This is a genomic window from Nonomuraea ceibae (genome assembly GCF_019396325.1).
Classification (GTDB): domain Bacteria; phylum Actinomycetota; class Actinomycetes; order Streptosporangiales; family Streptosporangiaceae; genus Nonomuraea; species Nonomuraea ceibae.
Genome location: NZ_JAHKRO010000003.1, coordinates 1 through 54,913 on the forward strand (window position 1 = coordinate 1; position 54,913 = coordinate 54,913).

57 protein-coding genes (1 of these 57 cut by a window edge) are annotated in these 54,913 nt (G+C 72.5%); 30 read left to right on the forward strand and 27 right to left on the reverse strand.

Going from position 1 to position 54,913, the window contains the following annotated elements; all coding sequences use genetic code 11:
• From KME80_RS02980 to KME80_RS02990, 3 genes are all read left to right on the forward strand, one after another.
• Positions 1–536: sensor histidine kinase (locus KME80_RS02980; RefSeq protein ID WP_246643885.1), on the forward strand; the 536-nt coding region annotated here is incomplete at its 5' end.
• 10 nt (positions 537–546) lie between these two features.
• A complete protein-coding gene (locus KME80_RS02985; RefSeq protein ID WP_231619066.1) occupies positions 547–783 on the forward strand; it encodes an AbrB/MazE/SpoVT family DNA-binding domain-containing protein in 237 nt (78 codons plus the stop codon).
• Positions 780–1,784, forward strand: coding sequence for an alpha/beta hydrolase (locus KME80_RS02990; RefSeq protein ID WP_219499994.1), 1,005 nt, complete (start codon positions 780–782; stop codon positions 1,782–1,784). The genes KME80_RS02985 and KME80_RS02990 overlap by 4 nt, the downstream gene beginning before the upstream one ends.
• On the opposite strand, the gene KME80_RS02995 is transcribed toward KME80_RS02990, so the two are convergent.
• Together KME80_RS02995 and KME80_RS03000 are read right to left on the reverse strand one after the other, a co-directional pair.
• On the reverse strand, positions 1,781–2,143 hold the full coding sequence (locus KME80_RS02995; protein WP_219499995.1) for a peptidase inhibitor family I36 protein: 363 nt from the start codon (positions 2,141–2,143) through the stop codon (positions 1,781–1,783). The genes KME80_RS02990 and KME80_RS02995 overlap by 4 nt on opposite strands.
• Positions 2,144–2,215: 72 nt before the next feature.
• Positions 2,216–3,286 (reverse strand): hypothetical protein, encoded by a 1,071-nt coding sequence (locus KME80_RS03000; RefSeq protein ID WP_219499997.1) that lies wholly within the window; start codon positions 3,284–3,286, stop codon positions 2,216–2,218.
• An 82-nt stretch (positions 3,287–3,368) separates the two neighbouring features.
• Between KME80_RS03000 and KME80_RS03005 the strand changes: the two genes are divergently transcribed.
• Positions 3,369–4,283: an SDR family oxidoreductase gene (locus KME80_RS03005; protein ID WP_219499999.1), complete on the forward strand. Its 915-nt coding sequence runs from the start codon at positions 3,369–3,371 to the stop codon at positions 4,281–4,283.
• Here the strand turns inward: KME80_RS03005 and KME80_RS03010 are convergent.
• Positions 4,274–5,683, reverse strand: a complete 1,410-nt coding sequence (locus tag KME80_RS03010) for an MFS transporter (RefSeq protein WP_219500001.1) — start codon at positions 5,681–5,683, stop codon at positions 4,274–4,276. The genes KME80_RS03005 and KME80_RS03010 overlap by 10 nt on opposite strands.
• Before the next feature lie 75 nt (positions 5,684–5,758).
• Here KME80_RS03010 and KME80_RS03015 point away from each other — a divergent pair, with 75 nt between their 5' ends.
• Positions 5,759–6,406 (forward strand): TetR/AcrR family transcriptional regulator, encoded by a 648-nt coding sequence (locus tag KME80_RS03015; RefSeq protein ID WP_219500003.1) that lies wholly within the window; start codon positions 5,759–5,761, stop codon positions 6,404–6,406.
• Positions 6,407–6,421: 15 nt separating this feature from the next.
• Here KME80_RS03015 and KME80_RS03020 read toward each other — a convergent pair whose 3' ends face one another.
• The 4 genes from KME80_RS03020 to KME80_RS03035 all read right to left on the reverse strand — a co-directional run bounded on the left by KME80_RS03020 (position 6,422) and on the right by KME80_RS03035 (position 8,961).
• A complete protein-coding gene (locus tag KME80_RS03020; RefSeq protein ID WP_219500005.1) occupies positions 6,422–6,598 on the reverse strand; it encodes a hypothetical protein in 177 nt (58 codons plus the stop codon).
• A complete protein-coding gene (locus KME80_RS03025) occupies positions 6,595–7,839 on the reverse strand; it encodes a hypothetical protein (protein ID WP_219500006.1) in 1,245 nt (414 codons plus the stop codon). Before KME80_RS03025 ends, KME80_RS03020 begins: the two co-directional genes overlap by 4 nt.
• Before the next feature lie 108 nt (positions 7,840–7,947).
• The gene (locus KME80_RS03030; protein ID WP_219500008.1) at positions 7,948–8,274 is read right to left on the reverse strand and encodes a hypothetical protein; all 327 of its coding nucleotides are present in this window, start codon (positions 8,272–8,274) and stop codon (positions 7,948–7,950) included.
• Positions 8,275–8,391: 117 nt separating this feature from the next.
• Complete coding sequence (locus tag KME80_RS03035; RefSeq protein ID WP_308125596.1) at positions 8,392–8,961, reverse strand: TetR/AcrR family transcriptional regulator; 570 nt, start codon at positions 8,959–8,961, stop codon at positions 8,392–8,394.
• Positions 8,962–9,028: 67 nt separating this feature from the next.
• On the opposite strand from KME80_RS03035, the gene KME80_RS03040 reads away from it, so the two are divergent.
• Both KME80_RS03040 and KME80_RS03045 read left to right on the forward strand, forming a co-directional pair.
• Entirely contained in the window at positions 9,029–9,490 is a 462-nt protein-coding gene (locus KME80_RS03040) for a DoxX family protein (protein ID WP_246643887.1), read from the forward strand.
• Between the two features lie 22 nt (positions 9,491–9,512).
• A complete protein-coding gene (locus KME80_RS03045; RefSeq protein WP_219500010.1) occupies positions 9,513–10,409 on the forward strand; it encodes a VOC family protein in 897 nt (298 codons plus the stop codon).
• Positions 10,410–10,467: 58 nt separating this feature from the next.
• Here the strand turns inward: KME80_RS03045 and KME80_RS03050 are convergent, their stop codons facing one another.
• The gene (locus KME80_RS03050) at positions 10,468–11,520 is read right to left on the reverse strand and encodes a methyltransferase domain-containing protein (RefSeq protein WP_219500012.1); all 1,053 of its coding nucleotides are present in this window, start codon (positions 11,518–11,520) and stop codon (positions 10,468–10,470) included.
• 77 nt (positions 11,521–11,597) lie between these two features.
• On the reverse strand, positions 11,598–12,830 hold the full coding sequence (locus KME80_RS03055) for an MFS transporter (RefSeq protein WP_308125597.1): 1,233 nt from the start codon (positions 12,828–12,830) through the stop codon (positions 11,598–11,600).
• Positions 12,831–12,921: 91 nt separating this feature from the next.
• On the opposite strand from KME80_RS03055, the gene KME80_RS03060 reads away from it, so the two are divergent.
• Entirely contained in the window at positions 12,922–13,518 is a 597-nt protein-coding gene (locus KME80_RS03060; RefSeq protein WP_219500014.1) for a helix-turn-helix domain-containing protein, read from the forward strand.
• On the opposite strand, the gene KME80_RS03065 is transcribed toward KME80_RS03060, so the two are convergent.
• From KME80_RS03065 to KME80_RS03080, 4 genes are read right to left on the reverse strand one after another with little or no spacing between them, the layout of a single operon-like run.
• Complete coding sequence (locus KME80_RS03065; protein WP_219500016.1) at positions 13,510–14,373, reverse strand: aminoglycoside phosphotransferase family protein; 864 nt, start codon at positions 14,371–14,373, stop codon at positions 13,510–13,512. The two genes, KME80_RS03060 and KME80_RS03065, sit on opposite strands and share 9 nt — an antisense overlap.
• Positions 14,374–14,409: 36 nt before the next feature.
• Complete coding sequence (locus KME80_RS03070; RefSeq protein ID WP_219500018.1) at positions 14,410–14,925, reverse strand: VOC family protein; 516 nt, start codon at positions 14,923–14,925, stop codon at positions 14,410–14,412.
• A 26-nt stretch (positions 14,926–14,951) separates the two neighbouring features.
• Positions 14,952–15,908, reverse strand: coding sequence for a helix-turn-helix transcriptional regulator (locus KME80_RS03075; protein WP_219500020.1), 957 nt, complete (start codon positions 15,906–15,908; stop codon positions 14,952–14,954).
• Positions 15,909–15,930: 22 nt separating this feature from the next.
• The gene (locus KME80_RS03080) at positions 15,931–16,824 is read right to left on the reverse strand and encodes an MBL fold metallo-hydrolase (protein WP_219500022.1); all 894 of its coding nucleotides are present in this window, start codon (positions 16,822–16,824) and stop codon (positions 15,931–15,933) included.
• A gap of 83 nt (positions 16,825–16,907) precedes the next feature.
• Between KME80_RS03080 and KME80_RS03085 the strand changes: the two genes are divergently transcribed.
• From KME80_RS03085 to KME80_RS03120, 8 genes are all read left to right on the forward strand, one after another.
• Positions 16,908–17,783 (forward strand): LysR family transcriptional regulator, encoded by an 876-nt coding sequence (locus KME80_RS03085; protein ID WP_219500024.1) that lies wholly within the window; start codon positions 16,908–16,910, stop codon positions 17,781–17,783.
• A gap of 30 nt (positions 17,784–17,813) precedes the next feature.
• Positions 17,814–18,413 carry a dihydrofolate reductase family protein gene (locus tag KME80_RS03090; protein ID WP_219500025.1) on the forward strand — a complete coding sequence of 200 codons (600 nt, stop codon included), beginning with the start codon at positions 17,814–17,816 and terminating at the stop codon, positions 18,411–18,413.
• A gap of 82 nt (positions 18,414–18,495) precedes the next feature.
• Positions 18,496–19,209 (forward strand): ABC transporter ATP-binding protein, encoded by a 714-nt coding sequence (locus tag KME80_RS03095; RefSeq protein ID WP_219500027.1) that lies wholly within the window; start codon positions 18,496–18,498, stop codon positions 19,207–19,209.
• Complete coding sequence (locus KME80_RS03100) at positions 19,206–19,949, forward strand: ABC transporter permease (RefSeq protein ID WP_219500029.1); 744 nt, start codon at positions 19,206–19,208, stop codon at positions 19,947–19,949. The genes KME80_RS03095 and KME80_RS03100 overlap by 4 nt, the downstream gene beginning before the upstream one ends.
• A 33-nt stretch (positions 19,950–19,982) precedes the next feature.
• A complete protein-coding gene (locus tag KME80_RS03105) occupies positions 19,983–20,345 on the forward strand; it encodes a hypothetical protein (protein ID WP_219500031.1) in 363 nt (120 codons plus the stop codon).
• A gap of 186 nt (positions 20,346–20,531) precedes the next feature.
• Complete coding sequence (locus tag KME80_RS03110) at positions 20,532–22,532, forward strand: ABC transporter ATP-binding protein (RefSeq protein WP_308125598.1); 2,001 nt, start codon at positions 20,532–20,534, stop codon at positions 22,530–22,532.
• A gap of 11 nt (positions 22,533–22,543) precedes the next feature.
• On the forward strand, positions 22,544–24,361 hold the full coding sequence (locus KME80_RS03115; RefSeq protein WP_246643889.1) for an ABC transporter ATP-binding protein: 1,818 nt from the start codon (positions 22,544–22,546) through the stop codon (positions 24,359–24,361).
• A 357-nt stretch (positions 24,362–24,718) separates the two neighbouring features.
• Positions 24,719–25,423 carry a hypothetical protein gene (locus tag KME80_RS03120; protein ID WP_219500034.1) on the forward strand — a complete coding sequence of 235 codons (705 nt, stop codon included), beginning with the start codon at positions 24,719–24,721 and terminating at the stop codon, positions 25,421–25,423.
• Between the two features lie 14 nt (positions 25,424–25,437).
• Here KME80_RS03120 and KME80_RS03125 read toward each other — a convergent pair whose 3' ends face one another.
• Together KME80_RS03125 and KME80_RS03130 are read right to left on the reverse strand one after the other, a co-directional pair.
• Positions 25,438–26,817, reverse strand: coding sequence for an extracellular solute-binding protein (locus KME80_RS03125; RefSeq protein WP_219500036.1), 1,380 nt, complete (start codon positions 26,815–26,817; stop codon positions 25,438–25,440).
• On the reverse strand, positions 26,814–28,418 hold the full coding sequence (locus KME80_RS03130; protein WP_219500037.1) for a vWA domain-containing protein: 1,605 nt from the start codon (positions 28,416–28,418) through the stop codon (positions 26,814–26,816). The genes KME80_RS03125 and KME80_RS03130 overlap by 4 nt, the downstream gene beginning before the upstream one ends.
• Before the next feature lie 18 nt (positions 28,419–28,436).
• On the opposite strand from KME80_RS03130, the gene KME80_RS03135 reads away from it, so the two are divergent.
• Both KME80_RS03135 and KME80_RS03140 read left to right on the forward strand, forming a co-directional pair.
• The gene (locus tag KME80_RS03135) at positions 28,437–28,775 is read left to right on the forward strand and encodes a hypothetical protein (protein WP_219500039.1); all 339 of its coding nucleotides are present in this window, start codon (positions 28,437–28,439) and stop codon (positions 28,773–28,775) included.
• Between the two features lie 60 nt (positions 28,776–28,835).
• Complete coding sequence (locus KME80_RS03140; protein ID WP_219500041.1) at positions 28,836–31,421, forward strand: hypothetical protein; 2,586 nt, start codon at positions 28,836–28,838, stop codon at positions 31,419–31,421.
• Between the two features lie 52 nt (positions 31,422–31,473).
• Here KME80_RS03140 and KME80_RS03145 read toward each other — a convergent pair whose 3' ends face one another.
• Entirely contained in the window at positions 31,474–32,640 is a 1,167-nt protein-coding gene (locus tag KME80_RS03145; protein WP_219500042.1) for a DUF418 domain-containing protein, read from the reverse strand.
• A 143-nt stretch (positions 32,641–32,783) separates the two neighbouring features.
• Between KME80_RS03145 and KME80_RS03150 the strand changes: the two genes are divergently transcribed.
• On the forward strand, positions 32,784–33,473 hold the full coding sequence (locus KME80_RS03150; RefSeq protein ID WP_246643891.1) for a ThuA domain-containing protein: 690 nt from the start codon (positions 32,784–32,786) through the stop codon (positions 33,471–33,473).
• On the opposite strand, the gene KME80_RS03155 is transcribed toward KME80_RS03150, so the two are convergent.
• Complete coding sequence (locus KME80_RS03155; protein WP_219500044.1) at positions 33,474–33,911, reverse strand: anthrone oxygenase family protein; 438 nt, start codon at positions 33,909–33,911, stop codon at positions 33,474–33,476. It lies immediately after the preceding gene.
• A gap of 148 nt (positions 33,912–34,059) precedes the next feature.
• On the opposite strand from KME80_RS03155, the gene KME80_RS03160 reads away from it, so the two are divergent.
• From KME80_RS03160 to KME80_RS03175, 4 genes are all read left to right on the forward strand, one after another.
• Positions 34,060–34,254, forward strand: coding sequence for a glycine zipper domain-containing protein (locus KME80_RS03160; protein ID WP_219500047.1), 195 nt, complete (start codon positions 34,060–34,062; stop codon positions 34,252–34,254).
• A 93-nt stretch (positions 34,255–34,347) separates the two neighbouring features.
• Positions 34,348–34,650: a DUF4190 domain-containing protein gene (locus tag KME80_RS03165; protein ID WP_219500049.1), complete on the forward strand. Its 303-nt coding sequence runs from the start codon at positions 34,348–34,350 to the stop codon at positions 34,648–34,650.
• Positions 34,651–34,653: 3 nt separating this feature from the next.
• Entirely contained in the window at positions 34,654–37,203 is a 2,550-nt protein-coding gene (locus KME80_RS03170; protein WP_219500051.1) for a polysaccharide lyase family 8 super-sandwich domain-containing protein, read from the forward strand.
• 39 nt (positions 37,204–37,242) lie between these two features.
• A complete protein-coding gene (locus KME80_RS03175; protein WP_219500053.1) occupies positions 37,243–37,809 on the forward strand; it encodes a DinB family protein in 567 nt (188 codons plus the stop codon).
• Between the two features lie 6 nt (positions 37,810–37,815).
• Here KME80_RS03175 and KME80_RS03180 read toward each other — a convergent pair whose 3' ends face one another.
• Positions 37,816–38,982, reverse strand: a complete 1,167-nt coding sequence (locus KME80_RS03180) for an acyl-CoA dehydrogenase family protein (protein WP_219500055.1) — start codon at positions 38,980–38,982, stop codon at positions 37,816–37,818.
• A 154-nt stretch (positions 38,983–39,136) separates the two neighbouring features.
• Here KME80_RS03180 and KME80_RS03185 point away from each other — a divergent pair, with 154 nt between their 5' ends.
• Entirely contained in the window at positions 39,137–39,784 is a 648-nt protein-coding gene (locus tag KME80_RS03185; protein ID WP_281426743.1) for a YciI family protein, read from the forward strand.
• Positions 39,785–39,809: 25 nt separating this feature from the next.
• On the opposite strand, the gene sigJ is transcribed toward KME80_RS03185, so the two are convergent.
• A complete protein-coding gene (gene sigJ, locus KME80_RS03190) occupies positions 39,810–40,718 on the reverse strand; it encodes an RNA polymerase sigma factor SigJ (RefSeq protein ID WP_219500059.1) in 909 nt (302 codons plus the stop codon).
• A gap of 101 nt (positions 40,719–40,819) precedes the next feature.
• Between sigJ and KME80_RS03195 the strand changes: the two genes are divergently transcribed.
• Complete coding sequence (locus KME80_RS03195; protein WP_219500061.1) at positions 40,820–41,254, forward strand: hypothetical protein; 435 nt, start codon at positions 40,820–40,822, stop codon at positions 41,252–41,254.
• Between the two features lie 7 nt (positions 41,255–41,261).
• Here KME80_RS03195 and KME80_RS51655 read toward each other — a convergent pair whose 3' ends face one another.
• A complete protein-coding gene (locus KME80_RS51655; protein ID WP_281426744.1) occupies positions 41,262–41,390 on the reverse strand; it encodes a hypothetical protein in 129 nt (42 codons plus the stop codon).
• Between the two features lie 82 nt (positions 41,391–41,472).
• On the opposite strand from KME80_RS51655, the gene KME80_RS03200 reads away from it, so the two are divergent.
• Positions 41,473–44,652 (forward strand): hypothetical protein, encoded by a 3,180-nt coding sequence (locus tag KME80_RS03200; RefSeq protein WP_219500063.1) that lies wholly within the window; start codon positions 41,473–41,475, stop codon positions 44,650–44,652.
• Positions 44,653–44,676: 24 nt separating this feature from the next.
• Here the strand turns inward: KME80_RS03200 and KME80_RS03205 are convergent, their stop codons facing one another.
• Genes KME80_RS03205 through KME80_RS03215 form a run of 3 tightly spaced genes read right to left on the reverse strand, consistent with a single transcriptional unit; the run spans position 44,677 to position 47,700 of the window.
• Entirely contained in the window at positions 44,677–46,182 is a 1,506-nt protein-coding gene (locus KME80_RS03205) for a tripartite tricarboxylate transporter permease (protein WP_219500065.1), read from the reverse strand.
• A 20-nt stretch (positions 46,183–46,202) separates the two neighbouring features.
• Positions 46,203–46,664, reverse strand: coding sequence for a tripartite tricarboxylate transporter TctB family protein (locus tag KME80_RS03210; protein ID WP_219500067.1), 462 nt, complete (start codon positions 46,662–46,664; stop codon positions 46,203–46,205).
• A gap of 1 nt (position 46,665) precedes the next feature.
• Complete coding sequence (locus KME80_RS03215; protein ID WP_219500069.1) at positions 46,666–47,700, reverse strand: tripartite tricarboxylate transporter substrate-binding protein; 1,035 nt, start codon at positions 47,698–47,700, stop codon at positions 46,666–46,668.
• A 147-nt stretch (positions 47,701–47,847) separates the two neighbouring features.
• Here KME80_RS03215 and KME80_RS03220 point away from each other — a divergent pair, with 147 nt between their 5' ends.
• Together KME80_RS03220 and KME80_RS03225 are read left to right on the forward strand one after the other, a co-directional pair.
• On the forward strand, positions 47,848–48,522 hold the full coding sequence (locus tag KME80_RS03220; protein WP_219500071.1) for a response regulator transcription factor: 675 nt from the start codon (positions 47,848–47,850) through the stop codon (positions 48,520–48,522).
• Positions 48,523–48,528: 6 nt separating this feature from the next.
• The gene (locus KME80_RS03225; protein WP_219500074.1) at positions 48,529–49,929 is read left to right on the forward strand and encodes a sensor histidine kinase; all 1,401 of its coding nucleotides are present in this window, start codon (positions 48,529–48,531) and stop codon (positions 49,927–49,929) included.
• A gap of 20 nt (positions 49,930–49,949) precedes the next feature.
• On the opposite strand, the gene KME80_RS03230 is transcribed toward KME80_RS03225, so the two are convergent.
• Positions 49,950–50,873, reverse strand: a complete 924-nt coding sequence (locus tag KME80_RS03230) for a TAXI family TRAP transporter solute-binding subunit (RefSeq protein WP_219500077.1) — start codon at positions 50,871–50,873, stop codon at positions 49,950–49,952.
• Positions 50,874–50,917: 44 nt separating this feature from the next.
• On the opposite strand from KME80_RS03230, the gene KME80_RS03235 reads away from it, so the two are divergent.
• On the forward strand, positions 50,918–51,430 hold the full coding sequence (locus KME80_RS03235; protein WP_219500079.1) for a hypothetical protein: 513 nt from the start codon (positions 50,918–50,920) through the stop codon (positions 51,428–51,430).
• Between the two features lie 3 nt (positions 51,431–51,433).
• Here the strand turns inward: KME80_RS03235 and prfH are convergent, their stop codons facing one another.
• The 3 genes from prfH to KME80_RS03250 all read right to left on the reverse strand — a co-directional run bounded on the left by prfH (position 51,434) and on the right by KME80_RS03250 (position 53,548).
• Positions 51,434–52,042 (reverse strand): peptide chain release factor H, encoded by a 609-nt coding sequence (gene prfH, locus KME80_RS03240; protein ID WP_219500081.1) that lies wholly within the window; start codon positions 52,040–52,042, stop codon positions 51,434–51,436.
• Positions 52,039–53,181 carry an RNA ligase RtcB family protein gene (locus KME80_RS03245; protein ID WP_219500084.1) on the reverse strand — a complete coding sequence of 381 codons (1,143 nt, stop codon included), beginning with the start codon at positions 53,179–53,181 and terminating at the stop codon, positions 52,039–52,041. Before KME80_RS03245 ends, prfH begins: the two co-directional genes overlap by 4 nt.
• A 148-nt stretch (positions 53,182–53,329) precedes the next feature.
• A complete protein-coding gene (locus KME80_RS03250; RefSeq protein ID WP_219500086.1) occupies positions 53,330–53,548 on the reverse strand; it encodes a hypothetical protein in 219 nt (72 codons plus the stop codon).
• A 310-nt stretch (positions 53,549–53,858) separates the two neighbouring features.
• Between KME80_RS03250 and KME80_RS03255 the strand changes: the two genes are divergently transcribed.
• Positions 53,859–54,913, forward strand: partial view of a cellulose binding domain-containing protein gene (locus KME80_RS03255; protein ID WP_219500088.1) — the 5' portion only. It continues 274 nt past the right edge of the window; the window shows 1,055 of its 1,329 coding nt (coding positions 1–1,055); it begins with the start codon at positions 53,859–53,861; the stop codon falls past the right edge of the window.

Genomic DNA, 54,913 nt, shown 5'->3' on the forward strand with positions numbered 1-54,913 from the left:
ACTCGCCCGATTCCGCCGACGCCCTTCTGCAGGATCTGCGTACCGGCATGGACGCGGTGGCCGGTGACGTCCGCGAGCTGGTGCACGGGCTGCGCCCGCCCGCGCTCGACGATCTGGGCCTGGCCCGCGCGCTGCGTGAGCTGGCGGGGCCGCAGGTGCCGGTGCGGGTCGAGGGGGCGCTGTCGGATCTGCCGGCGGCCGTCGAGGTGGCCGTCTACCGGATCGTCCAGGAGGCGCTGACCAACATCCGTCGGCACGCCGAGGCCGAGACCGTCACCGTCACGCTGCGCCGGGAACGGTGCGTGCTGCGGGTGACCGTCACCGACGACGGGCGTGGCCTGCCCGAGTCCCACCGGCCCGGCGTCGGGCTCTCCTCGATGCGGGAGCGGGCGGCGGAACTGGGCGGCATCTGCGTCATCACCGGCGAACCGGGCCGGGGGACGCGGGTGGAGGTGATGCTGCCCCTGCCGACGGTGGCCTCGGCGGGGGTGCCGGCCGGGGCGGCGGTGCGTGCAGAAAGTAGGAAAAGTAGGTAAAGTCATACCCATGACCGGAAAAATGATCGAAGGGCCGGACGGCCGGTACATCGTGGGCACCGTGAAGATCAGCGAGAAGGGTCAGATCGTCATCCCCAAGGACGCCCGTGACCTGCTCGGCATCGAGCCCGGCGACACGCTGCTCGTCCTCGTCGACCCCAAGCAGGGCATCGCGCTCGTCGACAACGAGAGGTTCCGGCAGTTCGCCACCGGAGTCCTCGCCGCGCAGAGCGAGCCGGAGCAGTGACCCCACCGGTGAACCCCTACCACGGCCTGCGCGAGCCGCTGCCCGCCGCGCTGTCCGGCTTCCGCCAGGAGTCCGCCGAGCTCGACGGCGTGCTGATCAACTACGTCCGCGGCCCCGAGTCGGGTGTCCCGCTCCTGCTGATCCCCGGCCAGATGAGCCTGTGGAGCAGCTACCGCAGCGTCATGCCCGAGCTCGCCCGCCGCTTCACCGTCTACGCCGTCGACGTCCGGGGCCACGGAGCCTCCTCGTGGACCCCGGGCCACTACTCGTGGGACTCCGCCGGCGGTGACCTGGCGCGATTCCTGCGCGACGTCATCGGCAGGCCCGCGATCGTCAGCGGCAACTCCTCAGGCGGCGTCCTCGCCCTGTGGTGCGCCGCCAACGTCCCCGACCTGGTCGCCGCCACCGTCCTGGAGGACCCGCCGATCTTCTCGGTCGAGATGCCGCGCTTCCGCGACCGCGACCGCTGGGTCTACGCCAGCCTCGTCCACACCGCCGAGGTCGCCGAGAACGGCCGCCCGGCCGACATCTTCCGCCAGGACATCCCGATCGCCGAGGACAAGAGCATCCGGATGCCCGACCGGTTCGTCGACCTCCTCGACCGCCTGGTCACCCGGCACGCCCGCCGTCACCCCGGCCGCCCCGCGAGCCTCGGCGTCCGCTGGCTGCCGCGCTCCCTGGACGAGACGATCCGGGCGGTCTCGATGTTCGACCCCGACTTCGCCAGGGCGTTCGTCGACGGCCGCTTCTACGGCGACTTCTCCCACGAGGCCGCCCTCCGGGCGGTGAGCGGCCCCGTCCTCCTCATGCACGCCAACTGGAACCGCTTCGTCAAGCACGGCCTCGTCGGCGCGATGGACGACGACGACGCCCGCCGTGTCCGCGACCTCGCCCCCCAGACCGTCTACCGCCGCATCGACGCCAGGCACGTCATCCACGACGACAAACCCCGCGCCTTCCTCACGGCCCTGACGGACTTCGCCTCACACGCGCGGGTCTAGCACTCCCCGCGCCACGTCACCTTGGTCACCGTACGGATCGAGGCCGGCGGCGCCGAGATGTTCCCCTTGCCGTCCGGGTCACCGAAGTGCACGCACCGCGTCCCGACGAACGCGACCGTGAGGTTGACGTGGTCGTAGCCCTCCTGCGCGTAGGCGTTGTTGAAGTAGGACCGGGCGGAGACGCTGCCGCTCCAGTTCTGGTTCGTCTTGTACGACATGCCCTCGCTCTGGTTGTAGCCGTAGTAGAAGCAGATGTAGCCCTTCGGGCAGCTCTCGGCGGCCTGCCCCCCCGACGGCACCACCGCCAGCCCCCCGAACGCGACGGCGGCGGCCAGTGCGGTGAAGACTCGATTACGCATGTGTCACCCTTCTCGGTAAGAACCCCGTGAGGTGATCTTCACGCGCCCCGCTTCCCCTGTGAACCTGTGTCCTTACAGGGGGATCACCCTGGGCAGGATCGGGGCGTCGAACCAGGTGGGCTTGTGCTTGCGCAGCAGGGCTTCGCCGTCGCGCTGCCAGGAGAAGCCGGGCTTGTTCAGCAGCTTGCGGAAGACCTGGTCGGCCTTGGCCGGGTCCGGGGCGGCCAGGCGGCGCAGGATGCCGGGGCCGGTGTCGGCGCCGCGCAGGTAGCCGCTGATCACGTCGCGGTACGGGCGGCGGACCAGGAGCGACGGGTCGGCGAACGCCGCCTGGGCGAGGTCGAAGCCCGGGAAGAAGCTGAGCCCCTCCTCCTCGTCGAAGACGACAGCGAGGCTGGGCACGCCGGACAGGCCGAGGTCGGGCAGCTCGGGCTCACGCCATGCGCCGGGCTCGCCGCCGTTGCGTTCGTGGTCGTGGCGATAGAAGGCCAGGATCGTCTCCTGGACCGCGTCGCCGGCGACGATCACCAGGTCGCTGCCGTACAGGTCGATGAAGGAGGCGCGCTGCCGCGCCTGGAGGGCGCGGGCCTGGGCGAGTTTGTCCGGGTTGCGGAAGACCATGCGGGGGTTCTGCAGCTGGAGGGTGCGCACGCCGGCGAGGACGGCGGCGACGTCGTCGGCGGAGTAGGCCGTCGCGGCGCCGCTGATCATCCAGTCGTCGCCGACGGGCACGAGGCCGCCGACCATGACGACGCCGGGCGTGAGCTGTTCGACGCCCTCGGCGCCCATGTTGGACCTGATCCGGTAGGTCAGCTCGTCGACGTGGTTGACGGCGATGACGCCGTCGTCGCCGTACGGCTCCTTGATCTCGAACACGCCCTGGACGTAGTCGGCCCACGACAGCAGCAGCGCCCGGTCCGCGCCGGTGAAGCGCTCGGCGAACGAGCCGAGGACGGTCTGGCCGCCTTCGAGGCGTTCGGTGAGGACGAAGGCGTCGAGAGCGGTCGAGAAGACCATCTCGTCACTGACCCCGTCGGGGAACGCGCGCTGGATCATGTTCCTGGTGGCCCGCTGGAACCTCGGCGACCTCGCGTACTCCGACAGCTCGCCCTTGAGCTCCCCGGCCCGCTGCATCAGATCCATGCGCCCAACCTAGCGCCGGGCCGTCGCCGAAGTCCGGGAAAAGATGACAGACGCTGTCGGGTATCGCGGTTACGTTCGGCTCATGCACAACACGTTGAAGGGCAAGGTCGCGCTGGTCGCCGGGGGGACGCGGGGCGCCGGTCGGGGCATCGCGACAGAACTCGGGGCGGCGGGGGCGACGGTGTACGTGACCGGCAGGACCACCGGCGAGAGCCGCTCGGAGTACGGCAGGCCGGAGACCATCGAGGAGACCGCCGCCCTGGTGACCGAGGCAGGCGGGGAGGGCATCCCCGTCCGGGTGGACCATCTCGAACGCGACGAGGTGCGCGCCCTCGTCGAGCGGATCGAACGCGAGCAGGGGCGGCTGGACATCCTGGTCAACGACATCTGGGGCGGCGAACTGCTGGCCGAATGGGACACGCCGCTGTGGGAGCACGACCTGGACAAGGGGCTGCGGCTGCTCCGCCTGGCCATCGACACGCACATCATCACCAGCCACTACGCGCTTCCGCTGCTGATCCGGCGGCCGGGCGGCCTCGTGGTCGAGATGACCGACGGGACGAAGGCGTACAACGACGACAACTACCGGGTGTCCTTCTTCTACGACCACGCCAAGAGCGCGGTGATCAGGCTCGGCTTCGCGCAGGCGCACGAGCTGCGGCAGCACGGCTGCGCGGCGGTGACGCTGACGCCGGGCTGGCTCAGGTCGGAGATGATGCTGGACCTGTTCGAGGTGACGGAGGACAACTGGCGCGACGCCACCGCCCGCGAACCGCACTTCGTGATCTCCGAGACGCCCCGCTACGTTGGCCGGGCCGTCGCCGCGCTGGCGACGGACCCGGACGTGATGCGCTGGAGCGGCCAATCGCTGTCCAGCGGGCAGCTCGCCCGCGAGTACGGGTTCACCGACGTGGACGGCTCCCAGCCGGACTGCTGGCGCTACCTCGTCGAGGTGCAGGACCCGGGCCGCCCCGCCGACGCCACCGGCTACCGCTGAGCGGGCAGGGTCAGGATCACCAGCACGAGCGCCAGGGCGGTGATGCCCAGGCCGACCGTGAAGGCGGCTCCCATGCCGTCGGCGACGGCGACGGCGCTCCCCGTGCTTCCGGCGCTTCCCGTGTTCCCGGCGACCGAGGCGTACACGCTGGACAGGATCGCGATGCCGAGTGACGCGCCGGTGAGCATCGCGGTCTGGAGCACCCCGGCGGCCGCGCCCGTGTCGGCGGGGGCGACGGTGGACATGATCGCCAGGTTGAACGGCACGACGACGAGCCCGAGCCCGGCCCCTACCAGCAGCAGGGGGCCGGCGATGCCGGGGACGTACCCGGTCGTCGCGGAGATCGGGACCAGCCAGGCGACGCCCGCTCCGATCAGGGCCACGCCGGTGATCGCGACGGCCCTGGCGGTGAGCCGGGTGATCACCCTGGGCGCGCTCTGCGCGGTCAGCAGCATGCCGAGCGCCATGGGCAGGAACGCCAGGCCCGCTTGCAGCGCGTTGTGGCCGAGGACTTCCTGAAGGAACTGCACGATGAGGAACTGCGTGCTCATCGTCACCATGGGGAGCAGCAGGAGCCCGGCGAAGGCGCCGGCGCGGGCGCGGTCGGCGAACAGCCGCAGCGGCAGGATCGGCTGCCGCGCCCGCGCCTCGACCCGGACGAAGGCGGCCAGCAGCCCGGCGCCGCACGCCAGCGCGACGAGCGCGGCGGCGTCCCGCCAGCCGTGCTCGGCGGCGCGGGCCAGCGCGAAGGCCACCGCGCCGAGCCCGGCGACCGAGGTCAGCGCCCCTGCCACGTCGAAGCGCCCGGGCCGGCGCGGCGCCTCGGCGAGGACGCGCGGCGCCAGCGCGATCACGACCAGCCCGATCGGCACGTTGACGAACAGCACCCAGCGCCAGGACAGCGCCGTGGTGATGATCCCGCCCAGGACCAGCCCGAGCGTCATGGCCGACGCGGTGACCGACGAGTAGACGCCGAGCGCCTTCGCCCGGCCCTCACCCTGGAAGTTCGTGGTCAGCAGCGCGAGCGTGCTCGGCGCGGCCAGCGCGGCGCCGAGTCCTTGCAGGGCGCGGGCGGCGACGAGCCATCCGGGAGCGGTCGCCAGCCCGCCGGCCAGGGAGGCGACGGTGAACACCGACATGCCCGCGAGGAACATCCGGCGGTGGCCGAGGATGTCGCCCGCACGGCCACCCAGCAGCAGCAGACCGGCGTAGACGAGCAGGAAGGCGTTGCTGACCCACGACAGCCCGGCCGGGGTGAACCCGAGCCCGCCCCGGATCTCGGGCAGCGCGACGTTGACGATCGTCGCGTCGAGCATCAGCACCAGTTCGCAGGACACGATGACGGCCAGCGTCACCGCGCCGGCGCTGCGGACGGCGGTTCTTTCGCGCAGGCGGGACACATTCACTCCTCAATAGGGAACCAGGTGGTTCACTATAGGCCGAGGGTAGGGTGGGATCGCAAGGAGGAGGTGCTGATGGCCACCACGGCCGAACGGTCCGCCCGGCCCGAGCCCGCGGAGCCTGCCGAGCCCGTCGAGCCGCTGGAGTCCCGCGAGCCGCCCGCGTCACGGCGGCGCGGCGAGGAGCTCCGGCGAGTGATCTTCGATGCGGTCATCGAGCAGCTCGGGACCGTCGGCTACGCCAAGCTGAGCACCAACCGGATCGCCGCGGCGGCGGGCACCGGCAAGGCGGCCCTCTACCGGCGCTGGCGCAACAAGGACGAGCTCATCCGCGACGCGCTGCGCGAGCTGATCCCCGGCCCGCCCGAGGTCACCCCGGCCACGCCGCTGCGCGACGGCCTGGTGATGCTGCTCTCCTACCTGAACCGGGTGCTGTACGACTCCAACGGCGCGGCCTTCCAGGCGGTCGCCGCCGCGGGCGTGGCGCAGACCACGCAGCTACGCGCCCTCTTCCGCGAATCGGCCACGGAGCCGTGCGAGAGGCGCATCGCCGAGCTGATCGGCATGCACGGCGGCGCCGCCCCGGGCCGCAACGAGACGGCGATCGCCACGGCGGGGCCCGCGATGATCTTCTACCACTGCCTCAGCGGTCAGCCCAGGAGCACCGACGAGCAGATCGAAGCGATCGTCGACGACCTGCTGCTGCCCCTCATCGGCGCCTGACGCCGCCGCCTCCGCTCAGTCGAAGTCGAAAATGGAGTGCTTGTCGTAGAAGTGGAGGATGTAGCGGCAGCGTATGCAGATCATCAGCGTCATCCGGTGGGAGGTCATCCCCCACCGGCTGTCGAGGCGGCCCTGCTCCTGCTGGAACTCGGTGCCCTGGCAGAGGGGACAGGCGAGCTGAGGTCTCGTCATGTCCGGTGAACGCGCGGCCTGGGCGCCCGGGTTCCGGGCCGCTTGGTGGCCCAGGCGATCCGCTCCTTGGCCGTCCCGCGCAACCCCGGCTTGGCCCGGCGCGCCACGTACTCCAGCTGGGCCAGCGCCGTGGCCGTGCCGATGTCGCCGAGCACGCCGGTGACGTCCTTGGAGATGTTCGCCGGGCCGTTCAGCGCCAGGCAGCCGAGCCGGCCGGTGACCTCGTCGTCGGCCAGCCAGATGAGCTGATCGACCACCCAGCGGTTGCCGGACGGCGCCCCGGCGGCCTCCCACGCCTCGTACACCGCCCAGCCGAACGCCGCCAGCGACGTGCGTTCGCACAGGTCGAGCACGTCCTGCAGGCCGGGATAGATCTCGGCCGGGGCGTTCCACTGGACGCCGGGCGACAGCGTGAGCGCGCCGACCAGGTTGCGCACCGCGTCGGCGGGCAGCGGCCGGCCGTCGCGCAGCCTGACCTCGGGCAGCGTGTCCACGTCGAGCCAGGAGAGGGCGCGCGGCCTGCTGGTCGGCGCGCCCCCGTCCAGGATCAGCGTGACAGCGTCCGCGACCTCGTCGCCGTAGGTCCTGGCGGCCGCCACCACGGCCGCCCTGCCGTGCCCGGAGACGATGTGGAACAGCGCCGCCCCCGCCTTGTCGCGTGCGGCCCGCCTGGTGCCGAGCGCGTCCGGCACCAGGTACGGCACCGCCGCCGTCCCGTGCCGGGCGAACCACTCCCGGGCATGGTGGCGCGTCGCCGCCCTGCCGAGCCAGGCGGCCATCAACCGGGCCACCTCGACGTCGCGGAACGGCATCAGCGCCCAGCCGGACCGGTGCGTCTTCGCGTTGGGGAACACCACGGGAAGGGCGTCGGCCTCGAACCGCACGGTGACGGTCCGCAGGATCGAGAAGTCGGACGAACGCCTGAGCTTCAGCTTCCAGCTCCCCAGCAGCGGCCGGACCAGCTCCTCCGGAGCCAGCTCGAACAGCGAGAACTGCGCCGATTCGCGGACGATCCGCCCGTTCACGAACTCCCGTACGACACCCTCCCACCCCTCCCGCTGGAGGACCTCCTTGAGCTCGGCCGTCAGATGGGAACGGCCGGGAAGTCCTTGCCTGAGCTCCTCGCGTTCCCCCGGTAACCAGTCGACCACCCGTCCCGCGGGAGGCAGCAGCCCCGGGATCACCGGGGGCTTCCGCTCCCACGGGGGAGTGACCAGAAGGGGAGGAAGCGCGTCGCGCATATGTCAGCCTTTCGAGCACAGGACTTCGGCGACGGCATTCCTACCGAAGCCCGGTATGTCGCGAGCATGTCGTCTCCGGGGCACGGCTCCACCGGTGGGGACGACCGCCTACAGAGGACAGGTGCCGCCGGCGTAGACACGAATACCGGAGATCTTGCGCGGCTGCGAGTAGGTTTCCGTCTCGCCCGGCTGCAGACAGCCGATGTTCACGCCCTCGGCGGGGACCAGACGCGCCGCGTACGGGCTGCTGTTACGCGCGGACGTGATCTCGCGCGCCAGCGGGATGTAGCCGGGCGACGGGGTGACGCAGACGGACTGGATGCCGGAGTAGAGGCAGATGGAACCGCTGGTGGCGGCGGCGGGTGCAGTCATCCCGATCGCGGCCAGGAGCGCGGCGGCGGCGATGCCCGCCGGCAGGTGTTTCCGTGCTCGCATTCTCGGACCCTCCTCATCGGATTCGTGGTCGTGAGAAACGATAGATCGGGCCGCTTTACTTTTGATTTCACCGCACTTTCGGCACCGGGTCGGCTCCCGCCCGCTGCCCGGAATTCTTCAGCGAAGGGCGCCGAAGACGAGCCGGATCATCGAACGGGCGAGCGCCTCCGGGTCGCCGCCGGAGCTCTCCGGCAGGGCGCCGCTCAGCCACAGACTTGCGAAGCCGTGGGCCAGCGACCAGGCGGCGATCGTGGTCATCCGGTCGTGCTCCGCGCCGGGTGACAGCGTCCGCGCGCTGTCGACGAGCACCCCGGCCGCCCGCTCCTGCGCGCTCCGCACGCCCGGGTCGTCGGCGCGGTAGAGCTCGGGCCGGAACATCACCTCGAAATAGGGTCGATGGTCAATGGCGAACCGGACATAGGCGACACCCACCTCCCATACGTCGGCCGCCGCCGCCTCCAGCGCGTCGGAGAACAGTGTGAAGCCCTCGACCGCCACGGCCGTCAGCAGCCCCTGCTTGTCGCCGAAGTGGTGGGCGGGGGCGGCGTGCGAGACGCCCGCGCGGCGTGCCAGCTCGCGCAGGCTCCACCCGGCCGGGCCGGACTCGCCGATGGCCTGGAGCGCGGCGTCGATGATGACGCGCCGCAGGTTGCCGTGGTGGTAGGACGGCTGGCTGATCTCCCTCACCTCCGCTGTGACGCTCTCACCCTATCTTGACGTTGACAAGATAGCGACCTGTCCTCCAATCTTGCCGATGACAAGATTGGAGGACGGGATGGTTCCGTTCATCGCCCTCACGGGCGGCTTCGTCGTCCTGCGACTGCTCGGCGTGGCCGGTGTCGACGCCCTGGACGCCTGGCAGCCCGCCCTGCGCGGCGCGCTCGCCCTGATGCTCGTCTTCACCGGGGTGCCGCACTTCCTGCCCTCGTGGCGGCGCGACTTCGCCGCGATGGTCCCGCCGGTGTTTCCGCGCCCCGCCCTGCTGGTCACCCTCACCGGCGTCCTGGAGCTGGCCGGCGCCGCCGGGCTCCTGATCCCGCGCCTGGCCCCCTACGCGGGCGCCTGCCTGGCCCTGCTCATGATCGCCATGTTCCCCGCCAACGTCTCGGCCGCCCGCCGCGGCCTCACCCTCGGCGGGAAGCCCGTCACGCCACTGCCCGCCCGTACGGCCCTGCAGGTGCTCTTCGTCGCCGCCGCCATCGCCTCGGCCGTGTGAGCCCGCACCGAAGGACATCGCCATGAACCATTGCGAAGCCCCCGACATCGACTACATCGACCACACCGTCCTCATCACCACCGACCTCCCCGCCGCCTCGGCCCGCTTCGGGGCGCTCGGCTTCACCCTCAGCCCCGCCTCGCCCCACCACCTGGCCGAACACCCCGGGGGCCCGCTGATGCCCACCTGCACCGCCAACCGGTGCGCCTACTTCGGCCGCTCGTTCATCGAACTGCTCGGCATCGTCGACCCTGCCGCCCCCGACCCGTGGGGCGTACACCACCTGCGGCGCACCTACCGCGGCCTCTTGATGACGCTCGGCTCCCGCGACATCCGCACCACCGCTGCCCGGCTCAACGCCGCCGGACTCGCCTCCACCGGCATCCGCGCCCTCGAACGCCAGGTCGACACCCCCGACGGCCCCCGCACCGTGCGCGCCGACAGTGTCCGCGTCGACCCCGCCCACACCCCCGGCGGCGCCCTCCAGGCAACCCAGCAGCTCACTCCCCAGCACGTCCACCAGTCCCGTTACCTCGACCATCCGAACGGCGCCGTGGGCCTGCACAGCGTGCTGCTCGTGGTGCCCGACGACGAGCTGGACGTGCACGAGGAACGCCACGCCCGCATCCTGGACACCGACGTATGGATCGACGGCACCCGGCGGGTGCTGCCCCTGCGGGAGGGGCGCGTCGAGATCATCCCGCACTCGTCCCTGGACGAGGTCCTCCCCGGGCACGTCCTGCCCGGCCTGCCCCTGCTGGCGGCCCACACCGTGGCCGTACGCGACCTGGGGCACGCCCGCAAGCTCGTCGAGGGCAACCAGATCGCCACCCGCGCCACGCCGGACGGCTTCTACGTCCCGGCCGACGACGCCTGCGGCGTCCCCCTCGCCTTCACCCAGGCCGGGACCACCGGCTGAGGCGCGGGGAAGGCGCCTGCCCGCCACCCGGTTCCGGTGGCGGGCGGGCGATCTCAGGTCACGCCGGGGACGAGGGGCCGATGACGCGGTCCGGGGTGTCGAGCCAGATCTGCTGCCCTTCGCCGGTGACCGTGACGCCGTAGCGGTCGCGGGCCGGCCGGCCCCATTCCACCCAGGTCAGGTACGCGTCGGTGACCTCGTCCCACAGCCGTCTAGTCCCATGGCTCGCCACGGCGAACCCGCGGCGGTCCTGTCGGTATCCGGTCGTCGCCCATGATCCGTCGCCGTCCCATACCCGTACCTCCATCGTGTCGTCACCTTCACTGGTCGTCGCGCTCACCACGCCGGGCACCAGGGCGGCTATGGCCACGTCGGCTCCGTAGTCGTCCCAGGCGACGTCGCGGGGGTCGATCGGCGTGGTGCGGTGTTCGGGGCGGTCGCCGAGGCGGTCGGGGACCGGGTGGCGCTGGGCGCGCATCAACATGTAGCCGGCCGATCCCACGAGCCGTCCGACCGCGCGGTCGCGGCCCACGGTGAGCCGCAGCAGGTGGCCGTACGCCCAGCCGGGTGACCACGGCGTCACGATGACGCCGCCGGGGCGGGTCTGCTCGACCCACGCCCACGGGACGCGCTGGACGCCGCAGGTCGCGTGCACGCGATCGTACGGAGCTCCGGCCGCGTGGCCGAGCGCGCCGTCGCCGACCACCAGGTGCGGGCTCCGGCCGCAGACGACGAGGTTCTTGGCGGCCTGGTCGGCGACCGCCGGGTCCACCTCCACGGTGGTGACATGGTCGTCCCCCAGCCGGGCCGACAGCAGGGCCGCCGTCCAGCCGGTGCCGACGTCCAGCACCCGCTGCCCGTCGTGGACGTACAGGTGGGCGAGCGAGGCGAACACGGCGCCTGGGGCCGAGAGCGACGACGTCCACGAGCCCTCGCCCGTCGCCGGGTCGCCCGCGCCGTCGTCGGCCTGGGTGATCAGGGAGGCGTCGGAGTAGACGCCCTCCCACCAGGCGTCGGGGTCGGTGTCGTACGCCTTCCGCCACTCGGGCGGCAGGTCACCGGCCGCCTCGAGCCGCTCGGCCAGGAGCCCACGGAGCCCGGCCTCGGTCATGTCGATCTCCCTCGCCTGGACGGACGCCCAGCGTGACCGTATGACTACCGCGGTGGTTGGGCAAGGCGTCCGTCAGGCTAGACATGCGTGGCCCTGCGGGAGGTTGTGCGGTCGAGGAGGATGAGCGGGATGAGGGCGGCGGCCAGGGCGGCGCCGATCCAGGGGACGGCGGTGAGGTCGGCGCCGGTGTTGAGTGCGGCGCCGGCGAGCACCGGGACGAGGCTGATGCCGAGCTGGAACGCGGACACCGTCGTCGCTCCGGCGAGCGTCGGCGCGGCCGAGGCGATGGCGAAGACGCGGGCGTAGATGGCCGGGTTCAGGACGAACCCGGCGATCCCGAGGAGCAGGACGAGGGGGACGACGGCGAGCGCGTACCGGGCGAGAAGGGCGAGCAGGACGGACACGACGAGGATCCCGATCGCCCCGGTCAGCAGCGCGTGGAAGGGGCGCCGGTCGGCGATCCTGCCGCCGGCGGACAGCCCGGCGAACGCGCCGATGCCGAACAGCGCGAGGACCGCGGGCACCCAGACGCCGGGCAGGCCGGTGACGCCGGTCAGCAGCGCCGCCAGGTAGTTGAACGAGATCATGTACGCGGCGGTGCTGAGGATGGTGGCGGCGAAGACCGTCCACAGCTGTGGGCGGCGCAGGGTGCGCAGCTCGCGGCGTACGCTCGGCTCCACGCCCGCGCTGGTGGCGGGCATCGCGACCAGGGCGGTGACCGCTCCGGCGACGGTCAGGGCGACGACGAGCCAGAAGCCGCCGCGCCAGCCCGCGAGGTGGCTGACCAGCGCGCCGGCCGGGCCGCCGGCGATCATCGCGAGGCTGAGCCCGCTGACGACGACGCCGGACGCGCGCGCGGTGCGGTCGGGCGTGACGAGGCCGACGGCGGTGACGGCGGCGACGGCCCAGTAGCCCGCGTAGGCGAGGCCGCTGGCGAAGCGGCTGGCCAGCAGCACCGGGTAGTCGTCGGTCACCAGCCCGATCGCCACCGAGGCGGCGAAGACGGCCTGGGTGGTCACCAGCGTGGTGCGTCGCGGCCAGCGCAGGCTCAGGATGGCGAAGGGCGGCCCGCCGACGACGACGCCGATGGCGAAGGCGGAGATCAGCGCGCCGGCGGCGGGCAGCGTGATGCGCAGGTCGTCGGCGACCGCGGGCAGCACCCCGGCCAGCAGGAACTCCGCGCTGCCCATCGCGAACAGGCTGAAGGCCAGCAGGTAGACGCCGAACGGCAGCCTTCCCCGCGGGGCCGGTGGGGGACCGTCGGCCTGCCGTGTGCTGTCGCCGCCCGGTTCCTCGGTTGTCTTGATCACGGTGATCACCTCCGCGCCGATGGTGCTGGGGACGCGGATCAGGCAGCAACTTACGTTGCCATTTCTGGGACGCGGGCGGTGGAATGGACTTATGGACGAGCAATCCCCGGACCGGCCGCCGATCGCCGCGACGCTGGCCGAGGTCGGCCCCCGGCTCCGGCGCATCCGCGAGCGGCGCGAGGTCAGCCTGTCGGCGCTGGCCGAGGCCACCGGCATCTCCAGGAGCACGCTGTCCAGGCTGGAGACGGGCCAGCGCCGCCCCAGCCTGGAGCTCCTGCTGCCGATCGCGCTGGCCCACCAGGTGCCGCTGGACGAGCTGGTCGGCGCGCCGGCGGTCGGCGACCCGCGCGTCCACGTCAGGCCGCGGGTGCACAACGGCCGTACGGTGATCCCGCTGACCACCCAGCCGGGGCCGCTGCAGGCGTGGAAGTCGATCATTCCGGCCGACCAGAACCGGCCCGAGCTGGTCACGCACGAGGGTTACGAGTGGCTGTACGTGCTGTCCGGGCGCATGCGGCTCGTCGTGGGCGACCGCGACCTGGTCATGAAGGCGGGGGAGGCGGCCGAGTTCGACACCCGGCTGCCGCACTGGTTCGGGCCCGCGGGGGAGTCGCCGGTGGAGGTGATCAACCTGTTCGGCCGCCAGGGGGAGCGCATGCACGTCCGCGCGAGGCCGCGTTCACGGTGAGGGGTCCAGGGCGGCGGTGATCTGGCGGGCGGTCTGCGCGGCGACGCGCGGGCTGGTGGCGGCGTACGCGGTGTAGGCGTTGAGGCCCGTCGCCAGCGCCCAGCCGCGCCCGCGCAGCCAGGTGGCGTCGTCCACGCCGAGCGCCGCGCGGAAGACGGCCCGGCTGCCGGGCGACATCAGCGTGAAGGCGATCATCAGGTCGCAGGCCGGATCGCCCACGGCGAGCCCGCCGAAGTCGATCACCGCGCTCAGCCGCCCGCCGTCGACCAGCAGGTTGCCGGTGTGGAAGTCGCCGTGCACCCACACCGGCGGACGGTCCCAGGCGGGCGCGGCCAGCGCCGCGTCCCACAGCGCGGTCATCGCGGCGGCGTCGAACACGCCGCCGGTCGCGGCGATCGCCGCCCGCGTGTCGCGGTCGCGGCCGGACAGCGGCTCGGTGCGCAGCCCGGCGCGCGGCGGCACGGGGGTGAGCCGTTGCAGCGCGGTCAGGAACGCCGCCAGCTCGACGGCGGCCTCGGCGGAGTCGCCCAGCGTCTCGACGGTCGCCACCTCGCCGGTCAGCCAGCGCGACACCGCCCACGGCCACGGGTAGCCGAAGGCGGGCTCGCCGACCGCGACCGGCGCCGGGACCGCGAGCGGCAGGTGCGGGGCCAGCCGGGGCAGCCACGCGGCCTCCTTCGCGGCCTGCCCGATGGCGCCGTCGTGGCGGGGCAGCCGTACGGACAGCTTCTCGCCCAGCCGGTAGATCACGTGGTCGGAGCCGGCCGGGTCGAGCAGCTCCAGCGGCAGCCCGGCCCACTGCGGGAACTGCGTGTCGACCAGGCGTCTGGCCAGCTTGTCGTCGATCAAGGGCACGTACGGCTCCTGCGGTCGGGACGGGTCCGGACCATCTCAGCCCGTACGCGGGCCCCTTGTCGACCGGATTTCGCCGCCGAAGAAGTCGGTCTCCGGGTTCTGCATGTACTCCATGGCCGCCGCGAACCCGGGGTCGCTCCAGCGGCGCTCCAGCTCCTCGGCCGTCACGTCCTCGATGCGGGTCTGGATCCACCACAGATTGCCGTACGGGTCGCGCACCCGGCCTACGAGGTCGCCGAAGGCCAGGTGGGTGACCTCGCTGACCACCACGCCGCCGGCCTTGAGCGCCTGCCGCAGCACGGCCCGCGCGTCCTCGACGTACAGGCGCAGGAACGCGGGCGTCGGCGGCCAGCCGGGGGGCGAGTCGAACAGCATCACGATCGCGTCGCCGATCCGCACCTCGGCGTGGCCGATGACGCCGCTGTCGTCGACGACGCGGCCCAGCTCCTCGGCGCCGAACGCCTCCGTCAGGTAGTCGATGAGGGCGGCGGTGTCGGGGGAGATGATCCACGGCGTCACCGTCGTGTAGCCCTCGGGCTTGAAGTTCGTCATGCCCTCGACCGTAGGAGCCGTATAGGTCAGTTTCTGTCCTGAGCGGCACGCAGGGTTCTGGCGGCCAGGGCGCGCAGGTGTTCGACCAGCTCGGGCGGCTCGTGCACGTCGAACTCGTAGCCGATCGCCAGCAGCCGGAACGCCAGCCAGTCCAGCGTGTCGCCGCGGCTGCGGATCAGGCAGCGGCGCTCGTCCAGGGGCTCCAGCTCGGTCGCGTCGCCGAGCCGCACCGCGACCTGCTCGATCGGCGCGTGCAGCGTGGCGACCGCCTGGTAGGTGGGCGCGAGCGCGTTCAGCCGGGAGGTGACGAAGTCGGCGGCGTCGTCGGCGGGGAGCTGCCGGGGCGTGGCGCGGGCGCCGGTCGGCCGGGGCTCCTCGACGCGGTCGACGCGGAACGTGCGCCAGTCGTCCCTGTCCAGGTCGTACGCCACCAGGTACCAGCGGCGGCCCACCGTGACCAGGCGGTGCGGCTCCACGTGACGCCTGCTCTCCCGCTCCGCCCGGTACAGGAAGCGCAGGCGCTCGCCGTGCGCGGCGGCCGTGGCGAGCACGGTCAGGAGCTCCGGGTCGATGCCCGGCCCGGAGAGCTGCGGCGCGGGCGCGGTGGCGGTGTTCAGCGCGCCGACGCGGTGGCGCAGCCGCGACGGCAGCACCTGTTGCAGCTTGGCCATGGCGCGGACCGACGCCTCGTCGATGCCGTCGACGGCGTGCCGGGTCACGGTGCGCAGGCCGACCGTGATGGCCACCGCCTCCTCGTCGTCGAGCAGCAGCGGCGGCATCGCGGTGCCCGCGACCAGGCGGTAACCGCCGTCGCCGCCCCGGGTGGCCTCGACGGGGTAGCCGAGCCCGCGCAGCCGTTCGATGTCGCGGCGAATGGTGCGCCCGCTGACCCCCAGACGTTCGGCCAGCTCGCTGCCGGGCCATTCGCGCGGGGACTGCAGCAGGGACAGGAGCTTCAGCAGTCGTGCGGAAGTGCCGGACATGCTCCCCAGGATGCCACCGGGGTCAGGCGGCGCACATGCAGACGACGCCCTTCTCGATCCACTCGCGGCCCTCCCAGTCCGGATGCCGTTCGATCATCAGGGCCGTGATCTCGGCGACCATCGTCTCCTCGCTCATCGCGGAGTCGCGGCGCGCCCAGGTCTCGTCGCGCAGCAGCCGCAGGTAGTCGCGCACGTCGGCCAGCAGCTCCGGCCCGCCGCAGTCGCCGTGACCGGGCACCACCACCCGCGGGCGCGTGGCGATCAGCCGTTCCATCACGCCGATCCAGCCGAGGCCGGACACGTCCGTGTCGTGCGGCGGGAACCACGGGAAGATCGCGAACTGCCCCGCCTCGACCAGGTCGCCGGTGAACATCACCCCGGCGTCCGGCACCGTCACCACCTGGTCGCCGCGGCTGTGCGCCCGCCCGGTGGCCTCCAGCCGCACCGTCCGCCCGCCCAGGTCGAGCTCGTACGAGCTGTCGTAGACCAGGTCGGGCACGGGCAGCTCGACGCCCTCCAGCTGCCGGGCCACCGGCTCGCCGAGCCCCCGGAACATCTCCAGGTAGCCCGCGCCCTTGGCGGCCAGGTCCTCAGCCTGGGCCCGATTGATCAGGTACGTGGCCTCGCCCGCGAACGTCTGGGCGCCGAAGGCGTGCTCGGGGTGGAAGTGGGTGCTGGTCAGGTAGAGCCTGCGGCCCCTGGCGTACTCGGCGGCGAAGCCCAGCACGGTCTCGGCGTTGCGCGGGCCCATTCCGGTCTCGATCACCAGCACGGAGTGCGTACCGCCGACGAGGCCGACGTTGGGCACGAGCTGGACGCGCCGGTCCGGGATCACCACCAGGTCGCGGGCGAGTTCCCGCACGTCGGTGAGCTGCACGACGGGTTCGGTCATGGGGCCGGTCATGGAGTCGGTCATGGGGTCCAGTGCAGCGCGCGGCGCGCGGCGGCGTCCAACACCGGTCGCGCAGCGCCGATACCGTCCGGGTATGGTCGCCGGTGATGGACCTGCGTTCGCTGCGCTACTTCGTGGCGGTGGCCGAAGAACGACACTTCGGGCGCGCCGCCGCGCGGCTGCACATGACCCAGCCGCCGCTGAGCCGGGCCGTCAAACGGCTGGAGGCCGATCTCGGCGCCGTCCTGCTGCACCGCACGCCCACCGGGGTCACGCTCACCGACGCCGGAGCCGTCCTGTACGACGAGGCGCGGGCGCTGCTGGAACAGGCCGAGCGGCTGCGCGCCAGGGTCTCCACCGCCACGCTCACCATCGGCACGCTGGCCGACAGCGTCGAACAGGCGGGCGACCGGCTCGTCGCCGGGTTCCGGGCGCGGCACCCGGCGGTCCGCATCCACATCCGCGAGGCCGACTTCACCGACCCGACCGCCGGGCTGCGGGCCGGGCTGGTCGACGTCGCGCTCACCCGGACCCCGTTCGACGAGGCCGGCATCGCGGTGCGCGTGCTCCGTACCGACCCCGTCGGGGTGGTCCTGCGCGCCGACGACCCGCTCGCCGGGCGCGACAGCCTGCGCCTGCGCGATCTCGACGGGCGGCGCTGGTTCCGGCTGCCCGAGGGGACCGACCCCGTGTGGCGCGCCTACTGGGTCCGCGGCGACGGCCCCGTGGTGCGCACCGCCCAGGAGTGCATGCAGGCCGTGCTGTGGAACGGCACGGTCGGGCTCACGCCGCTGGCCCACGAGCTGCCCGACGGGCTCACGTCCGTCCCGCTCACCGACCTGCCGCCCAGCCGTCTCGTCCTCGCCTGGCGGCGCGGCGACGCCAACCCGCTCGTCAGGTCCCTCGTCGCCTTGCCGGATTTTCTTCAGAAAAAAGCTCCCGGCCGTGTCAAGGACGCGCAAGCGGCTACGACCTCCTCATGAAAACGAGCCTCACGAGCTGAAGGAAAGACCATGAGCAAGGTGACCTGTGACCTGGCGATCTCCCTCGACGGCTACGCCGCCGGGCCGAACCAGACTCTGGAGAACCCGTTCGGCGACGGCGTCGGCGACAGCCTGCACGAGTGGATGTTCGCCGACCCCGAGGCCGAGGAGGTCAAGGCCATCACCACGGCCGGCGCGTACATCATGGGACGCAACATGTTCAGCCCCGGCCGCGGCGAGTGGGACCTCGACTGGAAGGGCTGGTGGGGCGACGAGCCGCCCTACCACGCGCCGGTCTTCGTCCTCACCCACCACGGGCGCGAGCCGCTGGAGATGCTCGGCGGCACCACCTTCCACTTCGTCACCGACGGCATCGAATCGGCCCTCGACCAGGCACGCAAGGTCGCGGGCGCGGCCGACGTCGCCATCGCGGGCGGCGCCCGCACGGTGAACCAGTATCTGGCCGCCGGGCTGATCGACGAGCTGCGGCTGCACATCGCGCCCGTGGTCATCGGGGCGGGGGAGCGGCTGTTCGACGGGGTGGGGCCGATGACGCTCGAACCCGTCAAGGTCTCCGGCAACAGCATGGTCACCCACGTGACCTACCAGCGACCTGGGTCTGCGGCCTGACATACCCAGGTCTACTTTCCGGTCGGCAGCGCTCGACCCGGGACTGATGAGGTACGCGCCCGAATTCGATGAACTTGGGCGCATGATCGAGCTCAGCAACCTCACCAAGGCCTACCGGGATGTGAAGGCGCTCGACGACGTGTCGTTCACCGTCGAGGCGGGCAGCGTGACCGGGTTCCTCGGGCCCAACGGCGCGGGCAAGTCGACCGCGCTGCGCATCCTGGCCGGTCTCGCGCGGCCCACCTCGGGCTCCGCCACCGTGCTCGGGCAGCCCTACGCCGCGCTGCCCAACCCGGCCGCCCAGGTCGGCATGCTGCTCGACGCCGGAGCCCAGCATCCTGGCCGCACCGGGCGGGAGGTGCTCACGCTCGGCGCGATGACGCTCGGGCTGCCCGGAAGGCGCGTCGAGGAGGTGCTCGACCTCGTCGGCCTGTCACGCAAGGAGAGCCGCCGCACCGTGGGCGGCTACTCCCTCGGCATGCGCCAGCGGCTCGGCATCGGCCACGCGCTGCTCGGCAGCCCCCGCGCGCTCATCCTCGACGAGCCCGCCAACGGCCTCGACCCGCAGGGCATCCAGTGGATGCGCGGGCTGCTGCGCGGCCTCGCCGACGCGGGCTGCGCCGTGCTGCTCAGCTCCCACCTGCTGCACGAGGTGGAGCAGGTCGCCGACGACCTCGTGCTGATCGGGCGGGGCCGCGTCCTCGCCCACGGCAGCCCCGCCCAGCTCAGCCAGGGCCGCACCCTCGAAGAGACCTTCCTCGACCTGACCTCCCACGCCGACCGGAGCCACGCATGACCGCCACCGCCGCGCCGATCCCGTTCCCCAGACTGCTGGCCGTCGAGACGCGCAAGCTCTTCGACACCCGCAGCGGCAAGGTCATGACCGCGATCCTGGCCGCCCTGACCGTCGCCGCCATCGCCGCCCGCGGCCTGGTCGCCGGTCCCGACTACCAGCTGCTCCTCGGCACCGCCGGGATCGGCTACGGCACGCTGCTGCCGGTGCTCGGCATCCTCACCGTCACCGGCGAGTGGAGCCACCGCACCGCGCTGACGACGTTCGCGCTCGAACCCCGGCGGTGGCGGGTGATGGCGGCCAAGTGCGTTCCGCCGCTGGTCACGGCCGTGGTCGCCGTCGCGTTCGCGATGCTGGTCGCGGTCCCGGTCACCGCCGTGATCGCCGGGGTCGAGGGCGTGGCGGCCTCCTGGGAGATCGACGTGGCCGCCCTGCTCGGCTGGACCGTCAGCTGCGTGCTCGGCGTCGCCATGGGGCTGGCGCTCGGGCTGCTGCTGCTCAACGCGCCCGCCGCGATCGTCATCACCCTGACCTCGACCCTCGTGTGGAGCACTGTCCGCCTGCTCGGCGACGTCGGCGCGACGCTCGCCGAATGGCTCGACCTCAACACCGCCGCCACGCCTCTCATGGACGGTGAGCTGACCGGTGGTGACGCCCTGCGGCTCGCCGTGGCGGCGACGTTCTGGATCGTGCTGCCGGGGGTGGCCGGGATGATCCGGGTGGCTCGCAAGGAAGTGACCTGACATGGGGTGGCTTGAGGTGGTTACGATCACCGGATGTCCAAGAAGGCGCCGATCTCCCGCCGGGTGCTGCGGGTGATCGCTGCGGGGGTCAGCGTGTGCGCCCTGGTCGCCGGGGCGCTGGCCGACTACGGCGAGCTGGCCGGGTTGCCGGTCGGCACGCCGTGGACCAAGCGCTACGCGTTCGGGCTGATGCCCATCGGTGACGCCTTCCTGGCGTGGTCGAAGACGGCCCTGCCGTGGGTGACGCCGCCGCCGTCCCCGCCGGAGGCGACCGTCTCGCCCTGGTGGCGGGCGCCGTTGCCGGCGCTGCTGCTGGCGATCGGGGCCGCCCCCTGGCTCCCGGCCGTGATCCGCCGCCGCCGGGCGGCACGGGCGGTGCGCGCAGTACGAGAGTGAGCCCGCCGGCGGGGGCTTCCGGAGCGGTGCGGATTCCCTGACCCGGGCCCGCCGGGGATGGGCGCTGGGCCTAGGGAAACGCGGCGTACCAGGCATTTCTGGGTGGAAAAGCGTTGGGATTCTGTCGGTGCCGAGTGGTAGAAAACAGGGTCGTTGTCCGCCATACCGCGGCCGGGGGGCTTGCACGTGACCACCACGAGTTCGGAGTTCTCCGTCGACGGTCCCCGCTACAACCGGCGCGGCCCGGTGCGCTGGCTGTGGTCACACCTGCGCCGCCACCCGCTCCAGCTGCTCGGCTTCCTCGGCGGGTCGCTGGTCATGGTGGTGCTCAACGCCATGGTGCCGCAGTTCACCGGCGGGGCGTTCGACGCCGTGCTGGGGGAGCGGGCCGAGGCGATCCACGCGCTCGGGATGATCGCGCTCACACTGCTGGCCGTGGTGACCGTTCGGGGGCTGTTCGACCTGGTGGCGCGGCTGTCGAGCGAGGTGCTGGCCAAGCGGCTGGAGCGCGACGCGCGTGACGAGCTCTACGTCAGCCTGCTGGGCAAGAGCCAGACCTACCACAACCGGCAGCGCGTCGGCGATCTGATGGCCCGGGCGGCCAACGACATCCGGCAGTTGTCCATCATGATCACGCCGGGGGTCGACCTGATCGTCGACTCCGGGCTCACCGGGCTGGTGCCGCTGTTCTTCATCGGCGCGATCGATCCGCGGCTGCTGCTGGTGCCGGGGGTGTTCGCGGTGCTGTTCGCGGGCGCGCTGTGGCACTACATGCGGCAGCTCAATCCGGTGGCCACGCGGATGCGGGAGGAGTTCGGCGACCTCAACGCCGGGCTCAACCAGGCCGTGCGCGGCATCGAGGTCATCAAGGTGACCGCGCAGGAGGGACAGGAACGGCGCAGGTTCCAGGTGAACGCCCGCCGCTACCGCGACTCGTTCGTACGCAACGGGCTGGTGCAGGCCCGCTACCTGCCGACCCTGCTGTTCGCGTTCGCGATGGCCGGAGGGCTGTGGCACGGCCTCCACCTCCAGGGCACCGGCGTGATCACGCTGGGCGAGCTGGTGTCGTTCATGGGGCTGCTGGCCATGCTGGGGTTCCCGACGCAGATGTCGATCTTCACGTTCTCGCTGGTGCAGCTCGGCATCGTGTCGTCCCGGCGCATCCTGAACGTCATCACCTCGGAGACCGAGCTGGAGCAGCGGGCCGACGCCCACAGCGCGCCGATCACCGGCGAGATCGCCTTCGAGAACGTGACCTTCGGGCACGACGAAGGCGACCCGGTGCTGCGCGGCGTGACGTTCACCGTGAAACCGGGCGAGACGGTGGCCATCGTCGGCGAGACCGGGTCCGGCAAGAGCACGCTGACGAAGCTGGTGCCCCGCATCTACGACGTCACCAAGGGGCGCATCCTCGTCGACGGGGTCGACGTGCGCGACTGGGACCTCGACTCGCTGCGTTCGCAGATCTCCACGATCGAGCAGGACATCGTGCTGTTCTCCCGCTCGGTCGCCGAGAACATCGCCTTCAGCCTCGGGCAGCGGGCCGACCGTGAGGCCGTCGTCCGGGCGGCCGAGGACGCGCAGGCGGCCGAGTTCATCGCCGAGCTCGACGACGGCTACGACACCGTCATCGGCGAGCGGGGCGTCACGCTGTCAGGCGGGCAACGGCAGCGGCTGGCGATCGCGCGGGCGCTGCTGACCGACCCGGCGATCCTCGTGCTCGACGACTCGACCAGCGCCATCGACTCCGCCACCGAGGACAAGATCCAGCAGGCGATCGGGCGCATCCTCGACGGGCGCACCACGCTGCTCATCACCCACCGGCTCTCGCAGATCCGATGGGCCGACAAGGTCCTGCTGCTCAGGCGCGGCGAGCTGGTCGACTACGGCACCCACGACGAGCTCATCGAGCGCAGCCGCCTCTACCGGCGGATCTTCTCCCACTACGACGAAGCCGGCGTGAACGACGCTCCCGTCCACGAGACGACCGAAGCAACCGATACGGCCGAGACGGCTGGAACGGCGGAAGCTGCCGAGCTGGCCTCCTCGCCCGGAGCGGCCGGGACGGCGGAAGGCTCCGAGGCGGCCGGAGCCACCGAGGCGGTCGACGCCGCAGAGGCGGCCGACGCCGCTGAGGGGACTGAGAACGTCCGGGGTGGGGCGCGGGCGTGGGGAGGGCAGCGCTGATGGGGTTCCTGATGGACGGCCTTGAGGCCGAGGACTACGACCGCACCTACAACGACCGCGATCTGCTTCGCCGCATCCTGTCCTACTTCCGCCCCAAGCTGGGCGCGATGTTCGTGGTCGCGACGATGATCGTGCTGACGTCGATGACGCAGGCGGCGATGCCGCTGGTGGCGAGCTGGGCCGTCGACGCGATCAGCGACGGGACGATCGGCGAGGTGGGCTGGCAGCTCACGCTGGCCCTGCTGCTGGCGGGGGCGCTGGGCTGGGCGTTCAACTACGTACGGCAGCGCAACAGCTCCAGGGTCACCGGGGACGTGGTGTTGCGCCTGCGTGAGGACGCGTTCGACGCGGTGCTGGAGCGTGACCTGTCGTTCTATGACGAGACGCCGTCCGGCAAGATCGTCAGCCGGGTGACGTCCGACACCGACGATTTCGCGACGGTGTCGACGTTGACGATGGACCTGATCAGCCAGGTGCTGATGGTGGGGTTCGTCACGGTGCTGCTGTTCGTCCGGAGTGTGGAGCTGGCGCTGCTGACGCTGCTGGTGGTGCCGGTCGTGATGGGGCTGGCGCTGCTGTTCAGGCGGTTGGCGCGGGCCAGCACCCGTAAGGCGCAGCGGTCGCTGAGCCGGGTCAACGCCAACCTCCAGGAGACCATGGGCGGCATCGCCGTGGCCAAGAACTTCCGCCAGGAGCAGCAGGTCTACGACGAGTTCCGGCCGATCAACCGGCAGAGCTATCAGGTGACGCTGCGGCAGGGGTTCGTGTTCTCGGCGATCTTCCCGGTGCTGTTCCTGGTGGCGGGGCTGGCGTCGGTCGCGCTGGTGAAGTTCGGCGGTGACGCGGTGCTCGGCGGCGGGCTGACGGCCGGTGACTGGTACCTGTTCCTGCAGGGGGTGTCGCTCTTCTGGTTCCCGCTGACGTCGATCGCGGCGTTCTGGTCGCAGTTCCAGCAGGGGCTGTCGGCGTCGGAGCGGGTGTTCGCGCTGATCGACGCGCCGCCCCGGGTGGTGCAGACGGCGGCGGACGACCCGGGCAGGCTGGCGGGCCGGATCGAGTTCCGGAAGGTGACGTTCGGCTACGACGCCGCCCACCCGGTGCTGCGTGACTTCGACCTGGTGATCGAGGCCGGCGAGACGGTGGCGCTGGTGGGCCACACGGGCGCGGGCAAGTCGACGCTGAGCAAGCTGATCACCCGGTTCTACGAGTTCCAGGCGGGTGAGCTGCTGATCGACGGGCGGGACATCCGCAGCCTCGACCTGCCCGCCTACCGCAGGCAGATCGGTGCGGTCCCGCAGGCTCCGTTCCTGTTCAGCGGCACGGTGGCCGACAACATCCGCTATCCGAGGCCGACGGCGACCGACGAGGAGGTGCTGGCCGCGGCGACGGCGGTGGGCGGCGGCGACTGGGTGGACGCGCTGCCGCACGGGCTGCTGACCGACGTGGGCGAGCACGGCAGCGCCCTGTCGATGGGCCAGCGCCAGCTCGTCGCCCTGGCCAGGCTGCTCGTGCAGGACCCGGCGATCGTGGTGCTCGACGAGGCCACGGCCAGCGTCGACCCGTTGACGGAGGCCCAGATCCAGGAGGGTCTCGATCTGGTGCTGGCGGGCCGTACGTCGATCGTGATCGCGCACAGGCTGTCGACGATCGAGCACGTGGACCGCATCATCGTGCTCGACCACGGCCGGATCGTCGAGGAGGGCGACCACGCGACGCTGCTGGCGCGGGGTGGCCGCTACTGCCAGGTGTACAACACGTACTTCCGTCACCAGTCGCCCAACTATCGGGCGGGCACCGGCTTCGTCCCCGTGGGAGCCCCAGTCGATTGAATGATTCATGTTTCCGTTCCGGTGTTTTCCCCCGGTCAGCGGAATTTCCGAAACATTCTGTAGTGGGATGATTACGGGGAATTTCAGGCTTGACAGGCGCTTTGTTGGGGCCGAAGCTTCATGAAGACGGCGCTGATCGAGCGTTTGTCAGCCGCCATTCGCAGCGTTCGCGGAATTTCCTGTGGCGTTCTGTTGGACGCTCGGTGGCTGGGGGGTGGAAGGGTGTTGCGGCGGCCTCTTCGGGGGTCGCCGCAACGCCTATAAATCGGAATAAATTCCCCCGATATAATCGCCGGGCGCCCTCTTTTACCCGGGGCATGCGTTTGCCGGGCGGACCCGTGGCAGAGAACAACGGGCATGAGAAGAATCGCAGCCGCGCTGCTCGCTGCCGCCTGCGCGGGGCCGGTATTCCTTCCCTCGCCCGCCGCCACCGCGCACACCGCGCACACCGTGAAACCGGAGCGCGCCGCGTTCACCCAGCCGCCGGAGCCGAAACTCCGCGCCGACCGCACCGGCCGCCACGGCCGCCCTGACCGCCACGGCCACGCTGACCGCCACGGCCGCGCTGACCGCGCCGGCCGCCACGGCCGCTCCGATCGGCTGGATCGGTTGCGGCGGGCGATGGCCAAGTTCCGCGATCCCCGGGTCGCCGAGCGGTACGGCTATCGGCCCACGGACAACTGCGCGGAGCATCCGTACAAGGACGCGAGCGGCAGGCGGCTCGGCGGGATGGGCTATCACTACGTCAACCCCGCGCTGGCCGGGGACCAGGACATCAACCTGTACCGGCCGGAGGTGCTGGTCTACGTCCCGGACGGGCGCGGCGGGCGCAGGCTGGGGGCGGTCGAGTACTTCAAGAACGACCGCGACCAGCTCATCGCGACGGCCGACGACCGCCCCCGGCTGCTCGGCCGCCCGTTCCAGGGGCCGATGGAGCCGCACGAGGACGGCATGGCGATCCACTACGACCTGCACATCTGGCTGTTCAAGCGCAATCCCAAGGGCCCGTTCGAGCCGTGGAACACGCGCGTGACCTGCCCGGCGGGGGACGTCCGGCGCTGACGAAGGCGGCCCGGTCAGCAGGCCGGGCTGTCGCCGGTGACCCTGCCGTCCAGGGCCTCCCGCAGCATGTCAGCCGACGACAGGAACGTGTCGCGTACCACCTGCTGCTCCCACACGCCGCGCGCGCACCGCCGGAACGACTCGCTGAACTGGGCGTAGTAGGGCGACTTGGGTCTCGGCTCGGCCTGCTCGACCGACTGCCTGGTCGCGGCGGCGAGCTGGGCGAGCTCCTGCGCGGTCGGTGCGATGATCTCCGCGCCGCCCTCGTACCGGCACGGCGCGCCGCGGCCCGCCCGGAAGCCGTCGTAGACCGAGGCCAGCACCGGCCCGTAGCCGCCGCAGGCGAACAGGTGGGACTGCACCTCGTCACCGGTGAGGTGCTCGATGAGGTGTTTGGCCGGTTGCAGCTTGTCCGGGGGGATGTGCGCGGAGATGGCCAGCACCGAGCCGCCGAGGACGCCGCCGCGCCCCGGCGGGGCGTGCACCTGGAAGCGCAGCTTGCCGTGCTCGTCGCGCATGCGCGGGTCGGCCGCGAGCTGGTGGTAGGCGATCGGCCAGTTGCGCATGTAGGAGACGGGCCGGACGCCGACCCAGCCGTCCTTGAACGCGGTGGTGCTCGCGTCCTCGTCCAGGTGGAGGGATTCGCGCAGCACGGGCACGTCGGCGCCGGTGCCGAACGCCTTGCGGGTGGGCGACTTCAGCGCTCCCCAGCTCGCCTCGTCGAGGACGACGCCGGTGCGCTCGGAGCCGTCGAGCACCCGCCCGCCGCCGAACTCGATCGCCTCCAGGAAGTTGATGGTGCCGGCCTCCTTGTCGTCGAGCTGCAGCAGGTAGCCGCCGGAGGTCACGTCGGTCCGGCGGTACTCCAGCGGCGCGTCGGCGGCGAACGGCACGCCGTACTGCTTCCCGTCGATCTGGGCCGCCCGCAGCGGGCCGGGCAGGAACGTGCCGGGGTCGTCCAGGTCGATCGGCCGGATGTAGCCGTGCCTGGCGAACTCGGCCACCCACGCCAGGTCGAGCACGAGCACGTGATACTGGCAGCTGCCGGCCTGGGCCAGCGCGGCCATCTGGGCGCGCCGCACGTCGGTGCTGCCGGACAGCTCCAGGAGCTTGGCGGGCGGATGGCCGGGCGGCTTCCTGACGCGGTTCCACTCGTCGAACTTCTCGCGCCGGACGCTGCCGGTGCTGATGTCGTCGCCGGTGGCCACGAGCAGGGCGCCCTCGTCGCCGCAGTCGGCGGGGGCCGTCGTCGGCACCGGGACCGGCGTGACGGGCGGCGTCGGCTTGGCGGCCGGCGGCGCGGCGCCCGAGGGCCAGAACACCCGCATCGTGAACGCCACCACGAGCGCGCACGCGAACAGCACCGCGAAGGGGCGCAGGTCCTCGCTTCTCATCGCCAGCTCCGAACCGTGATGATCGCCCGGGTGATCGTCTCCGTCACCCGGTCGCCCGCCAGCACGCAGTGGTACGGCTTGCCGGTGCCGATCAGCTCCGGCACCGCGCACCGGTTCTGGCCGAAGACGACCACGTACAGGCCGGAGACCGAGGAGGCGTCCTGGAGCGCCCTGCCGATGGCCAGGGCCGCGCCGTCGCCGTTCTCGTTGTCGAACAGGCGGCCGTCGGTGAGCAGCACGACGGGCGAGGCCGCCGACGTGCCCCGGTCACCGAGCCTGCGGAGCGCGGCGGAGACGGGCGCGTCCCAGCGGTCGAACGGGGTGTCCTCGATCATGGCGGACACGGCGCCGAGCTGTTTGCGCGTGCTCTGGGCGGCGATCGCGGTCACGTCCGCCCGGCCGCCGGCCTCCGGGCTGCCCAGCGCGAGCACCTCGACGTGGTCGCGCGGGCCGAGGATGCGGCTCTGGCCGCGCAGCGCCTCGGCGGCCTGGACCCGTACGGGCCGGTCCGCCGAGCCGGAGGTGTCGACGAGCAGCCGCAGGTCGAGCTCGGGCCGCAGGTGGTCGAGCAGCCGGGTCTCCAGCTGGGCGAGCCTGCCCTTGTCGGCCTTGACCGTGCCCGCCACCTGGGTGCCGGGGAAGAGCTGCCGCGCCTTGAGCCATTCGCCGAACTTCCTGACGAGCTCCTGCCGCCCCTTGGACGCCTGGCCGCGCAGGCTCACGCCGACGTAGTGGTATTCGAGCTTGCTGAACGCCGGGTGGTGGACCGCGATGAGCCGTTCGCCGCCGCCGGTGCCCGCGCAGCCGGGCACCCGGCCCGCGTTGTAGTCGTCGACGCTGTGGCTGGGGACGAGCAGGGCGATCTTCGGGCCGCCGGGCAGCTCCCGCGCGGCGGCGTTGGGCGCCGACAGCCGGCTGAACTCGCACAGCAGCGCGGTGACGGTGTCGGCGCCGAGCCCTTCGGCGACGAGCTCGTTCTCCAGCTTCTCGTACGCGCCGGGCGACAGCTTCAGCCCCCGGACCAGGTCGTCGGTGCCGATCAGCGCGCTCATCGAGGTCTCGGGGAACGGCCGGGCGATCGTCATGCCCATCTTGTCGCGCAGCGTCGCCCACACCTCGGACAGGGGATAGCGGTCGGGGTACTTCTGGTGGTCGAGCAGCTCCTCGCGGCGGCTCTCGGTCATCGCCAGAACCAGCTCGTCCTGGCCGACGACGAGGTCGGAGCCGCCGTCGCCGAGCCAGGGGACGCCGTCACCGCGCAGCTCGTCGGGGCCGGTCGAGGAGGTGGCCACCCAGGCGTCCGGCTGGAGGTCGTACAGGCGGGCGTAAGGGCGGCCGCGCCGGTCCTCGACGCGCTCCCAGTTGTTGGCGAACGCGTCACGCAGGTGGATCGGGGGAGGCGCGGCGGCCACCGTCATGTGGACGGCCGGGCATCCCTCGGCGTCGCGGTTGTCGTGCACGTACTGCCTGGTGAGCCGGTCGAGCCCGGCCAGGTTCTCGGGGGCGGTGATCAGCCGCAGCTCGGTCGGGGCGGGGCAGGCGCGCTCGGGCTCCGGGCTGATCAGGAAGCCCGCCCACAGGCCGGTGAGCGCCACGAGCACGCCCGACGCGATGCGTGAATGCCGCCTGACGAATATCGGAATGACTCTAATGAGAGATATGGCAAGAAAAAAGAGCGCGATGCCGCCGATCGTCAACAGGGACACATAGGGCGGCAGCGTGTCGTAGAAATTGATGAGCGGCTGAAGAAGGAAGCCCAGGACGGTGCCCACGACGGCCGCGATCATCGGCTCTCCGATGCGCTCCCACCGTCTTCGGTTATCTGGCTGATTATCGCCAAAACGTGCCATATGAGGGGATGCCTTCATGTGATCCGGGATACAGCCGAGCCTAATCCCAAACGAGCACCCGCACGCCCCGGTTCGCCGACGGCTGTTTTCCCGATTTCCGGCGGGTGACCTTCGAAGCCTTTACAGTCCTCACCACCTGCACATGTCGAGGGCTCCACGGGGGCGGCGGTGGAACTGCAAGAGGTGCTGGCGGAGCTCGCGATCAGGGACCGCCTCCGGCGCGGCAGGATCCGGTACGGCAGGCGTACCGGCCCCCTGGTGCTCCAGATCGAGGGCGGCGAGGCCGAGACCCGGGCGTGGCTGGAGGAGTTCCACCGGTCCTACTCGGGCGTCGCGCCCGTCAACGAGCCGGCCGACGTGCCCGCCGCGCCCAAGCAGGTCGCCGACGAGCTGCTCGACATCGCCCAGGGCTGCGGCTACGACGGGCGGCCCGCCTACCACCTGCCGATCGTGTTCCCCCGGTTCGCCGTCGCCTACACGGTGCTCGTCGCCTGGGAGCCGGACGAGTCGCGGCGCACCAGGGCCGACCTCAACGCCGAGCTGGAGGAACGGGTCAAGCAGGCGATCGGCGAGGCCCGGCGTGACGTGCTGCGCCGGGTGCGCCAGCGCTTCGGCGGGCTGACCCGCGACCCGTACGTGGAACAGCAGCTCGGCGGGCTGGTGGGGTTCGTGCTGCGGGTGGCGGGGGCGTTCCGGTTCCCGCACTTCCGCACCGTGCGCTGGTATCGCACCAAGGGATTCGGCACCCGGCCGCTGCGCACCACTCGGGTGCTCATCCGCGAGCTGGCCACCTGGCGGAAGAAGGAGGCGCACGAGCAGGAGCTCCTGCTGGTCGACGCGATGCTGGCCGACATCGACGCCCACTACGGGCTCTTCCGCCGGCTCAACCGGGCGCGCCGGCCCGTCGTGCTGCTGCCGGCCGTGGACCGGGTGCCCGCCCGGCGCGTGATCAGGGACACGCTGCTCGCCGCCTACGACGGCAAGTCACGCGGCCTGCGCGTGCATCCCGTCGTCATCGCCACCTCCGCGCCCGGCGGGGCGCCGCCGCCGCGCGGCGACAACGAGCCCGTCGCGGCCGGCGCGCTGGCCGAGGCCGTTCCCGCGCTGTTCGCGCGGCGGCGCGAGGTCGCCGAGGAACGCAGCCGCGACCGCGACGTACCGCTGCCCAGCAGGCTGCTGCGGGTGACGCTCGGCGCCGGCGCCCCCGCCAGGAAGCAGCGCGTCGGACGCGTAGGCCCGGTCACCGCCGCGACCGTCGCGCTGGCCGGGGCGGGCCTGCTCGGCTACGCCGCGTTCGTCGTGTCCGGGCCCGAGAGCTGCGGCGAAGGGCTGGAGTTGATCGGCGCCGAGTGCGTGGGCGTCTCCGACGGCACCGACGTGTTCATGCCCGCCGTCAAGGGCATGCGCGAGGTGTTCGGCAGGATCGAGGCGGAGAACGAGCGGATCGCGACCGCCGAGCACGCGACCGTCGCGCTGATGATCCCGATGGAGTCCGGCATCCCGGCCGTACGGGAGCAGATCCTCAGCGAGGTGCAAGGCGCCTACCTGGCCCAGCTCCGCGTCAACGGCCCCGAATCCGCCAAGCCGCCCATCCGCCTCGTCCTGGCCAACCCGGGGAACGGCTACGCCCACTGGCGCGCCGCCGTGGACAAGCTCGTCACCCGCGAACCCCGGCTGCGCGTCGTCGCCGGGTTCAACCTGAGCCTCGGCGACACCCGTGCGGCGATGGCCCACCTCGCGCAGCAGGGCATCCCCGTCGTCGCTGGCCTCGTCACCTCCGGCGACTTCGCCAACCCCGAATCCCAGAACCGGGCGGCGGACCCGTTCCCCGGGCTGACCCGCGTCGTCTCGACCGCCCGGCAGCAGGCCGACGCCCTGCTCCGCGCCGACCCCGCCCTCGCGGGCGCCGGGACCGCGCTCGTCGCCGACACCCGGCCCGGCGACAACTACAACGCCTCCCTGCGCCAGGCGTTCACCGAAGCCAGGAAGGGCAGGACCGGCTCCGGGGTGCAGGACATGACCTTCGCCTCACCGGGGCTGGAGGAAGCCGGCATCACCCCGAACAAGTTCGCCGACTTCGCGCTCAACCTCTGCCAGTCCAACGCCCGATTCGTCTACTTCGCCGGCCGGGCCTTCCACCTGAAGCTCTTCATCAAGACCCTCGCCGGCACGTACTGCGCCGGCAAGAAGTCCTACACCGTGATCACCGGCTCCGACGCGACCACGCTCGCCAGCCGCCTCAGCGACGCCGAACGCGCCCTGCTCCGCGGCGACCCCGGCGTCGGCAGGCCCGCCGTCTCCGTCGAGTACGCCGCCCCCGCCCACCCCGACGCCTGGACCGCCCAGGGCCCCGACGTACCCCGCTACCTCGCCGAACCCCGCCAGGCCATGCTGGAGCTCCGCGAGTCCGCCGCCGCGCTCGGCAACGTGGACCTGACCGACGGCCGCGCCATCGTCACCCACGACGTCATCCTCACCGCCGCCCGCGAACTGGCCAAGGCCGTCGCCCTCTACGGCACCGAGCTCCCCACCACCGACCAGATCAAGGACGGCCTCCCCAGCCTGCACGCCGCCTACCGCATCCAGGGAGCCAGCGGCTGGATCTGCCTCACCAACGCCGGCAACCCGTACAACAAGGCGCTCCCGGTCGTCCGCCTCGACGCCGCCACCGGCCGCCCCCACCTCAAGACCGTGGCCTGGCCCCTGGGCACACCCCCCGAGAACAACTGCGTCGTCCCCCAGACCACCCCCTGACAGGCCGGCACTCAGTGGCGGAGATCGCATAGCTGGACCAGAAGTTCGCGGCTCAGACTCGATCGGCTGCTCGATCAGGGCGGGCAGCCGCCGCCGGAGCCCGGTAGGCCAGGCGGCGCAGCAGGATCTCGGCGGGGCCGCGGTGCCCGGCCCGGCGCATGAGCTCGGCGGCGGCGATCGACGCCACCCAGGTGGCGACCGCCACGCCCGAGGCGCCCGCGAGGCCGAGGTCGTCCTGGAGGCCGAGCCCGTACGGGAAGAAGACGGCGACGAACACGATCGACTGGAAGAGGTAGAAGCTCATCGACCGCTGGCCGAGCGCCTGGACGGCGGTGGACACGGCGTTGCCGGGCCGCAGGGCGACGAGGGCGATGATCGCGGCCATGCCGATGCCGCCCGCGTAGCCGGTGAGCGGTTGGGCGATCGCGGCGGCCCACAGGGCGGCGGCCGAGGGGTCGGCCCAGAGCCCGGTCTGCATGAGCGCGGCCGGGAGGGCTCCGGCGACGGACACGACCGTCGTCACCCAGGCGGCGCGGACGAGGAACGGCCGGTCGGGCTCCTCCAGCAGCCGTCGCCGGGCGGCCCAGACGCCGGCGAGCACCCCGGGCACCACCATGAAGACGCCCGCGACCAGCGCGAACGGCCAGGCCGTCAGCCGTTCCGCGAGCAGCTCGGCGAACCCCTTGGTGCCGGCGGCGATGCTTCCGGCCTCGTACGTGGACCTGCCCTGCGACATGGGGAACCACATGGCGAGCGCGACCAGGGCGGTGCTGGGCACCAGGACGATCCCGGCGGTCACCAGGAGCGTCGAGTCCTTGGCCCGCACCAGGCCGGCGAGGAGCACGGACGTGATCCCGTACACGGCCAGGATGTCGAGCGGCACGAGCACCGCCACGTGCGCGAACCCGATCGCGACCAGCCACCACCCGCGCCGGCGCAGCAGCTTGCGCACGGCCGCCGGCTCGCCGCCCCGCGCCGCCTGCCGCTGCGACAACTGCACCAGCGCGTAGCCGAACAGGAACGCGAACAGCGGCCGGGCGTGGTTGTTGACGAAGAACTGGTGGAAGACGCCGACGACGTCGTTGAGCAGGCCGGGCCCCCGGCCGACCGTCTCGACGTAGAGCGGGGCGTGCGCGAGCGCGATGGCCAGCAGCATGATCCCGCGAGCCAGGTCGGGCGCGGGCGCCCGTTCCGCCGATGATGTGGGAATGCCCTGCATGCCTTGGTCCTCCTCAGCCGGATACCCCTGGACGGTAACCGGCCAGGTCAGGAGGCTGGAATGCTGCTGGGCTCAGAATGGGGGTGCAGCTAGGTGCACTCCCGCTCTCGCCCGGGCACGCCCGGTGGTGCGACGATCGGCGCATGAGAGCACTGGTGGTCAGGGGCGGCTGGACAGGGCACGTGCCGGTCGAGGCGACGGAGCTGTTCATCCCCTTCCTGGAGAAGAACGGGTACGAGGTGCACCGGGCCGAGTCGCCGGCCGTTTATGCGGATTCGTCGTTCATGTCCGGCGTGGATCTCGTCGTGCAGTGCTACACGATGGGCACGATCGAGCCGGACGAACTGCGCGGGCTGGAAACCGCCGTCCGCGCCGGGACCGGGCTGGCGGGCTGGCACGGCGGCATCGCCGACTCCTTCCGCGCCTCCTCCGACTACCTGCACCTGATCGGCGGCCAGTTCGCCTGCCATCCCGGCAGGCACCCCGACGAGGAAGGCGCGGGCACCGAGGAGCACAACTTCGTCCCGTACACCGTGAACATGCTCCCCGAGGCCGCCGACCACCCCATCACGGCCGGGATCGCGGACTTCGACCTGGTCACCGAGCAGTACTGGGTGCTGACGGACGACTATGTCGACGTGCTCGCCACCACCACGCAGCGGGTCCGGCCGTGGGACCCGTGGCACCGGGAGGTCACCTCGCCGGCGATCTGGACGCGGCGGTGGGGCGACGGCCGCATCTTCGTGGCGACCCCCGGGCACAGCCTCGACGTGCTGCGGCACGACAGCGTCCGCACCGTCATCGAACGCGGCATGCTGTGGGCCGCCCGCTGATCACAGGTTGACCAGGCCGACGCCGACCAGGACGAGGCTCGCGAAACAGGCCACGGCCCGCACGGTGTTCCAGAGCACCCAGCGCGGCGAGTAGTCCTTCCACGGCAGCGTGCCCGCGTCGACGGCGTTGTTCATCGGCACGTTGATGCCCGCCGTGACCAGGAACGAGCCGACGAAGTTCACCCCGGCGGCGACGAAGAACCACATCGCCGCCGGGCCGTCCGCCAGCAGCCCCGCCACCAGCGTCACCAGCGGCGCCCCGATGAACGCGACGTAGAGCCAGGGGTTGAGGATCTTGCGGTTGATGCTGCGCATCACCGTTTCGGCCTGCGCGGGCTCGACGGCGTTGAGCGCCGGCATGACGGACATGGAGAAGGCGTAGAAGAGGCCCGCGAGGGCGCCGTGCAGCACGAGAGCGAGGAGAGGCAGAACGAGCATGCTGGAATCATGACGCACCCGGGATGAGACGGTCCATGCACACCCCGCTCAATCCCATACGCGAGAGTCCACGGGATGACAGTTGTCATTCGCAGCCGGTGACAGCATGATCTATTTCGGGGACTGCGCGCCGGGCGAGGATATGGGCATGACGAACAAGCAGACCACCTCCCCCAACTGGAAGCTCGGCATGGCGGCCGGCACGGCGATCGGCCTCGGCTTCGGCACCGCCATCGGTGACCTCCTGCTCGGCGTGTCGCTGGCCCTCTGCTTCGGCGTCGCGCTCTCGTACGCCTTCGGAGCCAAGGACGCGCAGCGGGCCGAGCAGGCCGAGCAGGGCTGACGGAGCCGGTGCCGCGCTCGCGGCGGGCTCTTGAACGGGTGCCCGAAGTGGTGGACTCTGGCGGCCTGATGGTCATTCCTGATCGGAGGCCGCATGAGTTCCGTCTACGAGGGCGATCCGCACGGCCGGCAGGCGCCGACGTCGGGGCTCGCCACCGCCAGCCTCGTGTTCGGGATCATCGGGCTGATCGGCTGCGGGTGCCTGTTCGGCATCCCGTCGATCGTGGCCATCGTGCTGGGGCACGCGGCCACCGGCAAGACGCGGCCGGGGCTCAGGGGCGGGCACGGCCTGGCGGTCGCCGGGCTGATCCTCGGCTACGTGGTGCTCGTGCCGGCCTCTTCTCGGCACTGGGCGCATGATGGCCCCTGCCTGCCGCTTCTGGGCGGGCAAATGTAGATCATGTATGGTGAGCGCGGCATATCCACCAACGGCCTGGAGCCCGCCGTGCCGCACATGTCCCGCCGCCAGGTTCTCTCCCTGCTCCCCGCCGCCGGCCTCCTCTCCCTGACCTCTCCCGCGCGTGCCTCCGCCGTGTCCGCCCTCGCCGGGACGGATCACGCGCGGCTGCTGGCCAACACCGTGTCGATTTTCGCCGGCACCCCGGACGTCAACGCCCGCCCCGAGGTCGCGGGCAAGGTCGCCGCGATCGTCAGGACCGCCGCGCAGCGGCTGACCGCGATGGACCAGGCGGGCGACGGCGAGCTGTTCGCCGGTCTCGCGCTCGGCTCGAACGACGTCAACCTGCGGCAGGCGTACCAGTATCTGTACGAGATCGCGCTCGCGGCCCGCACCCCGGGCGGCGAGCTCGACGGGGACGCCACGGCGCAGCGCCGCGTCGCCGACGGCCTGCGCTGGTTGCACGAGCGCCACTTCGGCGACCAGGCGGCCGGCTACTACGGCAACTGGCACAACTGGGAGATCGGCATCCCCACCCACGTCACCCGAACGCTGGTGCTGCTGCCCGAAGCCGTGCGCGGCGACCTGACCGCCACGTACCTCCCGACGATGGACGCCTACCTGCGCAATGGCAAGAACGGCGACGTCGACCTCGACTCGCGCTTCCACACCGGCGCGAACCTGGCCGACATCACCGCCAACCGCATCCTCCAGGGCGCGCTCACCGGCGACGACGCCCGCGTCGGCAAGGCCGTCGCCGACCAGGCCACGGTCTTCGCCACGATCGACCCGTACGCCCTCAAGCACGGCGTCACCGACGGCTACTACCGTGACGGCTCGTTCATCCAGCACCATTCGGTCGCGTACACCGGCTCCTACGGCCGCATCCTGCTCACCCGCGTGGTGCAGACGCTCAAGATGCTGGAGGGCGCGACCGGCGACGGCGGGGCCGGGCTGGCCCAGGTGGTGTACCGGTGGGTGGCCGACGGGTTCGCCCCGCTGATCTTCGAGGGCTGGATGATGGAGATCGTCAAGGGGCGGGCGGTGTCGCGCACCGCCACCGGCTACACCGACGTCGGCGTGATCGTGGAGGCCATCGCCGACCTGACCGGCCACGTCGGGGCCGCCGAGGCGCTCGCGCTGAAGAAGTACGTCCGCCACCTCCCGGCCGCCGACACCGCCGCGTTCGTCTCGCCGGTCAGCCTGGCCCGTTACGCCGACATCCGCGCCGACACCGCCGTCCCGGCCGCCGACCTGAACGCGCCGGAGCGCTCGGTGGCGTTCAACGCCATGGACCGCGCCGTCCACCGCCGCCCCGGCTACGCGTTCGCGCTGGCGCGCAGCTCGGAGCGGATCAGCAAGTACGAGTACATGAACGGCGAGAACCTGATGCCCTGGTTCCAGGGCGACGGCGCCTACTACCTCTACCTCGCGGGCGAGGACCAGCGCGAGGTGTTCGGCGTCGACTACTACACGGCCGTCTCCCCGTACCGGCTGGCCGGCGTCACCGCGCCGGTGGAGGAGCGGCGGACGGTGCCCGACCTGTACGGGCGGTTCTGGTACGAGAACCCGGGGCACCCGCTCGGCTTCACCTCGTCGTCAGAGTCGCAGAACACCTACGTGTACTTCCCGCGCGGCGGCAACGCGTTCTCCGGCGGGGCCACGCTGGGGGCGTACGGCGTGGCGGGCATGGTGCAGTCGGACGACGTGGCCTACACCGCCAAGCAGGAGGGCGTGCTGCCCGGCGACTTCGTCGCCTACCGCAACGCGCGGGCGACCAAGTCGTGGTTCATGCTGGACGACGAGGTCGTGGTGCTGGTGGCGGGCGTCTCGGGCCAGGGCGGGCGCGACGCGGTGACCACGGTCGACAGCCGCATCGCCGCCCCGGGCGACACCGTCGCGCTCACCGGCGAGGGCTGGGACGGCGGCGCCTGGCAGCCGGGCGCCGCGACGCCGCCGCGCTGGCTGCGTTACGCCAACGCCGCCCGGGGCACCGCGATCGGCTACGCCTTCCTCACCAGGCAGCCGGTCACCGCCGGGCTGGAGACGGTGACGCGCAGCCGCCGGGTCGTCCGCGCGTCCAACCCGGACACGGCGGTGACCAAGAACGTGTTCACCGCCTCGATCACCCATCCCGCCGACGGCGGCGTCCCGGCCGTCGCGTACGCGCTGGTGCCGAACGTGACCGAGGCCCGCATGCGCGGTTACGCGCCTCCGGAGGTGCTGGCCAACGACCGGCACGTGCAGGCGGTCAAGCACGAAGGGCTCGGCCTCGTCGCGGCCAACGTGTTCGCCGACGGCCCTCGCCACGTCGAGCGCCTGGTCGTGGACGGCCCCGCGTCCGTGATCGTCCGGCGTGGCAGCCGTACGACGGTCGCCCTGTCGGACCCGACGATGAAGCGCGACAGCGTCTCCGTCGTCATCCACGGCCGGCCGCTGCGGCTGGTCACCGCCGACGAGGGCGTCACGGTGCGGCGGGTGCCCGGCGGCACGCTCGTGCGGGCGGCCACCCGCCACGCCTACGGCCGCACGTTCACCGCCACCCTCCACTGACCTCCGGACCTGTCCGCGGCGCCCGCTACGGTGGACGCCATGACCGACGCCACGACCGATGCCACCGCCGGCCCGCCGTGGGAGCCGCCCCTCGCCGGCACCGAGGCCGAGCACCTCGTCGGCGCGCTCGACCGGCTGCGCACCACCTTCCGCTGGAAGGCCGACGGCCTCGACGCCGCCGGCCTGCGGGCCCGCGTCGGCGCGTCCTCGCTGACGATCGGCGGCCTGCTCAAGCACCTCGCCGTCGTGGAGGACTACACGTTCACCCGAAAGCTGCGCGGCGAGCCGTTCGACACCGGCGAGTGGGACAGCCCCGAGTGGCCGTTCACCTCGGCCGCCCGTGACACCCCCGCCGAGCTCTACGCCCGGTGGGACGCCGCGGTCGAGCGCTCGCGCGAGCGGCTGGCCGCCGCCCTGGCCGACGGCGGCCTCGACCAGCTCGCCCACGTCTCCACCCCCGACGGCCGGCACGCCAGCCTCCGCCGCCTCCTCTGCGACCTCATCGAGGAGTACGGCCGCCACACCGGCCACGCCGACCTGCTCCGCGAGTCCGTCGACGGCCTGGTCGGCGAGGACCCGCCGGAGGGGTGGAAGCCGATCAGCTGACCGGTCTCACGGCTCCAGCGCGAAGATCACCCACGACTCGCCCGGGGCCAGGCCGGCCAGCTCGCGCCCGCACTCGCGCAGCACCTGGGGGCCCGAGGTGATGTGCGCCGTGCCGGCGTGGACGTCCCTGAACAGCCGCTGGACCAGCCCGTCGCGCAGCGCCGAGGTGCCGCCCGACGCGTAGACGAACCGGGCCACCTCGGCGACCGTCGAGGTGACGTGGTTGAGCGCGAGCCGCACCATCGTCTCCTGGCGCACGTCGAGCGTCCCGCCCGAGTCCAGCGTGCGTTCGGCGTCGGCCCACGTCTCGTGCACCAGCGCCTTCGCCGCCCGGTACGCGGCCTCGGTCCTGGCGAAGTCGGCGTGGAAGGCGTCGCTGCCCGCGATCTGGCCGGGCCGCCCGGCCCGCGCCCCGGCGTAGCCGATCAGCTCGTCCAGCAGGCGGCGGCCCACGCCGAGCGCCCAGCCCGAATGGCAGATCAGCGCCTGGTCGAGCAGGCCCAGCCGATAGAGGGCGCCGCCGCGCAGCGGCTCGCTCTGCGTGAAGAGGTGCGTCTGCGACTCCGGCACGAAGGCGCCGTCGATGGCGTAGTCGATGCTGCCCGTCGCGCGCAGCCCCAGCACGTCCCAGTTGCCGAGCTGCTCGGCGTCCTCGATCGGCGTGATGAAGATGCGCACCTCGTCGGTGCCCTCGACGGCGCCCAGGCTGTGCACGTACTGGGCGTGCCGCATGCCCGAGGCGAAGCTCCACCGGCCGCTCAGCCGGAACCCGCCGTCCTCGCGCACGGCCGCGCCCGGCCGGGTGCCCTGGCCTGCGAAGAGCGGCATCCGGGGGCCCTTGAAGATCCGCTCCACGGCCTCGTCGCCCAGGTAGGCGCCCGCCGTGCCGTTCTCCAGCGTGGTGGCCATGACGACCCAGCCCGTCGACGGGTCGGCGTAGGAGAGCTCGGCGAACACGTCGAGCAGCTCGCGGGGTGACAGTTCCGCGCCGCCGAGCGGGACGGGCACCCAGATCCCGAAAAGTCCTGCTTCGTGGAGGGCGTCCACGACCGGCTCCGTGAGCTTCCCCTGCGCCTCGGCCGCGGCGGCGTCACGCTCGATCAGCGGGCGCAACGCGCGCGCCCGGTCCAGTACGTCGGTTCCGGCGGTGTGCAGTCGCGGCGTGTCGCTCATGTCCAGGTGCTCCTGTTCGTGATCGTCGGCCTCTCCCTCCGTCAGATCACGTAACGCCCCCCTTGTCCAGAGCCCGCCCTACGTGAGCTCCAGCACGAGCGTCGCCCGCCGCACGGCGCGCCGTCCGCGAAGCCTCGCGATCTCCTGCCGGTCCATGCTGTCGATTCTGCGGCATCGGCTGACCAGGTCATATGATCCGTTGGTGGAATATTTCATATATTGCCGGGACCGGACCGGTTCGATGCCTCGGCGGATGGAACTGGTCGAGGCGCACTGGTCGTTCATGGACCCGTACGGCGACGCGATGATCGCGCGCGGGCCGACGCTGTTGGATGACGAGACGGCGACCGGCAGCATGCACGTCGTCGACCTGCCGGACGCCGCCGCCGCGCGGGCGTTCGCGTTCGACGAGCCGAACTACCGGGCGGGCGTGTACGGCGACGTGCTGATGCGCCGCTGGCGGACGATCGCCGGCGGCCGGATGTGGGACTACACCGGCGGCGTCGACGGCTACGAGCGCTTCCTCGTCATCGGTCACGCCAGGCTGGGCCAGGGCGCCGCCCGCGAGAGCCTGGACGACGACTACCGCCGCTACCTGACCGGCCCCGGCCTGGGGGATCGGGTGATCGTCGCGGGCACGCTGCTGTCGGAGGACGGCGCCGAATGGATGGGCACCGCTCTCATGGTCGAGCTGCCGGACCGCGAGGCCGCCGAGGCCATGCTGCCGCAGGGCCCCGGCGGGCGGGCCGGGCTGTACGAGAGCGTGGAGGTGCACAGCTGGGAGTTCGGCGGCAGGCGCTAGGCGGGCGCCGGTCAAGTTCGGGTCGCTAGCCGGTGGTCCAGGGGCGGAGCTTCTCCGGGTTCCGGACCGCCCAGATGTGCTTGATCCGCTCGCCGACGACCTCGAACGCCACGACCACCACGATGACGCCGTCCAGCTCCGCCACCAGCCCCGGCTGCCCGTTGACCGTGCGCTCCAGGACCGACAGGCCGCGGTTGGCGAGCCTGGCGAACGTGTGCGCGATCTGCTCGTTGCCGTGGATCGGCCGGAGGATGGCGCTGGCGAGGCCGCCGCCGTCGGCGATGCCCGTGGCGTCCGGGTCGAGGAGCCCGATGAGCGCGTCGATGTCCTGGCGCTCCCACGCCTCCTTGAACTTCCTGACCACGTCGGCCTGCCGGGCGGGCGGGGTCGGCGGGTCGGCGGGGGAGCGGGCCGCGCGGACGCGCCGCCGCGCCGACGAGGCGAGCTGGCGGCAGGCCGCGGGCGTGCGGCCGACGATCTCGGCCACCTCCGCGAACGGGTAGCGGAACACGTCGTGCAGGATGAACGCCACCCGTTCGGCCGGCGTCATCGAGTCGAGCACGACGAGGAAGGCCATGTTGACCGACTCGTCCAGCGTCACCCGGTCGGCCGGGTCGCCTCCGGCGGGCGTGCTGGTCCACTCGCTGCTGTCGGGCAGCGGCTCGGGAATCCACTCGCCCACGTACCGCTCCCGCCTGGCCCGCGCCGACCTGAGCAGGTCGAGGCAGATGCGGCTGGCCACCTTCGTCAGCCACCCGCCGGGGTTGCCGACCTCCTCCTGCTGCTCGCGCGACATGGCGTACCAGCGGGCGTACGTCTCCTGCACGACGTCCTCGGCGTCGGCCAGCGAGCCCAGGAGCCGGTAGGCGAGGTTGATCAGCTGACGCCGCTCGCTCATGATCGCGCTGAGGCCCGGGTCGGGCGGGCTGGTCATCCTGGCTCCCTCGGTCGCTACTGCCCTCCCTACCCCGACGCGGCAGCGGGCCTGAATGTGAGGTGCTTTGCGGAGAACGTCACATCAGTAGCATGTGCCCCATGCATCCCCCCGCACCGCACCAACAGTGGACCCAGCCGGGGCAGGCGCACCTGGCCCTCGACATCAAGGCGCACGCGCTCGGGTTCATGCTCAAGATGATCTCCCCGGTGATCGTCCTCAACGGCCACCGGATGCTGGGGCGGTGGGGGCGCAACGTGATCCCGCTCCCGCCCGGCCAGTATCACCTGCACGTCCACCTGCCATACCTGATGCCGGCGCAGATCGGGCCGGCGGACGTGTCGATCTGGCTGCAGCCGGGCGGGACGCTGGACGTGGAGTACCGCGCGCCCCTGTTCGCCTACTCCAAGGGCGCCCTCGGCCCCGCGCCCCAGCCGTGGAACGGCCTGGGATGCATGATCGGCCTGCTGGCCGTCGCGGGTGGCCTGCTGCTGGTGCTCGTGCTGGTGATCATCTCGGCTGTCGTGTTCTCCTGAGCCGCCGTCATCGGTGCTGCAGCCACCAGACCGCCAGCCCGATCAGCGCCGACCCGGCCGCGGCGGCGAGCCCGCGTACGAGGGCGAACAGGGCGGTGCGGCTGAGCCTGGCGATGGTCGCGCGCTTGCCGGCCATGGGGTTCTCCTTGCTCTCGTCCGGAAGTGGATGAAGCGCAACAATGGATCAGGAACGCGGCGGCGCACCGGGAATGGGGGCGATGAGGGCAGAAGACGTGACGCGGCTGGTCGGAGGCCCGCCCGCGGCGCCCGCAGCGGGCGCCGGGCAGCGGCTGCGTGACGAGCTGGCGGCGCTGGAGGAGCGGGCGCGGCGGGCCCGCAAGGCCGACGGCGAGCCGGCCTCGCGCAAGGCGGCCGTCCGCGAGGTGCGCCGCCGCACCGGGGCCACCCTGCACGACCAGCGCATCGCCTCGTGGCTGCACCCCGACCCGGCCAGGAGGCGCGTGCCCGGCGACTCCGACCGCGTCTGGGACCTCATCGAGATCTGGAGCGAGTGGGCCCGGGTGCGGCCGAACCGGCAGCGGTGGAACGACCTCGTCGAAGCCGCCCAGGACGAGCGCCGTCCCGTTGCGACCGCGGCCGCGCCGCCGGGCAGGCCGCTGTCCCGGGTGGCGGACCCGTTCGCGCTGGGCGTGCACCAGGCCGTCGAGGTCAGCGGCCACGGCGGCCTCCCGGAGCTGCCGCCGTACCTGCCCCGCGAGCACGACCAGCGGCTGGGCGAGGTCGCGCGGCGCGCGGCCGGAGGCAGGAGCGGGCTGGCCGTCCTGGTCGGCGAGTCCTCGGTGGGCAAGACCCGCGCCTGCTGGGAGTGCCTCAGGACGCTGCCCGCGAGCTGGCGGCTGTGGGCGCCGGAGTCCGCGGAGGCGCTCCTGGCCGAGCTGGACGCGGTCGCGCCGCGTACCGTCGTGTGGCTGAACGAGTCGCAGCGGTTCCTGCTCAAGTCCGACCACGTCGCCGGCCGGCTGCGCGAGCTGCTGCACGACCCCGACCGGGCGCCGGTCCTGGTGCTGGGGACGCTGTGGCCGCAGCACTGGGACACGCTCACCACGCCGCCGCCGCAGCCCGAGGCCGAGGACCCGTACGAGCGCAGCCGCCGCCTGCTGATCGGCGGCGCGATCCGGGTGCGCCCGGCCTTCTCCACCGCCGAGCTGTCCGCGGTCCGGGCCGCCGCCGACGCCGGCCCCCAGCTCCGGCAGGCCCTCGACGGGGCCGAGCGGGGGCGGATCACCCAGTATCTGGCGGGCGTCCCGGTGCTCATGGAGCGCTACGACAACGCCCCCGCGGCGGCCCGCGCGCTGATCCACGCGGCCATGGACGCCCGCCGCCTCGGGGCCGGGGTCGCGCTGCCGCTGGGGCTGCTCCGCGACGCCGCCCCCGGCTACCTCACCGACCAGGAGTGGAACGAGGCCGGCGACGACTGGCTGGAGCGCGCGCTGGCCTACACGTCGGCGCCGTGCCGGGGTGTGGCCGGGCCGCTCACCCTCAACCGCCCACGTCCGGACGAACCCGCCGGAACGCCGAGCTGCCGGCTGGCCGACTACCTCGAACAGCACGGCAGGCAGAGCCGCCGGTTCGCGGTGCCGCCCGAGGCGTTCTGGCGGGCGGCGGCCCGGCACGTCACCTCGGCGGACGACCTCCACGCCCTGGCCACCGCCGCCCTGGAGCGGCTGCGCTACCGCCAGGCGGCCCTGATCGCCGGCCGGGCCGCGTCCGCGGGACGGTTCGACGCGCTGTACAGGGTCGCGCTGGAGCTGGAGACCGGCGGCAACCGGGACGGCGCGGAACGGCTCTACCGGATCGGGGCGGAGGCCGGGGACCCCAGCGGCTTCTACGGGCTCGCCATGCTCCGCGAGGAGGAGGGCGACCAGGCCGAGGCCCAGCGGATCGTCCTCGCGGCCGGTGACGAGCTGGTGGAACGGTACGTCGAGGCCCACTGGCGGTTCGGGAACACCGCCCACGCCGAGCGGTTCGCCGTCCGGGCCTACGGTCTCGGGCATCGGCGCGGGCTCTGGGCGATCGCCGCCCGCATTCCGATCGGTGATCGGGAAGGTCAGCGCCGGTTGTACCAGGTCGCCGCCGACGCGGGGGAGACGGACGCGTTGGCGCTGCTGGCGGCGGTGACGGACGATCCGGCCGAGGCGGAGCGGCTCTACCGGGCCGCCGCCGACGCGGGCGTCGTCGCCGCGATGTGGGAGATGGCCTGGCGCTCGGACGCGGAGTGCGAGCATTACGTCACGCTGGCCCTGGCCGCCGACGACCTGATCCCGCGCCACGCGCACGCCGAGAGCCTGGTGGTCAGGCGCGAGCAGGCAGGCGACCGGCAGGGCGCCGAGCGGCTGAACGCCGTCTTCGCGGCGGCCGGGCTCAGCGTGCTCGACCGGATCGCCGAGCTGCGGATGGACGCCGGGGACGACGCGGCCGTCATGCCGCTGGCGCCGGAGCTGGCCGCCGGGGGATTCACGGGGCCCCTGGGACGGCTGGCGCTGCGCCGCGCCGACGCGGGCGACGCACCCGGCGCGGAACGGGTCGCGTTCCTGGCCCGCGACGCCGGTGACGTACGGCCGCTGCGCACGCTGGCCCGGCGGGCCGGGTCCGGGCGGGAGGCGGAACGCCTCTGCCTCCTGGCGGGGGACCACGCCGGGCTCCGGGCGATCGCCAGGTGGCACGAACGGCGCGGGGATCCCGGCGAGGCGGCGCGCGTCCACCGGGCGGGCGCGGACGCGGGCGACCTGCTCGCCCTGCAGGCGCTGGCCCGCCTGCGCGAGGCCGCGGGGCACCCCGACGAGGCCGAACGCCTGGCCGCCAGGGCCGCGGCGATGGGCGACCCGCGGGCCCTGCGCACGCTCGCCTGGATGCGGGAGCGGCGCGGCGACGGCCGGGAGGCCGAACGGCTCGCCGCCGAGGCCGCGGCACGCGGGAGCACGGCCGCCCTGCGCTCCCTGGCCGTCCTGCGCGAGCGCGCGGGCGACCACGCCGCCGCAGAGTCGCTCGCGCATCGCGCGGCCCGTCACGGGGACGGCCACGCGCTGGCGGTGCTGGCGCGCCTGCGGCGGCGAGCCGGCGCCCGCGAGCAGGCGGCCCGGCTGGCGGAGAGCGCGGCGGCGGTGAAGCCGGCCGCGATCACGCCCAGCCGGGCGGTGGCCGAGCCCGCACCACGGCGGAAGGTGGCGCTGCCACCCCGCGACCCCTTCGCCGACGAGGTCAACTCGCTCCTGGACCTGGCCTGGCGCAGCCCCGAGGCCGAGGCCGAGGAGCTGATCCGCCGGGCCGCCGACGCCGGCTACGGTTACCCGCTGCTGCGCCTGGCCGCGGAGCAGGGGTGGGACCTGCTGCCGCGCTACGGCCTCGACACCGACGGGCGGACCGCCGAGCCCTGGTGAGCCCGGGGCCCTGCCCGGCGGCTCCTAGTCCTCCTCGGCGAACACCACCTCGCGGCGCTTGCGGATCGCCGGCAGCACGGCGACCACCAGCGCCGCTGCCGCCAGGGCCAGCAGCACTGCCGAGATCGGCCGCGTCAGGAACACCGTCGCGTCGCCGCGCTCGATGATGAGCGCCCGCCGCAGGTTCTCCTCCAGCAGCGGCCCGAGCACGAAGCCGAGCAGCAGCGGCGCCGGCTCGCACCCGCACTTGATCAGCACGTACCCGAGCAGCCCGAAGAACACGATCGCGTACACGTCGTAGGCGTTGAACCCGAGCGAGTACGTCCCGATCGCCGCGAACAGGATGATCATCGGGAACAGCACCTGGTACGGGATCCGCAGCATCCGCACCCAGAGCCCGATCAGCGGCAGGTTCAGCAGCACGAGCAGCACGTTGCCGATCCACATCGACGCGATCAGGCCCCAGAACAGCGCGGGCTCCTCGGTGATGACGTTCGGCCCGGGGGTGATGCCGTGGACGATGAACGCGCCGATCATCAGCGCCATCACGGGATGGGCGGGCAGCCCCAGCGTCAGCAGCGGGATGAACGACGTCTGCGCGGCGGCGTTGTTGGCCGACTCGGGCCCGGCGACGCCTTCGATGGCGCCGTGCCCGAACTCCTCGGGCCGCTTGGAGACGCGCTTCTCGACGGCGTAGGAGGTGAACGAGGCCAGCACGTGACCGCCGCCGGGCAGGACGCCGAGCGCGGCGCCCAGACCGGTGCCGCGCAGGATCGGGCCGACGATCCGGCGCCGGTCCTCGCGGGTCGGCCACAGGTTCTTGACCTTGCTGACGATCGCGGTGCGGGTCTGCTCGTTCTCCAGGTTGCGCAGGATCTCGGCCACGCCGAACATGCCGACGGCGACCGACACGAAGTCGATCCCGCCGTACAGCTCGCGCTGGCCGAACGTGAACCGGGGCGTACCGGTGTAGATGTCCTGGCCGACGGTGCCGAGCAGGACGCCCAGGAAGATCATGGCCAGGGCCTTGAGCGCCGAGCCGCGCGCCAGCGCGATCGACACGATCAGACCGAGCAGCACCAGCGAGAAGTACTCCGCCGGGCCGAACTGCAACGCGACCCTGGCCAGCGGCGGGGCCGCGACCGCGAGTACGACGGTGGCCACGGTCCCGGCGATGAACGAGCCGACCGCGGCCGTGGCCAGCGCGGCGCCGGCCCGTCCCTGCCGGGCCATCTCGTGCCCGTCGAGCGCGGTGACGGCCGCCGACGACTCGCCGGGCAGGTTGATCAGGATGGCGGTCGTCGAGCCGCCGTACTGCGCGCCGTAGTAGATGCCCGCCAGCATGATCAGTGCCGTGACGGGCTCGAAGCTGAACGTGATCGGCAGCAGCATCGCCACCGTCGCCGTCGGCCCGATGCCGGGCAGCACGCCGACAGCCGTCCCGAGCAGCACACCCACGAAGCAGTAGAGGACGTTCTGGACGAGCAGGGCGGTCGAGAGGCCCAGCGCGAGGTTGTCGAGTAGTTCCATGCCTCAATCCGGATTCCGCGTCAGAATCCCAGCCACGGGCCCCAGAGCGGGAGCCGTAGCTGCAGTCCGACGACGAAGATGAGCGTGGCCGCGAGGGTCAGCCCGGCGGCCACCGCCACGGCCATGAGCGGCCGTACGCGCTTGCTGGCCACCGTGGTGAGCAGGGCGGTCACCAACGACGCCGGGACGAACCCGAGCCCCCGTACGGTGAAGCCGAAGAACACCAGCGCGAGCACGATGACGCCGACCGCCCGCCACGGGATCGGCCCGAACGCGATCACCTCGCCGGCCACCAGGCCCTTGACCACGATGGCCAGGCCCAGGGCCGCCACGACCGCGCCGACCAGCAGCGGGAAGGCGCCGGGGCCCATCCGCAGCGGGGTGCCCAGCTCGTAGCCGAGCGACCCTGCCACGAACGCGCCACCGATCAGGATGAACACGACCCCGGCGAGTACGTCCGGGAAGGACCGGCGACGCTCCACGTCAGGACGCCTTGATCCCGGCGTCGGCGATGACCTTGCCCCAGGTGGTGAGCTGCTCCTCCAGCTTGGCGCGGTGCGCCTGCGGGGTCGCCGCCTCGGCCGCGACCGGCGCGGTGCCGAGCTTGGCCATCTGGTCGATGACCTTCTGGTCGGCCAGCGCGGACTTCAGCGCCTCGGACAGCTTCTGGACGACGTCCTGCGGCGTGCCCTTCGGGGTGTACAGGCCGTGCCACACGCTGACCTTGAGCCCGGGCAGCCCGGCCTCGGTGGTCGTGGGCACGTCGGGCAGGCTCTTGACCCGCTCGGGCGTGGTGACCGCGTACGCCTTGACCTCTCCGGCGGAGATCTGGCCGCTGGTGTTGGTCGTCTGGTCGCACATGAAGTCGACCTGGCCGCCGACGAGGTCGGTCAGCGCGGGCCCGGTGCCCTCGTACGGGACCTCCTGGAGCTTGACCCCGGTGGCCGTCTGGAACAGCAGGCCGCACAGGTGGGAGGCGGCGCCGATGCCGGCGTTGGCCATCGTGACCTTGTCGGCGTTGGACTTCACGTGCGCCACGAGGTCCTGGAGCGTCGCGGGGGCGAAGTCCTTGCGGGCGACGACCGTCATCGGCACCTCGGTGACGAGCCCGACCGTCTCGAAGTTCTCCAGCGGCTGGTAGCCGAGGTCCTGGTAGAGGGCGGGCGCGGTGGACATGCCGATGTGGTGCATGAGCACGGTGTAGCCGTCGGGCTCGCCGCGGGCGACCTCGCCGGCGCCGATGGTGCCGCCCGCGCCCTCGACGTTCTGGACGACGATCTTCGCGCCGAGCTTGGCGGCCATCGGTTCGGCGATCATGCGGGTGACGGTGTCGGTCGGGCCGCCCGCGCTGAACGGCACGACGAACGTGATGTTCTGGCTGGGGTAGGCGCCGCCCTCGCCGCCTCCGCCGGTCGCGCCGCCCCCGCCGCCGTTGCCGGAACAGGCGGCGGCGAGCGAGACGACGCCGATCACGGCGATCATCCGGGCGGCGGCTGGATACCTGCTGGTCGTTCTCATATCGGGGCTCCTCGTCAGTGCGCGGCCTCAGTCTGGGGTGACAAAGGCGCGCATGGTGTCAGAGGAATCCCAAGGAATGCGGTGAATGTCAGAGAAATCCCAAGAAACGGCATGGCCCGGCCGCTGGCCCCGGCCGTACAATCCGGTATGCGGATCACCATCATCGAGGATGACGACCGCGTGGCGCGGGGTCTGGCGACCGTCCTGGCCCAGGCGGGCTTCGAGGTGCACCGCCTCGCCACGGCGGCCGAGGCCGTGCGCGCGGCCCCGTCCGACGTCGTCCTCGTCGACCTGGGCCTGCCCGACGGCGACGGCCTCGACGTGATCCGCAAGCTGCGCGACCGCCCCGAGACCGCCGTCATCGCCGTGACCGCCCGCTCCGAGGAGCACGAGCGCGTCCGCGGGCTGCGCGCCGGGGCCGACGACTACATCGTCAAGCCGTTCGGCGTCCCCGAGCTGCTGGCCAGGATCGACGCCGTCCTGCGGCGCACCCGGGTCGCCCGCGCGATGAGCCACCCCGACGGGCCCCTCGTCGTCGGCCCGATGCGCATCGGCGTCGGCACCCGCGAGGTCACCGTCGACGACGTCCCGGTGACGCTGACCCGCAAGGAGTTCGAGCTGCTCCTGCTGCTGGCCCGCCGGGCGCCCAACGTCGTCAGCCGCGACGTCATCCTCGACCAGATCTGGGGCGCCACCTGGGAGTCGTCGAGCCGCACCCTCGACACCCACATCGCCGCGCTCCGCCACAAACTGGGGCCCGCCACGCTGATCCGCACCATCCACGGGGTCGGCTACCGGCTGACGGCGGAGCCGGACGGCTGACGTCCCGTGCACCGCCGCCTGCTCGTCGTCCTGGTGCCCCTCGCGGTCCTGCTCGTCGCGGCCCTCGGGGTCCCGCTCGGCGTCACCGTCGCCGAGCGCGAGATGCAGGAGACGTACGTGGACCGGCTCAACGACGTCGGCAGGTTCGCGTCGCTGGCCGAGACCGCGCTGTCCACCGGGCGCACCGAGGCCCTCCAGCAGGAGCTGGCTCGCTACCACGAGCTGTACGGCATCCCCGTCGCCGTGATCGACAAATCGGGCGCCGTGCTGCTCGGCCCGGCGGACGCGTACCGGCAGGCGGCGCGGGCCGAGCCGGCCCTGCCCCGGATCGTCACCGCCGCGCTCGCCGGGGCCAGGCCCGAACCGTCCGGGGAGTGGGCGCCCTGGGACGACTCCGCCTTCGTCGTCGCCGAGCCGGTCGGCCGCGACAGCGAGGTCGTCGGCGCCGTCGTGACGATCTCCGACCTGGCCAGGACGCGCTCGCGCATCCTGCTGCGCTGGGCCCAGCTCGCCGGCCTCGGGCTGCTGCCGCTGATCGCGCTCGTCGCCGTCGCCTGGCCGGTCTCGGCGTGGGTGCTGCGGCCCGTACGCGAACTCGACGCGGCCAGCTCGCGCATCTCCCAGGGCGACCTCACGATCCGCGCCGACGCCGAGGCCGGGCCGCCCGAGCTGCGGCGGCTGGCCGAGTCGTTCAACACGATGATGGACGCGGTCGAGAACGCCGTGCAGCGCCAGCGCGCGTTCGTGTCGGACGCCTCCCACCAGTTGCGCAACCCGCTGACCAGCCTGCGGCTGGCCGTGGAGAGCCTGGAGCCGCACCTGCGGGCGGGCGACGACGGGCGGCAGGCGTACGACGTCGCGGTCGACGAGCTCAAGGCGATGCAGCGGATGCTGAACTCGCTGCAGGCCAGCGCCCGGATGGAGAGCATCCGCACGGCCTCGCCGGTGGACCTCGACGCGGTGCTGGCCACCCGCGTCGACCGGTGGCGGGCGCTGACGGCGACCGCCGGGCAGAGGCTGGCAGTGGAGGTGCCGCCGGGGCTGCGGCTGCTGGAGCCGTCCGGCGGGCTGGGCAGCATCCTGGACGAGCTGATCAGCAACGCGCTGCGGCTGTCGGACGCGCGGGTGGTGCGGGTGAGCGCCGCCGAGGCGGGCGGCGTCGTCGCGATCGCCGTCCGCGACGACGGCCAGGGCATCGAGCCGGCCGAGCGCGAGCAGGCGCTGCGCCGGTTCTGGCGCGCGCCCAAGCACCAGAACGTCACCGGCACCGGCCTGGGGCTGGCCATCTGCGCCGACCTCGTCGGCGCGGCCGGGGGCGAGCTGCGGCTGGAGGACGGCCTGCCGCGCCCCGACGGCACCGGCCACGGCTTCGCCGCCGTGGTCGCGCTGCCCCTCGTGCCCGGCTGACCTGTCCCCGGCCGCACCGCTCAGCGCTTGCGGTCGCGGAACCAGGCCGCCGCCCCCGGATGCAGCGGCGCCGTCGCCGTGGAGATCCCGGTGCGCACGTTGATGTGCCACGCCTCGGGCACCGCCGCGGGCCCGGCGCGGGTGAAGATCGTGTCGGTGATGGCGTGCACCAGCTCGTCCGGCAGGTCGTTGCGGACGAGCAGCACGTTCGGCACCGCGACCGTGCGCGCCGCGGGCACCCCCGCGTAGGCCGTCGACGGGATCATGGCAGGCGTGTACGGGCCCGGGAACGCCGTGATGAGCGCCCCCGCCTGGGCGGCCAGCGGGATCAGCCGGATCGCGTGCTTCTGCGCCAGCTCCGTGATCGCCGGCGTCGGGACGCCCGTCAGCGAGAACATCGCGTCGATCCGGCCGTCACGCAACGCCGCCGCCGACTCCGCCTGGCTCAGGTACAGCCACTCCAGCTCCAGCCGGGCCAGCTCCAGCGCCCGCCGCGAGGTGAACTCCGTGCCCGAATCGCGGGCCCCCAGCGACACCCGCCTGCCCGCCAGGTCCGCGAACTCGCCGATCGGCGACCCGGCCATTACCACCAGGTGCAGATGGCTGTCGTACAGGCGGCAGATCGCCGAGACGCCGTCCGGCGCGCGGCCGTCGGTCGTGATCAGCGCGTCCAGGCTCGTCAGCCCGAGCTGCGCCTCACCGGCCCGCAGCATCCGGATGTTGTCGGTCGACGCCCCGCTCGGCACCGTCGTCACCGTCACGCCCGGCACCTGCTCGGAGACGCGCCCGGCCAGCACGCCGCCGATCCGCCGGTACACCGCTCCCTCCGGGCCCGTGGCCAGCCGCAGCCGCGCCGGCTCCACCTCCGGCCGCCGCGCGCAACCGGCGGCCAGCCCTCCGGCGGCGAGCAGCACCGCCCGCCGGCTGAACGTCGGCTGCACCATGCCGAGATGATGGTGGGCCCGCCCGGCGTGATGCAATATGCCCCGTGAAGCAGATGAGACGGCTGACCGGCGAGATGCTTCTCTACTGCTTCGCCGTCGTCCTGGCCACCGGCGCCTACCTCGCCTGGTTCCGGCCCGACGGCGGCACGGTCGTGTACGACGGCCCCTACGAGCCGTTGCGCGGCGTCGAGCTGAGCTCCGCCTACGCGGCCGCGCTGGACACGGGGCTCGCCACACCGGGCGGCCTGGCGATCCGCCACCTGCATCACAGCTCCTCGATGCTGCTGGCGGCGGGCGTCGCGGTCTGGGTGCTGCTCGGCCTGTTCCGCTACGTGCCGGCGCTGCTGGCGGCGGGGCCGGCCGCGCTCGCCGTCGTGACCGGCGAGCGAGCCGGTGACGTCGAGGGGCACGTTCCGCACCTGGCCGCCGCCCTGGCCCTGGGGGCCGCGCTCGCGTTCTCCGTCCGCCGTGAGTCGGCCCGCACGGCGCGGGCGCCGGCGTACGTGCTGCTGGTCGCCGCGCTCGCCGTGTCGGTCATCCTCTGGCAGGGCTGGTGAGCGTCAGGGGCGTTCGACGCGGGTGGGGTTGCCGCGGACGAGCTCGTCGTGGACGCGGTGCCGGGCGGCGATGAGGGCGCGGCCGGCCGCCTCGTCGTCGCGTTCGAGGCGCTCGCGCAGCAGGCGCATGGCGATGCGGCGGTTGAGGCTGAACTGGCGCTCGGTGTCGACCACGACGACGATCCCGGTGGGCCGGTGGGTGGCCCGCACGGCGGTGCTGGCCTTGTTGCGGTGCTGGCCGCCGGGGCCGCCGGTGCGGCAGGGCACGACGTCGACGTCGTCCTCGGCGAAGGCCGTGCGCGGGGCGTCGACCTGGCACGGCCGGGCGGTCACGTACCAGTTCTTGCGCCCGGCGGAGGCCCGGTAGGGGCTGGGGGCCTGCCAGCACAGGGTCCCGGTCCAGGAGGCGGCGAACGTCTCGGCGTCCGCGCCGGTGATCCTGACCAGCACCGACCGGTACGTGCCGGGCCGCTCGCCGGGGACGGTCTCGGCGCGGTGGGTCTCCAGCTTGTGCCGGGCGGCGTCGGCTTCGAGCCGGCGCAGCAGCCGGGCGAGCGCCCACGCGCACTCCTGCGGGCCGCGTCCGGCCGACAGGAGCAGGTGGACGGTCACGACCGGCCCCGCTTGCGGCGGCGCTCGGGCGCGGAGCCGAGATCGGCCGTCTTGTACGTGACCAGCGGGACCGTCGTGGCGATCGGGGTGGCCAGGTCGTGCTCGACCAGGTCGGAGATCACCTGCTCGATGCGCTTGTAGGCGGTCGGCGCCTCCTCGAACAGAAGCTGGCGGTCGCCGCAGACCACCAGCGAGCCGAGCGGTGTGCGGCGCAGCTCCTCGACGGTGTGCTTGGCCCGGCCCCGGCGCAGCGCGTCGGCGCGCGACATCTTGCGGCCCGCGCCGTGCGCGACGGAGTGGCCGGCGTCCGGCCCCGAGTGGGCGGCCACCAGGTAGGAGTGGGTGCCTCGGGTGCCGGCGATGAGCACGTCGCGGCCGTCGCCCGGCGCGGCCCCCTTGCGGTGCAGGTAGAGGCCGTCGCGGACCTCGACGAGGTTGTGGCACTGATCGACGACCGGCTCGGCGGGCCGGGCCCCCAGGGCGTGGGCGACCCGGGCGGCCAGCAGCCGCCGGTTGAGCGATCCCCAGCGCACGGCCTCGTCGTGCACGGCCAGGTAGGCGTCGGGGTCGGGGGCCGGGCCCGCGCCGTGGACCTCGGTGTGCGCCCGCAGGATCCGCTCGCCCAGCCCCCGCGAGCCGCTGTGGACGATGAGCACCAGGTCGCCGGCGGCGAGCCCGAGGCGGTCGGCGTGGTCGAACTCGAAGACGGTGCCGATCCGCGCCAGCTCGACGAAGTGGTTGCCCCGGCCGACCGTGCCGAGGCCCTCGTGGTGACCGGCGGGGATCTCGCCGTCGAGCACGTCCCAGGCCGGGTCGTCGGCGTCGCGTACGGGATCGAGCGGGCGGTCGAGGTCGGGGAAGCGGGCGGCGAGCTTCTCGGGCACGGCGCGCTTGAGCCTGAAGGGGAAGACGGCGATGCCGCAGCCGATGTCGGAGCCCACCAGGAACGGGTAGAGCACGCTCGACGTCATCGCCGCGCCGATCGGGGCGCCCTTGCCGGGGTGCAGATCGGGCATCGCGGCGACGTGCCTCATGCCGTCGAGGGCGGCCACCTGGTGACACTGGGTGAGGGCGTCGGACTCGATCCAGCTTGCGGGGGAGGCGAACACGGAGACCGTGGCCGGGTGGTGGTGCGACAAAGACGCTCTCTTCGCTGAACGGGTGCTGGCATTTCGGAATGGCAGCACCACGGTCGCCGAGCCGTGCCGCGAGAGGCAAACGATTTTCCGCCAGGCACGCAGGAGCCCCCTGGCTCAAAGAGCCGGGGGGCGCCCAGGTCTCAGCGTGTCACGCGTAGAGGAAGTAGTAGTGATACTGGCTCTTCCACTCGCATCTATACCCGTTCCACCAGCCCTGCTCGTCGCCGTAGTCGCCGTATCGCTGGCATTCCGAGTGCTCCCGGTAGATGCCGTTGAGCGTTTCGGCCTGCGCCGGAGTGGCGCCGAGCGATAACGACAATCCGAGGGCCAGAACGGCCGGGACGAGAACTGCGCGAACCTTGCGCATCAATCCTCCTAAGACGGGGTGGATCACGGCGGTCAAGATATCACTGACCGTGTGCCAGGAAAAATGTCATTCGGTGCTGCGTTGTCGCCGCGTAATACGGCCTTCTGGGCCCTTCTTCATGTTTTGTTCCCGTCTAATGCCGGATGAGCTGTTTCGCCCATCGGTAGGGGTGCAAGTCACCAGGATCGAAACGGTTCGCCGAAAACTTTGACCACCGTCACGTACGTGTCATATCGTCGCCTCGCCCACATCGAGGCGAGGCCAAGCCGGCGGGGAAAACGGCGATCATCCGAACACCGGAGGCTCACCTATGCATGCTCGAATCCGCCCGGCCGCCGTCCTCGGCATGGTCCTCACCATGCTGGCGACCTTCGGTGTCTCACTCGCGCTCTCACCACCGGCCCAGGCCGCCCAGGTGATCGCCGACATCCCGTACGCCTCCGAGGACCCCGTCGGCTCCCGGGGGCACCTGCTGGACCTCTACCTGCCGACCGGCGGCCTCACCCCCAGGCCGCTGCTGATCTGGCACAAGGGCTCGGCCTGGTCGAGCGACGAGGGCAAGAGCGGCGCCGCCGACATCGCCGCCGTCTTCAACGCCAAGGGCTGGGCGGTGGCCGGCGTCAGCGTCCGCTCCAGCACCCAGGCGGTCTTCCCGGCGCAGGTGCACGACATCAAGGCGGCCATCCGCTGGCTGCGCCACAACGCCCCCGCCTACCAGCTCGACCCGAACCGCTTCGCCATGATGGGCGACTCCTCGGGCGGCTGGCTGACGGAGATGGCCACGTTCACCGGCGGCGTGGCGGCGCTGGAGGGCACCGTCGGCGCGACCGGCGTCTCCAGCTCCGTGCAGGCCGGGCTCGCCTTCTTCAGCCCGACCGACTTCCTCCAGATGAACGCCCAGAACCTGCCCGGCGGCGGGCTGGACCACAACTCGCCGATCTCGCCCGAATCCCTCCTGGTCGGCTGCGCCATCCAGACCTGCCCCGCCACGGTGGCGCAGGCCAACCCGATCAACTACGTCGACGCCAACGACCCGCCGGTGCTGTTCCTGCACGGCCAGGCCGACTTCCTGGTGCCCCACGGGCAGAGCGTGCTGCTCTACAACAAGATCAAGTCGGTCTGCGGCAACGGCCAGTTCATCTCCATCCCCGGCGCCGACCACGGCCGGGCCGACGTCATGGACCCCGCCCGGTTCGGCACCCAGACCAGCTACGCCACCACCAACTGCGGCGAGGCCATCCTGGCGGGCGGGGGCGCCCCCAACCCGACCTGGGACACCTTCGAGATGTTCCTGCGCGGCGCGCTCAAGATGGGCACCTCGTGCCAGGTCACCTGGCAGGCCAGCAACTGGAGCGGCGGCTTCAA

What these genes read in the sequence shown, in the direction of transcription:
- KME80_RS02985 (WP_231619066.1), top strand. Translation starts at nt 547, where the DNA reads ATGACCGGAAAAATGATCGAAGGGCCGGACGGCCGGTACATCGTGGGC.
- KME80_RS02995 (WP_219499995.1), bottom strand. Translation starts at nt 2,143, where the DNA reads ATGCGTAATCGAGTCTTCACCGCACTGGCCGCCGCCGTCGCGTTCGGG.
- KME80_RS03000 (WP_219499997.1), bottom strand. Translation starts at nt 3,286, where the DNA reads ATGGATCTGATGCAGCGGGCCGGGGAGCTCAAGGGCGAGCTGTCGGAG.
- KME80_RS03005 (WP_219499999.1), top strand. Translation starts at nt 3,369, where the DNA reads ATGCACAACACGTTGAAGGGCAAGGTCGCGCTGGTCGCCGGGGGGACG.
- KME80_RS03015 (WP_219500003.1), top strand. Translation starts at nt 5,759, where the DNA reads ATGGCCACCACGGCCGAACGGTCCGCCCGGCCCGAGCCCGCGGAGCCT.
- KME80_RS03020 (WP_219500005.1), bottom strand. Translation starts at nt 6,598, where the DNA reads ATGACGAGACCTCAGCTCGCCTGTCCCCTCTGCCAGGGCACCGAGTTC.
- KME80_RS03025 (WP_219500006.1), bottom strand. Translation starts at nt 7,839, where the DNA reads ATGCGCGACGCGCTTCCTCCCCTTCTGGTCACTCCCCCGTGGGAGCGG.
- KME80_RS03030 (WP_219500008.1), bottom strand. Translation starts at nt 8,274, where the DNA reads ATGCGAGCACGGAAACACCTGCCGGCGGGCATCGCCGCCGCCGCGCTC.
- KME80_RS03040 (WP_246643887.1), top strand. Translation starts at nt 9,029, where the DNA reads ATGACAAGATTGGAGGACGGGATGGTTCCGTTCATCGCCCTCACGGGC.
- KME80_RS03045 (WP_219500010.1), top strand. Translation starts at nt 9,513, where the DNA reads ATGAACCATTGCGAAGCCCCCGACATCGACTACATCGACCACACCGTC.
- KME80_RS03050 (WP_219500012.1), bottom strand. Translation starts at nt 11,520, where the DNA reads ATGACCGAGGCCGGGCTCCGTGGGCTCCTGGCCGAGCGGCTCGAGGCG.
- KME80_RS03060 (WP_219500014.1), top strand. Translation starts at nt 12,922, where the DNA reads ATGGACGAGCAATCCCCGGACCGGCCGCCGATCGCCGCGACGCTGGCC.
- KME80_RS03070 (WP_219500018.1), bottom strand. Translation starts at nt 14,925, where the DNA reads ATGACGAACTTCAAGCCCGAGGGCTACACGACGGTGACGCCGTGGATC.
- KME80_RS03075 (WP_219500020.1), bottom strand. Translation starts at nt 15,908, where the DNA reads ATGTCCGGCACTTCCGCACGACTGCTGAAGCTCCTGTCCCTGCTGCAG.
- KME80_RS03080 (WP_219500022.1), bottom strand. Translation starts at nt 16,824, where the DNA reads ATGACCGACTCCATGACCGGCCCCATGACCGAACCCGTCGTGCAGCTC.
- KME80_RS03085 (WP_219500024.1), top strand. Translation starts at nt 16,908, where the DNA reads ATGGACCTGCGTTCGCTGCGCTACTTCGTGGCGGTGGCCGAAGAACGA.
- KME80_RS03090 (WP_219500025.1), top strand. Translation starts at nt 17,814, where the DNA reads ATGAGCAAGGTGACCTGTGACCTGGCGATCTCCCTCGACGGCTACGCC.
- KME80_RS03095 (WP_219500027.1), top strand. Translation starts at nt 18,496, where the DNA reads ATGATCGAGCTCAGCAACCTCACCAAGGCCTACCGGGATGTGAAGGCG.
- KME80_RS03100 (WP_219500029.1), top strand. Translation starts at nt 19,206, where the DNA reads ATGACCGCCACCGCCGCGCCGATCCCGTTCCCCAGACTGCTGGCCGTC.
- KME80_RS03105 (WP_219500031.1), top strand. Translation starts at nt 19,983, where the DNA reads ATGTCCAAGAAGGCGCCGATCTCCCGCCGGGTGCTGCGGGTGATCGCT.
- KME80_RS03115 (WP_246643889.1), top strand. Translation starts at nt 22,544, where the DNA reads ATGGACGGCCTTGAGGCCGAGGACTACGACCGCACCTACAACGACCGC.
- KME80_RS03120 (WP_219500034.1), top strand. Translation starts at nt 24,719, where the DNA reads ATGAGAAGAATCGCAGCCGCGCTGCTCGCTGCCGCCTGCGCGGGGCCG.
- KME80_RS03125 (WP_219500036.1), bottom strand. Translation starts at nt 26,817, where the DNA reads ATGAGAAGCGAGGACCTGCGCCCCTTCGCGGTGCTGTTCGCGTGCGCG.
- KME80_RS03135 (WP_219500039.1), top strand. Translation starts at nt 28,437, where the DNA reads ATGCCGCCTGACGAATATCGGAATGACTCTAATGAGAGATATGGCAAG.
- KME80_RS03145 (WP_219500042.1), bottom strand. Translation starts at nt 32,640, where the DNA reads ATGCAGGGCATTCCCACATCATCGGCGGAACGGGCGCCCGCGCCCGAC.
- KME80_RS03150 (WP_246643891.1), top strand. Translation starts at nt 32,784, where the DNA reads ATGAGAGCACTGGTGGTCAGGGGCGGCTGGACAGGGCACGTGCCGGTC.
- KME80_RS03155 (WP_219500044.1), bottom strand. Translation starts at nt 33,911, where the DNA reads ATGCTCGTTCTGCCTCTCCTCGCTCTCGTGCTGCACGGCGCCCTCGCG.
- KME80_RS03160 (WP_219500047.1), top strand. Translation starts at nt 34,060, where the DNA reads ATGACGAACAAGCAGACCACCTCCCCCAACTGGAAGCTCGGCATGGCG.
- KME80_RS03165 (WP_219500049.1), top strand. Translation starts at nt 34,348, where the DNA reads ATGAGTTCCGTCTACGAGGGCGATCCGCACGGCCGGCAGGCGCCGACG.
- KME80_RS03170 (WP_219500051.1), top strand. Translation starts at nt 34,654, where the DNA reads ATGTATGGTGAGCGCGGCATATCCACCAACGGCCTGGAGCCCGCCGTG.
- KME80_RS03175 (WP_219500053.1), top strand. Translation starts at nt 37,243, where the DNA reads ATGACCGACGCCACGACCGATGCCACCGCCGGCCCGCCGTGGGAGCCG.
- KME80_RS03180 (WP_219500055.1), bottom strand. Translation starts at nt 38,982, where the DNA reads ATGAGCGACACGCCGCGACTGCACACCGCCGGAACCGACGTACTGGAC.
- KME80_RS03185 (WP_281426743.1), top strand. Translation starts at nt 39,137, where the DNA reads ATGCTGTCGATTCTGCGGCATCGGCTGACCAGGTCATATGATCCGTTG.
- sigJ (WP_219500059.1), bottom strand. Translation starts at nt 40,718, where the DNA reads ATGACCAGCCCGCCCGACCCGGGCCTCAGCGCGATCATGAGCGAGCGG.
- KME80_RS03195 (WP_219500061.1), top strand. Translation starts at nt 40,820, where the DNA reads ATGCATCCCCCCGCACCGCACCAACAGTGGACCCAGCCGGGGCAGGCG.
- KME80_RS51655 (WP_281426744.1), bottom strand. Translation starts at nt 41,390, where the DNA reads ATGGCCGGCAAGCGCGCGACCATCGCCAGGCTCAGCCGCACCGCCCTG.
- KME80_RS03200 (WP_219500063.1), top strand. Translation starts at nt 41,473, where the DNA reads ATGAGGGCAGAAGACGTGACGCGGCTGGTCGGAGGCCCGCCCGCGGCG.
- KME80_RS03205 (WP_219500065.1), bottom strand. Translation starts at nt 46,182, where the DNA reads ATGGAACTACTCGACAACCTCGCGCTGGGCCTCTCGACCGCCCTGCTC.
- KME80_RS03215 (WP_219500069.1), bottom strand. Translation starts at nt 47,700, where the DNA reads ATGAGAACGACCAGCAGGTATCCAGCCGCCGCCCGGATGATCGCCGTG.
- KME80_RS03220 (WP_219500071.1), top strand. Translation starts at nt 47,848, where the DNA reads ATGCGGATCACCATCATCGAGGATGACGACCGCGTGGCGCGGGGTCTG.
- KME80_RS03230 (WP_219500077.1), bottom strand. Translation starts at nt 50,873, where the DNA reads ATGGTGCAGCCGACGTTCAGCCGGCGGGCGGTGCTGCTCGCCGCCGGA.
- KME80_RS03250 (WP_219500086.1), bottom strand. Translation starts at nt 53,548, where the DNA reads ATGCGCAAGGTTCGCGCAGTTCTCGTCCCGGCCGTTCTGGCCCTCGGA.